At 68.9% G+C, this 57,671-nt stretch carries 48 protein-coding genes, 1 tRNA gene, 2 pseudogenes and 1 riboswitch (1 of these 52 running past the window's edge); of the genes and pseudogenes, 16 read left to right on the top strand and 35 right to left on the bottom strand.

The genetic code is table 11. The annotated features are described in order from the left end of the window. Positions 1-115, bottom strand: partial view of a DUF488 domain-containing protein gene (locus tag ACFSXZ_RS19720; RefSeq protein WP_378266574.1) — the beginning only. Its footprint begins 341 nt before the window's first position; 115 of the gene's 456 nt are visible here — the first part of the coding sequence; its start codon is at positions 113-115; its stop codon lies beyond the left edge, outside the window. Between the two features lie 89 nt (positions 116-204). Here ACFSXZ_RS19720 and ACFSXZ_RS19715 point away from each other — a divergent pair, with 89 nt between their 5' ends. Next, a complete protein-coding gene (locus ACFSXZ_RS19715; protein WP_449224280.1) occupies positions 205-3,090 on the top strand; it encodes a BTAD domain-containing putative transcriptional regulator in 2,886 nt (961 codons plus the stop codon). 121 nt (positions 3,091-3,211) lie between these two features. Here the strand turns inward: ACFSXZ_RS19715 and ACFSXZ_RS19710 are convergent, their stop codons facing one another. Both ACFSXZ_RS19710 and ACFSXZ_RS19705 read right to left on the bottom strand, forming a co-directional pair. Then, positions 3,212-4,414, bottom strand: coding sequence for an FAD-dependent monooxygenase (locus ACFSXZ_RS19710; RefSeq protein ID WP_378266572.1), 1,203 nt, complete (start codon positions 4,412-4,414; stop codon positions 3,212-3,214). Positions 4,415-4,497: 83 nt separating this feature from the next. After that, positions 4,498-5,148 carry a GntR family transcriptional regulator gene (locus ACFSXZ_RS19705; RefSeq protein ID WP_378266571.1) on the bottom strand — a complete coding sequence of 217 codons (651 nt, stop codon included), beginning with the start codon at positions 5,146-5,148 and terminating at the stop codon, positions 4,498-4,500. Between the two features lie 103 nt (positions 5,149-5,251). On the opposite strand from ACFSXZ_RS19705, the gene ACFSXZ_RS19700 reads away from it, so the two are divergent. Together ACFSXZ_RS19700 and araD are read left to right on the top strand one after the other, a co-directional pair. Beyond that, the gene (locus ACFSXZ_RS19700) at positions 5,252-6,145 is read left to right on the top strand and encodes a dihydrodipicolinate synthase family protein (RefSeq protein ID WP_378266570.1); all 894 of its coding nucleotides are present in this window, start codon (positions 5,252-5,254) and stop codon (positions 6,143-6,145) included. Then, complete coding sequence (gene araD, locus ACFSXZ_RS19695; RefSeq protein ID WP_378266569.1) at positions 6,142-7,866, top strand: L-arabinonate dehydratase; 1,725 nt, start codon at positions 6,142-6,144, stop codon at positions 7,864-7,866. The genes ACFSXZ_RS19700 and araD overlap by 4 nt, the downstream gene beginning before the upstream one ends. Positions 7,867-7,873: 7 nt before the next feature. Here the strand turns inward: araD and ACFSXZ_RS19690 are convergent, their stop codons facing one another. Continuing rightward, on the bottom strand, positions 7,874-8,071 hold the full coding sequence (locus ACFSXZ_RS19690) for a hypothetical protein (RefSeq protein ID WP_378266568.1): 198 nt from the start codon (positions 8,069-8,071) through the stop codon (positions 7,874-7,876). Between the two features lie 85 nt (positions 8,072-8,156). Next, a complete protein-coding gene (ku, locus tag ACFSXZ_RS19685) occupies positions 8,157-9,005 on the bottom strand; it encodes a non-homologous end joining protein Ku (protein WP_378266567.1) in 849 nt (282 codons plus the stop codon). Between the two features lie 187 nt (positions 9,006-9,192). Between ku and ACFSXZ_RS19680 the strand changes: the two genes are divergently transcribed. The 5 genes from ACFSXZ_RS19680 to ACFSXZ_RS19660 all read left to right on the top strand — a co-directional run bounded on the left by ACFSXZ_RS19680 (position 9,193) and on the right by ACFSXZ_RS19660 (position 15,289). Next, positions 9,193-10,059, top strand: a complete 867-nt coding sequence (locus tag ACFSXZ_RS19680; protein ID WP_378266566.1) for an SAM-dependent methyltransferase — start codon at positions 9,193-9,195, stop codon at positions 10,057-10,059. A 72-nt stretch (positions 10,060-10,131) separates the two neighbouring features. After that, positions 10,132-10,623 (top strand): RNA polymerase sigma factor, encoded by a 492-nt coding sequence (locus tag ACFSXZ_RS19675; RefSeq protein ID WP_378266565.1) that lies wholly within the window; start codon positions 10,132-10,134, stop codon positions 10,621-10,623. 272 nt (positions 10,624-10,895) lie between these two features. Next, positions 10,896-11,492 (top strand): methylated-DNA--[protein]-cysteine S-methyltransferase, encoded by a 597-nt coding sequence (locus ACFSXZ_RS19670; protein WP_378266564.1) that lies wholly within the window; start codon positions 10,896-10,898, stop codon positions 11,490-11,492. Continuing rightward, positions 11,489-12,202: a 2OG-Fe(II) oxygenase gene (locus ACFSXZ_RS19665; protein ID WP_378266563.1), complete on the top strand. Its 714-nt coding sequence runs from the start codon at positions 11,489-11,491 to the stop codon at positions 12,200-12,202. Before ACFSXZ_RS19670 ends, ACFSXZ_RS19665 begins: the two co-directional genes overlap by 4 nt. A gap of 423 nt (positions 12,203-12,625) precedes the next feature. Then, positions 12,626-15,289 carry a Pls/PosA family non-ribosomal peptide synthetase gene (locus ACFSXZ_RS19660; RefSeq protein ID WP_378266562.1) on the top strand — a complete coding sequence of 888 codons (2,664 nt, stop codon included), beginning with the start codon at positions 12,626-12,628 and terminating at the stop codon, positions 15,287-15,289. Between the two features lie 424 nt (positions 15,290-15,713). Here the strand turns inward: ACFSXZ_RS19660 and ACFSXZ_RS19655 are convergent. The 3 genes from ACFSXZ_RS19655 to lpdA form a co-directional block, all read right to left on the bottom strand. Beyond that, positions 15,714-15,787 (bottom strand) — tRNA-Arg (locus ACFSXZ_RS19655). Between the two features lie 91 nt (positions 15,788-15,878). Continuing rightward, on the bottom strand, positions 15,879-16,616 hold the full coding sequence (locus ACFSXZ_RS19650; protein WP_378266561.1) for an SDR family oxidoreductase: 738 nt from the start codon (positions 16,614-16,616) through the stop codon (positions 15,879-15,881). Positions 16,617-16,694: 78 nt separating this feature from the next. Further along, positions 16,695-18,092 carry a dihydrolipoyl dehydrogenase gene (gene lpdA / locus ACFSXZ_RS19645; RefSeq protein ID WP_378266560.1) on the bottom strand — a complete coding sequence of 466 codons (1,398 nt, stop codon included), beginning with the start codon at positions 18,090-18,092 and terminating at the stop codon, positions 16,695-16,697. A gap of 246 nt (positions 18,093-18,338) precedes the next feature. Here lpdA and ACFSXZ_RS19640 point away from each other — a divergent pair, with 246 nt between their 5' ends. Continuing rightward, positions 18,339-19,379, top strand: coding sequence for a LacI family DNA-binding transcriptional regulator (locus tag ACFSXZ_RS19640; RefSeq protein ID WP_378266559.1), 1,041 nt, complete (start codon positions 18,339-18,341; stop codon positions 19,377-19,379). A 526-nt stretch (positions 19,380-19,905) separates the two neighbouring features. Beyond that, positions 19,906-20,550, top strand: coding sequence for a TetR/AcrR family transcriptional regulator (locus tag ACFSXZ_RS19635; protein ID WP_378266558.1), 645 nt, complete (start codon positions 19,906-19,908; stop codon positions 20,548-20,550). Positions 20,551-20,875: 325 nt separating this feature from the next. Here the strand turns inward: ACFSXZ_RS19635 and ACFSXZ_RS19630 are convergent, their stop codons facing one another. Then, positions 20,876-21,802 (bottom strand): SMP-30/gluconolactonase/LRE family protein, encoded by a 927-nt coding sequence (locus ACFSXZ_RS19630; protein ID WP_378266557.1) that lies wholly within the window; start codon positions 21,800-21,802, stop codon positions 20,876-20,878. Between the two features lie 3 nt (positions 21,803-21,805). Then, entirely contained in the window at positions 21,806-22,465 is a 660-nt protein-coding gene (locus ACFSXZ_RS19625; RefSeq protein WP_378266556.1) for a histidine phosphatase family protein, read from the bottom strand. Positions 22,466-22,720: 255 nt separating this feature from the next. Between ACFSXZ_RS19625 and ACFSXZ_RS19620 the strand changes: the two genes are divergently transcribed. Beyond that, positions 22,721-23,626, top strand: coding sequence for a hypothetical protein (locus ACFSXZ_RS19620; protein WP_378266555.1), 906 nt, complete (start codon positions 22,721-22,723; stop codon positions 23,624-23,626). A gap of 25 nt (positions 23,627-23,651) precedes the next feature. Here the strand turns inward: ACFSXZ_RS19620 and ACFSXZ_RS19615 are convergent, their stop codons facing one another. Next, positions 23,652-25,253, bottom strand: coding sequence for an acyl-CoA synthetase (locus ACFSXZ_RS19615; RefSeq protein ID WP_378266554.1), 1,602 nt, complete (start codon positions 25,251-25,253; stop codon positions 23,652-23,654). 106 nt (positions 25,254-25,359) lie between these two features. On the opposite strand from ACFSXZ_RS19615, the gene ACFSXZ_RS19610 reads away from it, so the two are divergent. Continuing rightward, a complete protein-coding gene (locus tag ACFSXZ_RS19610) occupies positions 25,360-27,042 on the top strand; it encodes a bifunctional 3'-5' exonuclease/DNA polymerase (RefSeq protein ID WP_378266978.1) in 1,683 nt (560 codons plus the stop codon). Between the two features lie 105 nt (positions 27,043-27,147). Here ACFSXZ_RS19610 and ACFSXZ_RS19605 read toward each other — a convergent pair whose 3' ends face one another. From ACFSXZ_RS19605 to ACFSXZ_RS19595, 3 genes are all read right to left on the bottom strand, one after another. Continuing rightward, the gene (locus ACFSXZ_RS19605; protein WP_378266553.1) at positions 27,148-27,519 is read right to left on the bottom strand and encodes a hypothetical protein; all 372 of its coding nucleotides are present in this window, start codon (positions 27,517-27,519) and stop codon (positions 27,148-27,150) included. A 221-nt stretch (positions 27,520-27,740) separates the two neighbouring features. After that, complete coding sequence (gene hrpA, locus ACFSXZ_RS19600; protein ID WP_378266552.1) at positions 27,741-31,616, bottom strand: ATP-dependent RNA helicase HrpA; 3,876 nt, start codon at positions 31,614-31,616, stop codon at positions 27,741-27,743. A 60-nt stretch (positions 31,617-31,676) separates the two neighbouring features. Beyond that, positions 31,677-32,834 carry a lactate 2-monooxygenase gene (locus ACFSXZ_RS19595; protein ID WP_378266551.1) on the bottom strand — a complete coding sequence of 386 codons (1,158 nt, stop codon included), beginning with the start codon at positions 32,832-32,834 and terminating at the stop codon, positions 31,677-31,679. 146 nt (positions 32,835-32,980) lie between these two features. Between ACFSXZ_RS19595 and ACFSXZ_RS19590 the strand changes: the two genes are divergently transcribed. Continuing rightward, entirely contained in the window at positions 32,981-34,210 is a 1,230-nt protein-coding gene (locus tag ACFSXZ_RS19590; RefSeq protein WP_378266550.1) for a multidrug effflux MFS transporter, read from the top strand. A gap of 21 nt (positions 34,211-34,231) precedes the next feature. Here the strand turns inward: ACFSXZ_RS19590 and ACFSXZ_RS19585 are convergent, their stop codons facing one another. Then, positions 34,232-35,455, bottom strand: a complete 1,224-nt coding sequence (locus tag ACFSXZ_RS19585) for an NAD(P)/FAD-dependent oxidoreductase (protein WP_378266549.1) — start codon at positions 35,453-35,455, stop codon at positions 34,232-34,234. A 116-nt stretch (positions 35,456-35,571) separates the two neighbouring features. On the opposite strand from ACFSXZ_RS19585, the gene ACFSXZ_RS19580 reads away from it, so the two are divergent. Continuing rightward, positions 35,572-36,228 (top strand): O-methyltransferase, encoded by a 657-nt coding sequence (locus tag ACFSXZ_RS19580; protein ID WP_378266548.1) that lies wholly within the window; start codon positions 35,572-35,574, stop codon positions 36,226-36,228. Position 36,229: 1 nt separating this feature from the next. On the opposite strand, the gene ACFSXZ_RS19575 is transcribed toward ACFSXZ_RS19580, so the two are convergent. From ACFSXZ_RS19575 to gcvP, 7 genes and pseudogenes are all read right to left on the bottom strand, one after another. Continuing rightward, entirely contained in the window at positions 36,230-37,975 is a 1,746-nt protein-coding gene (locus ACFSXZ_RS19575; protein WP_378266547.1) for a transglycosylase domain-containing protein, read from the bottom strand. Between the two features lie 107 nt (positions 37,976-38,082). Further along, positions 38,083-38,454 (bottom strand): annotated as a pseudogene (locus tag ACFSXZ_RS19570) (IS481 family transposase); the annotation flags it as partial. Between the two features lie 69 nt (positions 38,455-38,523). Then, positions 38,524-39,252 carry a hypothetical protein gene (locus ACFSXZ_RS19565; RefSeq protein WP_378266546.1) on the bottom strand — a complete coding sequence of 243 codons (729 nt, stop codon included), beginning with the start codon at positions 39,250-39,252 and terminating at the stop codon, positions 38,524-38,526. Positions 39,253-39,321: 69 nt separating this feature from the next. After that, positions 39,322-39,519: pseudogene (locus tag ACFSXZ_RS19560) on the bottom strand (IS5/IS1182 family transposase); the annotation flags it as partial. A 322-nt stretch (positions 39,520-39,841) separates the two neighbouring features. Then, entirely contained in the window at positions 39,842-40,186 is a 345-nt protein-coding gene (locus ACFSXZ_RS19555) for a LysM peptidoglycan-binding domain-containing protein (protein ID WP_378266545.1), read from the bottom strand. 259 nt (positions 40,187-40,445) lie between these two features. Next, the gene (gene gcvT, locus ACFSXZ_RS19550; protein ID WP_378266544.1) at positions 40,446-41,522 is read right to left on the bottom strand and encodes a glycine cleavage system aminomethyltransferase GcvT; all 1,077 of its coding nucleotides are present in this window, start codon (positions 41,520-41,522) and stop codon (positions 40,446-40,448) included. A 4-nt stretch (positions 41,523-41,526) separates the two neighbouring features. Beyond that, positions 41,527-44,355, bottom strand: coding sequence for an aminomethyl-transferring glycine dehydrogenase (gene gcvP / locus ACFSXZ_RS19545; protein WP_378266543.1), 2,829 nt, complete (start codon positions 44,353-44,355; stop codon positions 41,527-41,529). Between the two features lie 121 nt (positions 44,356-44,476). Continuing rightward, positions 44,477-44,570: riboswitch (glycine riboswitch) on the bottom strand. 129 nt (positions 44,571-44,699) lie between these two features. On the opposite strand from gcvP, the gene ACFSXZ_RS19540 reads away from it, so the two are divergent. Continuing rightward, entirely contained in the window at positions 44,700-45,209 is a 510-nt protein-coding gene (locus tag ACFSXZ_RS19540; RefSeq protein WP_378266542.1) for a DinB family protein, read from the top strand. Positions 45,210-45,221: 12 nt separating this feature from the next. Here ACFSXZ_RS19540 and ACFSXZ_RS19535 read toward each other — a convergent pair whose 3' ends face one another. The 5 genes from ACFSXZ_RS19535 to ACFSXZ_RS19515 form a co-directional block, all read right to left on the bottom strand. After that, positions 45,222-45,986: a 3-oxoacyl-ACP reductase gene (locus ACFSXZ_RS19535; protein WP_378266541.1), complete on the bottom strand. Its 765-nt coding sequence runs from the start codon at positions 45,984-45,986 to the stop codon at positions 45,222-45,224. Next, on the bottom strand, positions 45,987-46,721 hold the full coding sequence (locus tag ACFSXZ_RS19530) for a gamma-glutamyl-gamma-aminobutyrate hydrolase family protein (protein WP_378266540.1): 735 nt from the start codon (positions 46,719-46,721) through the stop codon (positions 45,987-45,989). Further along, complete coding sequence (locus ACFSXZ_RS19525) at positions 46,702-48,048, bottom strand: glutamine synthetase family protein (RefSeq protein ID WP_378266977.1); 1,347 nt, start codon at positions 48,046-48,048, stop codon at positions 46,702-46,704. Before ACFSXZ_RS19525 ends, ACFSXZ_RS19530 begins: the two co-directional genes overlap by 20 nt. A gap of 149 nt (positions 48,049-48,197) precedes the next feature. Further along, positions 48,198-48,332, bottom strand: coding sequence for a hypothetical protein (locus ACFSXZ_RS19520; protein ID WP_378266539.1), 135 nt, complete (start codon positions 48,330-48,332; stop codon positions 48,198-48,200). 102 nt (positions 48,333-48,434) lie between these two features. Then, a complete protein-coding gene (locus ACFSXZ_RS19515) occupies positions 48,435-48,962 on the bottom strand; it encodes a helix-turn-helix domain-containing protein (protein WP_378266538.1) in 528 nt (175 codons plus the stop codon). A gap of 58 nt (positions 48,963-49,020) precedes the next feature. Between ACFSXZ_RS19515 and ACFSXZ_RS19510 the strand changes: the two genes are divergently transcribed. After that, entirely contained in the window at positions 49,021-49,989 is a 969-nt protein-coding gene (locus ACFSXZ_RS19510) for an alpha/beta hydrolase (protein ID WP_378266537.1), read from the top strand. Between the two features lie 9 nt (positions 49,990-49,998). On the opposite strand, the gene ACFSXZ_RS19505 is transcribed toward ACFSXZ_RS19510, so the two are convergent. The 8 genes from ACFSXZ_RS19505 to ACFSXZ_RS19470 form a co-directional block, all read right to left on the bottom strand. Then, positions 49,999-51,081, bottom strand: coding sequence for an NAD(P)-binding domain-containing protein (locus tag ACFSXZ_RS19505; RefSeq protein WP_378266536.1), 1,083 nt, complete (start codon positions 51,079-51,081; stop codon positions 49,999-50,001). Positions 51,082-51,190: 109 nt separating this feature from the next. Continuing rightward, on the bottom strand, positions 51,191-51,877 hold the full coding sequence (locus ACFSXZ_RS19500) for an SRPBCC family protein (protein ID WP_378266535.1): 687 nt from the start codon (positions 51,875-51,877) through the stop codon (positions 51,191-51,193). A gap of 104 nt (positions 51,878-51,981) precedes the next feature. Then, a complete protein-coding gene (locus tag ACFSXZ_RS19495; protein ID WP_378266534.1) occupies positions 51,982-52,836 on the bottom strand; it encodes an FAD binding domain-containing protein in 855 nt (284 codons plus the stop codon). Further along, a complete protein-coding gene (locus ACFSXZ_RS19490; RefSeq protein ID WP_378266533.1) occupies positions 52,833-55,271 on the bottom strand; it encodes a xanthine dehydrogenase family protein molybdopterin-binding subunit in 2,439 nt (812 codons plus the stop codon). The genes ACFSXZ_RS19495 and ACFSXZ_RS19490 overlap by 4 nt, the downstream gene beginning before the upstream one ends. Further along, the gene (locus ACFSXZ_RS19485) at positions 55,271-55,798 is read right to left on the bottom strand and encodes a (2Fe-2S)-binding protein (RefSeq protein WP_378266532.1); all 528 of its coding nucleotides are present in this window, start codon (positions 55,796-55,798) and stop codon (positions 55,271-55,273) included. The genes ACFSXZ_RS19490 and ACFSXZ_RS19485 overlap by 1 nt, the downstream gene beginning before the upstream one ends. A 181-nt stretch (positions 55,799-55,979) precedes the next feature. Continuing rightward, on the bottom strand, positions 55,980-56,936 hold the full coding sequence (locus ACFSXZ_RS19480; RefSeq protein WP_378266531.1) for a DMT family transporter: 957 nt from the start codon (positions 56,934-56,936) through the stop codon (positions 55,980-55,982). Positions 56,937-57,188: 252 nt separating this feature from the next. After that, on the bottom strand, positions 57,189-57,317 hold the full coding sequence (locus ACFSXZ_RS19475) for a hypothetical protein (RefSeq protein ID WP_378266530.1): 129 nt from the start codon (positions 57,315-57,317) through the stop codon (positions 57,189-57,191). A gap of 59 nt (positions 57,318-57,376) precedes the next feature. Further along, positions 57,377-57,499: a hypothetical protein gene (locus ACFSXZ_RS19470; RefSeq protein WP_378266529.1), complete on the bottom strand. Its 123-nt coding sequence runs from the start codon at positions 57,497-57,499 to the stop codon at positions 57,377-57,379. Between the last annotated feature and the right edge of the window lie 172 nt (positions 57,500-57,671).

The raw sequence follows: 57,671 nt of genomic DNA, 5'->3' as shown, positions 1-57,671 counted from the left end.
GCCGCACGTCAACCAACCGCGTCACCCCACGATCCGCAAGGTCAGCGACGAACTCGGCAACCTCGCGCCCCTCGTAACCCACTCCCAGCACCCCACAAGCGTCCGTGACCATCATGCGGTAACCCTGTCATAACCCCATCCGCACGGACGACTCCACGACATCGACTTGAGTGGAGCCGGACCGCCACTGGGACAATGGCGGGCGTGTGGTTCGGCATCCTGGGTCCGGTCGAGGTGTGCGCGGCCGACGCGGCCCTGGTCGCCGTCGGAGGACCGCGGCCCCGGGCCCTGCTCGCGTTGCTGGCGCTGGAAGCCGGTCACGTCGTCGGCACCGACCGGTTGGTCGACGGCCTCTATGGCGAAACGCCGCCCCGTGACACCGCCAACGCCCTCCAGGCCCAGATTTCCCGGCTCCGTCGCGTACTCGGTGACGGCGTGATCGAGTCGTCTCCGGCCGGGTACCGGCTGGCGGTCGATCCCGAACAGGTCGACGCGCACCGGTTCGCCCGCCTTGCCCGGGAGGGACGGCAGGCGCTCGCGGTGGGCGACGCCGAGCAGGCGGTCGCGAAGCTGACGGAGGGGCTCGCCCTGTGGCGGGGGCCTGCCGAAATCCCCGCCGCACAAGCCGCCCGGCTGGACGAGCTGCGGCTGAGCGCCGTCGAAGACCGGGCCGAGGCCGAACTGGCCCGGGGCGGCGACGTCAGCGCGCTCATCGCCGAACTGCGGGAGTTCGTCGAGGGGAACCCGCTGCGCGAACGACTTCGGGGCCTGCTCATGCGCGCGCTCCAGGCGTCGGGCAGACAGGCCGAGGCCTTGACCGTGTTCGAGGACGCGCGCCGGACCCTGGCCGGCGAACTCGGCGCCGACCCGTCCGCGGAGCTGGCCGGGACCCATCTGGCGATCCTCACCGCCGAAGAGGTCCGGACCACTCCGGTGCCCGCCCCGCTCACCACGTTCGTGGGCCGGGGCGAAGAGCTGAACCGGGTCCGGGAGCAGCTCGGCACCGCCCGGCTCGTCACGGTGACCGGCCCGGGCGGGATGGGCAAGACCCGGCTGGCCGTCCAGGCGGGCACGAACGCGCCGGACGCCTGTTTCGTCGATCTGTCCGCGCTCACCGACGGGAGCGAGGTCCCTCAGACGGTCCTGGCCGTGCTGGGCCTTCGTGAGAGCGGCCTGACACCCACAGCGCACCGCCCGCCGGACCTTCTCGCCCGGCTCACCGCAGCCCTGCGAGACCGGTCCCTGCTGCTGATCCTGGACAACTGCGAGCACGTCATCGCCGAGAGCGCCACGCTCGTGCACAGGCTGCTCACGGCGTGCCCCAGCCTGCGCGTACTCGCCACCAGCCGGGAACCGCTCGACATCACCGGTGAAGTGTTGTGCCCGCTCGTACCGCTGCCCGAAGGCCCCGCCGTGCGTCTGTTCGCCGACCGGGCACAGGCGGTGTCCCCCGGCTTCGCCGTGACGGAGGCCGTGCCACGGATCTGCCGGGCACTCGACGGGCTGCCGCTCGCGATCGAACTGGCCGCGGCGCGGCTCCGCTCGCTGACCGTCGACGAGTTGGAGGCCCGTCTGGACGACCGGTTCCGCCTGCTCTCGCGAGGCAGCCGGACCGCCGCGCCCCGGCACCGGACCCTGCACGCGGTGGTCTCCTGGAGCTGGGATCTGCTCGATCCCCGCGAACAGCGCGCGCTGCGCGGGCTGGCCACCTTCGCCGGTGGCGCCACCGCGGGCGCGGCCGCCGAAGTACTGTCCGAAGTGGACGCCGAAGAGCTGCTCGACGATCTGGCGGGCAAGTCCTTGCTGGAAGCGGGTGGGGGCCGCTACCGCATGTTGGACACGATCCGTGAGTTCGCCGCGCGCCAAGCCACCGAGGCGGGCGAAGCGGATTCCTTCGCCAGGGCGCATGCCGAACATTTCCTCGACCTCGCGCGCACCGCCGATCCGCATCTCCGCGACGCCGAACAGCTCACCTGGCTGGCGCGCCTGACCGGCGAGCACGCCAACCTGCGCGCCGCGCTGCGGTGGGCCGTGCAGGCCGACCCGCCGCTGGCACTGAAGTTGGTCGGCGCCCTCACCACCTATTGGCGACTGCGGGGCGTGCGAGGGGAAATCGCTCCGCTGGCCGTCGAACTGCTCCAGCGGCTGGACGGTCGCGAACCGCCCGAGGACCTCGCGGAGGAGTACGTGCTGACGGTGCTCAACGCGTTGCCGGACCCGCCGCCGGGAACCCTCGACCGCGCCAGGGAAATCATGCGCACGCCGCGCTACCCACCCCGCCAGCCCGCGCTGCTGGTGGCGTGGGCGATGTTCACCGGGCCACCCGGCCCCGACGAGGTCCTCAACCCGATCTACGAAGCGTTCAGCGAATCCGCGGACCCGTGGCTGGACGCGCTGGTTCATTTCTCCTTGAGCTACCTCAAGATCTTCACCGGGGAGCACGCCGGCGCGGAGGCCGAGTTCGCCAGGTCGCTGGCGGGTTTCCGGGCCGCCGGGGACCGGTGGGGCATCGCCCAGGTGCTCGACGGGCTCGCCGCGCTGGCCGACCGGAACGGGGACTGGCGGCGCGCGCTTTCCCTCACCGAGGAGGCGATCGCGAAGATGACGCGGCTGGGCGCGGTGGAGGAGATCGCCGAACTTTCCTGCCGCAGGGCCGATCTCCTGCTCCGTGGCGGCGAACTCGACGCCGCGGAGGCGGGGTACCGGCAGGCGGAGGAACTCGCGCAGCGGGTCGGTGTCCCGGCGACCCTGGCCATGACACACCATGGCCGCGGCAGGCTCGCGGTCCGTCTCGGTCACCACGCCGAGGCCCGCCGCCGGTTCCGGCTGGCGCTTCAGGCCTGCGGGCCGGACTGGCAGAGCCTCTGCGTGCGCTCCCGGGTATTGGTCTGGACCGCGCTGCTCGACGGCGACGGCGGACGCGCCGCGTACCTGCTCGGCGCGTCCGCCGCGATCGGCGACACCACCCACGATCCCGGCACCGCCGACCGGGTCGCGCAGCTGGCCGGAAAAGAGCCTTACGACAAGGCGTTCGCGCGCGGGTCGGCGATGTCCCGCGACGAGGCGCTGGCCTTCGTGCTGACCGCATAGGCTGTGTTTCCAAGGCGCGCGATCGGATTGGGCCGCGGCTCTCCCGGCATCATCACTTTCCACAGGCAGGCGGCCCGCCTCCGAAAATCCGAAGCCTTCGGCACTCGCGCGCTCCCCTCGCCTAGCGTAGCGACCCGGACTTTCGAGATACGCAATAGTCCTTCAACGTCAACGCGTTCGCCGCCTTCTGTGTCATCTTTTCCAGTTGCTTCGCCATGATCTTCGAGGTCAGCAGCCGGTGAGCCTGGTTGCGAAGCCAGATCCCCTTCGACGTTTTCGGCGCGAGGAACGACCCCGCGTTCTTCGCCTGCTTGAGGCCAGCCTCCGCGCCCGGCCGTACCGCCATCTCGTAACGGTCGAAAGCGACGCGGTGGTCGCCACCGGCCGTGGCGAGTTCCCCGGCCAGGGTGTAGGCGGCCATCATCGCCATCCCGGTGCCGCCACCGCCGGGGCCCGCGCCCCAGCCCGCGTCCCCCACGAGCGCGACCCGTCCCCGCGTGTAGTGGGGCAGTCGCACCTGGGACAGCGGGGTGAAGAACAAGTCGTCCGCCTGCCGCATCGCGTCGAGAAGCTTCGGCATTTCCCAGCCCACATCGCGATACCGCGTGGCCAAAAGGTTTTTGAGCTCGTCCACGTCACGCCGGTCGACTTCGGCCGGGTCCTGGACGAAGGTCAGACCGACCGTCGCGCGGGCGGGATCGCGGTGGCTGGCGATCATCACGCCGCGACCCGGCACGTTGTAGACCAGGCCCTCATGGTCCAGCCGGAGATGGTTGGGCGCGGTGAAACCCGCGAAGCAGTGCCCACTGTCGGCGCGGAACCGCGATTCCGGGCCGAACGCCAGCGCACGCACGCCCGAGTGCAGCCCGTCGGCGCCGACGACCAGGTCCACCGTGCGCGGCGCGGCATGGGCGAAGGTGACCCGCACCCCATCAGCGGTCTCGGTGAGGGAGGTGATCCGGTCGCCGAAGAGGTACTCGGTGCGGTCCTTGGTGGCGTCGTAAAGGATGCGGCTGAGGTCCCCTCGTTCGATCTCCACCTCGCCCGCGAAGAAGCTCGGCGGCAGGGCGAACACCACGCGGCCGCGGGCGTCCAGAAACCGCTCCTCGCCCATCGCGGTCTCGTGGCGCTTGATCTCTTCCACCAGGCCCATCCGCCGCAGCACCTCGACCTGGGCACCGCGGAAGTCGACCGCCTGGCCGCCTTTCCGCAGTTCGGGGGCCTGCTCGACGACGGTTGTGGTGAACCCGTAGTGGTTGAGCCAGAACGCCGTCGCCGGGCCCGCGACGCTCGCGCCGGAAATGAGGATGGTCTTGTTTCGCATGGTCGGCTCCCTGTCTCGACTCGGTCGCGCCGAGCTTGGGCCAGGGCACTGCCCATCCGCTGACAGTCCGCTGACCGTCGGAGTCAGCGAGCCATCGCGGCCAGGAGCCGGTCGAGAAAGCCCGAGATGTGCTGGTGCAGCAGCTCGGCGGCACGGTCGGCCTTGCCGGACCTCGCGGCCCGCAACACGGCCTTGTGTTCGGTGAGTTCGCGTTTCGCGCCCGCGTTCGCCTCCCAGCCGGCCACGCTGATCAGGGCGACACGGTCGGCCACGTCGTCGAGCATGCGGACCATCAGGGCGTTGCCGCAGCCCGCGTACAGCGCCCGGTGAAAGCGCCGGTTGACCAGGCTGAGCGCGGCCCGATCGCCGGCTTCCAGCGCGGCCGCCGCCGCTTCGAGCGCCTCGGCCGCCTCGCCCAGGCCGCCTCCCGCGATCACGGTGCGCCGCACCGCCTCCGGTTCCAGCAGCAGGCGCACGTCGAAGACCTGCCGGGCCAGGTCTTCGTCGACCACGCTCACCGACGCGCCCTTGTACGAGCTGAAGGTGACCAGGCCTGAGCCGGACAACAGTTTGAGCGCCTCGCGCACGGGCGTTTTCGACACGCCCAGACGTTGCGCGAGTTCCATTTCCACCAAGGGTTGGCCGGGAAGCAACTCTCGCGTCAGGATGGCCCGGCGAATCTCCTCGAGAACCAGCTCGGTCCGGGAAGCCGGCAGGGTGAACGTTCCGGGCATTACCCCTCCTCGCGACCGATGACCACAGGAGAGGTTGACCTCTCACCTCGTGGTCGCACATCATATATCAGACGCCGTATCTCCTGACGGAAAGGCGTGTTGGATGGGTCTGGACGAACTGGCCGGGAAACTGGCGGGAGTGGTGGCCATCCCGGTCACGCCGTTCGACGAACAGGACGCGGTGGACACGCGGGCGCTGGAAAGGGTTCTGCTGCGGATCGTCGACGGAGGGATCACCGTCGTCACGGCAGGCGGCAACACCGGTGAGTTCTCCGCCTTGACCGTCGAGGAGACACGGCTGGCGGTGGAGGTCGCGGCGAGCGCCGTCGGCTCCCGGGCCACCGTGGTGGCCGGTGTGGGCGGCCCGGTTCCCGCCGCGATCGAGGCCGCCCGGCATGCCCGCCGCGCGGGCGCCGCCGCGATCATGATCCATCAGCCGGTCCACCCCTACATCTCGCCCGCCGGCTGGGTGGACTACCACCGGGCCGTCGCGACCGCGGCGGACGACCTCGGCGTCGTGCTGTACCTGCGCGATCCGCGGATCTCCGCGGCGGACCTGGTCCGGTTGCGGGAAGCGGCCCCGAACGTGATCGCGGTCAAGTACGGGATCGCCGACCAGGTGCGCTTCGGCGATCTGGTCGCCGAAGCGGGGCCGTTCACCTGGATCGCGGGGCTGGCCGAACCGGCCGCACCAGGATGTTTCGCGCTCGGCGCCACGGGTTTCACCTCGGGGCTGGCCAACGTCGTGCCCGAACTGTCGCTCGACCTGCTGAAGGCGCTTCGCGCGGGCGAGAGCGAAACCGTGCGCCGCCTGTGGCGGCGGATCCGTCCCTTCGAGCGCTTGCGCGTCTCAGGCGCGTCGGAGAACAACGTCAGCGTGGTCAAGGAGGCCTTGGCTCAACGGGGAGTCTGCCGACGCGATGTGCGCCCGCCGAGCCACGTGCTCGACGAAGACGGACGCGAGCAGGTGCGGCGAATTCTGGACGGACTCGCGTGAAGGATCCCGATAGGCTGCGTAGCCACCGCTGGTACGGCGGCGAGGACCTGCGGAACTTCAGCCACCGCTCACGCGCCCGGCAACTCGGCCTGAATCCGGAGGAGCACCTGGGCAAACCGGTGATCGCGATCCTCAACACCTGGAGCGACATCAACCCCTGCCACATGCATCTGCGCGAGCGGGCGGAGCAGGTCAAGCGCGGGGTGTGGCAGGCGGGCGGGTATCCGGTGGAATTCCCGGTCGCGACGCTGTCGGAGACCTACCAGAAGCCCACTCCCATGCTCTACCGGAATCTGCTGTCGATGGAGACCGAGGAGATCCTCCGGTCTTATCCGGTCGACGGCGCGGTGCTCATGGGCGGTTGCGACAAGACGACACCCGCGCTGCTGATGGGCGCGGCGAGCGCGGACGTGCCGGTGATCTTCGTGCCGGCCGGGCCGATGCTGCGCGGACACTGGCGTGGCGAGACGCTCGGCAGTGGCACGGACCTGTGGAAGTACTGGGACGACCGGCGGGCGGGGCTCATCGGCGACGCCGAGATCGCCGAACTCGAGACCGGACTGGCCCGCTCCCCCGGCACCTGCATGACGATGGGCACCGCCTCCACCATGACCTCGGCCGCCGAAGTCCTCGGGCTCAGCCTCCCCGGTGCGGCGGCGATTCCCGCCGTCGACTCGGCCCATCACCGGATGGCCGCCGCGAGCGGAGCGCGTGTCGTCGAAATGGTCTGGGAGGACCTCCGGATCTCACACATCGCGTCCGCCGAGGCCTACGCCGACGCGGTGACCACCGTGCTGGCGCTGGGCGGTTCCACCAACGCGGTGATCCACCTGATCGCGATGGCCGGGCGCGGCCGGGTTTCCCTCTCCCTCGGCGACTTCGACGAGATCGCGCGCCGCGTGCCGGTGCTGGCCGACATCCGGCCCGGAGGCGCGTACCTGATGGAGGACTTCTACTACGCCGGGGGCCTGCCGGGGCTGCTCTCCCGGCTGTCCGGACTCGGCTTGCTGAACACCGATCGCGTGGTAGCGACGGGAAGGTCGCTGGGCGCGGAAATCGAAGGCGCGCGCGTGCACGACGACGACGTGATCCGGCCGGCCACCCGGCCGGTCGCGGCCGAGGGCGGACTGGCCGTGCTGCGCGGAAATCTCGCGCCCGCCGGCGCGGTGATCAAGCACATCGCGGCCGAGCCACGTCTGTTGCGGCACACCGGCCCGGCGGTCGTTTTCGACGGCTACTCCGATCTCAAACGCCGGATCGACGACCCGTCGCTGGACGTCACCGCTGATTCGGTGCTGGTGCTGCGCGGCGCCGGACCGCTGGGCGGCCCGGGCATGCCCGAGTACGGCATGCTGCCCATCCCGGACCGGCTGCTGGCCGAAGGCGTCCGTGACATGGTGCGCGTTTCGGACGCGCGGATGAGCGGCACCAGCTACGGGGCGTGCGTGCTCCATGTCGCCCCCGAGTCACACGTGGGCGGCCCGCTCGCCCTGGTGCGCAGCGGCGACCTGATCACTCTCGACGTGCCGAACCGGACGATCCGGGTCGAGCTGGACGACGCCGAACTGGAGCGACGGCGGGCGGCATGGACCCCGCCCACGCCGCGGTTCGAGCGCGGTTACGGGGCCTTGTACGCGGCGCATATCACGCAAGCCGACCAGGGTTGCGACTTCGACTTCCTCGCGCGTGAAGGCACGAACCCCGAGCCCGATCCCCGGTGACGGCTCGTCAGGAGGCGCGGGCGTACTCCTCGGCCACGACGACGCAGGCACAGCCACCGTCGATCTCGGTGCAGGAGATGCTCAGCCTGTGCCGCACTTCACCGAGGTCGTAGCACACCTCGGTGCAGTCCACATCGCCGTTTTCGTGCACCACCAGCGTCCCGTGGCAGTGGTCCACCCCGCTGAGGCAACTACGGCATTCCATGAGCCTGTACTACCACCCGTGGCGGGCGATCCCGTGCACCAGGTCCGGCGTGTCGTCCGTGATCGGTGCCGCAAACGCTTGCGAGCTAGGCGCTCTTGGACGAGCGGCGCGCGGCAGGGCGCTTGGCGGGGGTCTTGCGGGCGGCGGGCTTCCGGGACTTCTTCGCCTCCGAAACGCTGGCCTCCAGTGCCGCCATGAGGTCCACGACCTCGGACTTCGCGGCCCGCTTGGGGGCCTTCGTGACGCCCTTGCCGCCGCTGACCTTCTCCTCGATCAGGGTCTCGAGCGCCTCGCGGTAGCGATCGGTGTACTTGCCGGGGTCGAACGTGGGCTCGGACATCGAATCGATCAGCGAACCGGCCATGCTCAGTTCCTGGGACCGGACCTGCGGCGCCTCCTCGCCCAGGAAGCCGAAATCCGGTTTGCGCACCTCGTCGGGCCACAGCATCGTCGTCATCACCAGTACGTCCGCGTGCACCCGCAGCAGCGCCAGGGTTTCCCGTTGCCGCAACGCCACCTTGGCGATCGCCACATGCCCGGACTTGTGCAGGGCGTCACGCAACAGCACATACGGTTTGGTCGCCGCCTTCTGCGGTTCCAGGTAGTAGTGACGGTCGTACTGCAGCGGGTCGATCGACTCCAGCGGGACGAACTCCAGCACCTCGATGGCGTTCGAACTCGACAGGGGCAGGCCCTCCAGATCGCGGTCGGTGAGCACCACCATCTCGCCGTCGTCCAGTTCGTAACCCTTGGCGATCTCGCCGTAGGGCACCTCGACGCCCTCGATGGAGCAGAAGCGCTTGTACTGGATGCGCCCGCCGTCGGCCTCGTGAACCTGGCGCAGGGACACGTTCTTGTTCTCGGTGGCCGCGTAGAGCTGGATCGGGATGGTGACCAACCCGAACGAAACCGATCCCTTCCACATCGAGCGCATCGCCGCCAGCCTCCGATCCTGGAGTCCATAAGCCCAGGTCAGACGTTACGCGAGAAAAATATTCCTGACTACCGCCGCCGGATGGAGCGGGTGAGGCGCCGCGTGGCGGAGCCTCGTGAAAGTGCCGTACAAAACCGACCTGCCGGTCGGTTAGGATCGGACAAGCAGCGACGGTGAAGGGACGGGAATGCGGAACATTCCGGGGTACGAGCGGTTTCCCGCAGGCGAGATCGACCTCGATCGCCCCAACCTGGCGCGGATCTACGACTACTACCTTGGCGGCACGGCCAACTACGCGGTCGATCGCGTGTTCGCCGAGAAGGCGCTGGAGCAGTTCCCCTTCGTGCGCCCCGCTTCCCAGTCCAACCGCCTGTTCCTGCACCGCGCCGTGCGTCACCTCATCAAGCGAGGCATCCGCCAGTTCGTCGACATCGGGTCCGGGGTGCCCACGATGGGCTGCACGCATCAGGTCGCCGATGAGCTGACCGACGACGCCCGGGTGTGCTACATCGACAACGAACCGGTGGCGGTCGCACACTCGCGGATCCTGCTCGAAGACCACGGCGACCTGGACCGGCACACGGTGGTGCAGGCCGACCTGCGGGACACCGAGGCCCTGTGGGACAAGGTCGCCGACACCGGCATCATCGACACGACACAGCCACTGGCGCTGATGATGATCGCCGTACTGCACGTCACCCAGCCCGACGACACCGGTGCGGACATCGGCCCGCAGGTGGTCGCCGAGCACCGCGACATGATGCCTTCGGGCTCGTACCTGGTGTTCTCGCACGGCACGGCCGACGGTGTGCCGGAGGGCCGTGCCCGGCAGATGGCCGAGTTCGGGGCGATGTACGACAAGACCGCGACCCCGGTGATCTGGCGTCCGCGCGCCGAGATCGAGGAGTTCTTCGGCGACCTCGAACTCATCGAGCCCGGCGCGACCTGGACCCCGCTGTGGCATCCCGAGGAACGGGGACCGTCTTCGCCGGACATCGAATTCGACGACCCCAGCGACTCCGTCGTCTGGGCGGGAGTCGCGTACAAACCCTGAACCTCACGTTCCCGGCGGCCCGGACGTCTACCGTTTGTGAAGGACGACGGACCAATCGCCGGAGGTAGGCGGATGAGCCTGGCCGGGAACCGGGGCAGGGCTCCGTTCGAAGAGATCGTGCGGTCCCACGGACCCACGGTGCTTCGCGTGTGCCGGGCCGTCCTGGGCCCCGCTGACGCCGAGGACGCCTGGTCGGAGACATTTCTCTCCGCGTTGAAGGCCTACCCGGAGTTGCCCGCCGAGGCCAATCTCGAGGCGTGGCTGGTGGCCATCGCGCACCGCAAAGCGGTGGACGTGATCCGCGCGCGCGGCCGTCGCCCCGTCACGGTGCCCGACGTGCCCGAGCGGTCGAGCCGCACCGGGCGCCCGGAGGACTGGAACGGCGACCTGTGGGCGGCGCTGGGTGCGCTGCCGGACAAGCAGCGCACCGCCGTCGCCTACCACTACCTCGGCGGCCTGCCCTACCGAGAGGTCGCCGCGATCACCGGGGGCAGCACCGACGCCGCGCGCAGAGCCGCCGCGGACGGTATCGCGGCCCTGCGCGCGACCTATGGAGGAATCTGAATGATCGTGTCAAGCCGCGGCTGTCAAGCCGACCAGAGCGCGCGCCTTTTCTTTCCGGTGCTTTGCGGGGGCACGGCCCCCACACCCCCGCTGGGGGCAAGCCCCCAGACCCCGGTGTTTTGTGGGGGGCACGGCCCCCCGCTGGGGGCAAGCCCCCAGACCCCCTCATCGGGGCGGCAGGGCGCCCATTCGTCCGACGCGAACTATGGGGGAAACGAGCGCCCTGTCGACACGATCGCGGGGGCGCACAAGGACGCGGAGGAGGGTACGCCATGAGCACCCTTTTCGACGCACTCCCCGACGAAACCGAGACGGTCGGCCGCCTGCACGCCAGGCTGGTGGAAGCCGCCGCCCACGAGAACCTGCTCGACATCGTCTACCGCACGGTCGACACCCCGGTCGGCACGCTGCTCGTGGCCGCCACCGAACGAGGGCTGGTGCGGATCGCCTACGACCGGGAGGACCACGACGCGGTGTTGACGATGCTGGCGCGAACGATCAGTCCTCGCATCCTGCTCGCGCCGGCCCGCCTGGACACCGCCACCCGGCAACTGTCGGAATACTTCGCCGGACGACGGAAGGGCTTCGACCTCGAGCTGGATTTCCGGCTGGCCAAGGGATTCCGGCGTACGGTGCTCGCGCACCTGCCCTCGATCGCTTACGGAAACACGGAAAGCTACGCGCAGGTCGCCGCGGCGGCGGGCAGTCCGAACGCCGTGCGCGCCGTCGGCACGGCGTGTGCGAAGAACCCCCTGCCGGTGGTGGTGCCCTGTCATCGGGTCGTGCGTTCGGACGGCTCGTTCGGCGGGTACGTCGGCGGCGAACAGGCCAAGCGAATTTTGCTGACCCTGGAAGGGGCGGCGGCGTGAACGGCGAATTCGGAGAGCGGGTGGCCGCCGCGGACTGGGCGGCGGTCACCAAGGAGGTCGACGACTACGGATGTGCCCTCCTTCCGCGACTGCTCACCGCCGGAGAATGCGCGGAAATCGCGGCGCTCTATGACGATCCGGAACAATTTCGCGCCACCATCGACATGCGCCGCTACCGTTTCGGGGAAGGGGAATACCGGTATTTCCGGCGGCCGTTCCCGGAACCGGTGGAACGATTGCGGCAGGAACTGTACCCGCGCCTGCTGCCGATCGCCCGTGACTGGCATGCCAGGCTCGGCCGCGATGCCGAATGGCCGGATACCCTCGATGAATGGCTGGACATCTGCCACCGCGCCGGACAGATCCGGCCGACACCGATCCTGCTGCGCTACCACGAAGGCGACTGGAACGCACTGCACCGCGACCTGTACGGGGAGAAGGTCTTTCCGCTTCAGGTGGTCATGAATCTGAATGAACCTGGTACAGACCACACCGGTGGTGAATTCCTGCTCGTGGAGCAACGGCCCCGCGCCCAGTCACGCGGCACCGCGACCCTGATCCCGCAAGGCCGCGGGTTGGTCTTCACTACCCGCGACCGCCCTGTGCGCTCAACCCGCGGCTGGTCCGCATCGCCCGTGCGCCACGGGGTTTCCGTCGTCCGGTCCGGTACGCGGCACACCCTCGGCCTCGTCTTCCACGACGCGACCTGAGGTAGACGCTTGCCGATCGCGCGGGCTCGCGCATGGCCGCCGACGCTACGGGCCACCCCGCGCGCCCGTCTCCGGGCCCGGTGTGCGCCCTCGGCCGAACAGGTACCACCGGAGCACTACCTGCAGCGTGCTCCCACAGCCCATCACTGATTCATGTCCTCGCGCGCAAGAAAACCGAGCCTCCGGCTCACTTGCCGTCAAGAGACCGGGCTCCGCGCCTCCGGACATCGGCCACGTCACAGACCTCGAGAAAGCAACGGCATAGTGGCGATCCGGCCGTTTCTCGCCTGGAAGGGGCGATAGACGCGACGGTCCACGTGTGATCTCCTGCGTAAGAGTGAACGGGGTTTGGCCCGAACGGTACTTCACGCGGCCGATTTACCGTCTATGTCCGAAATTGCGAACCAATTCTTTGGGGCCGTTGTGACGAATTTTACGACCGCCGACGACGATGAAACCGATGGACGGCCTCGCTGGCCTCCGCTCGCCGAGGGTCTGGCGCCCGCGCCGACGGCCCGCCCGGCCGGCGAGGTGTACCCCGCGGCGCACGGCAAGGGCGTCGATATGGCTTTGGCCGAGGTGCTGGCCGGTGTGCTCGGCCAGGACCGGATTCGGCCGGATAGCCACTTCTTCGAAGACCTGGGCGCCGATTCGATGGTGATGACGCGATTCTGCGCCAGAGTCAGGAAACGGCCGGACCTGCCACCGGTGTCGATGAAGGACATTTACCGGAACTCGACGATCGAGAGCCTGGCGCGGGCGCTCATGGACAGCCAGCCGGAGCAGGCGGTGCCGCCGGAGCAGGCGGTGCCGCCGGAGCAGGCGGTGCCGCCGGAGCAGGCTCTGGCGGCGGAACCCGCGGCGACCCGGGAGTTCGTCCTGTGCGGACTGTGGCAGTTCCTGATTTTCCTCGGATACTGCTATTTCACCGCGTTGGTCGTCAGCCAGTTCTACGAGCGGATATCCACCACCTCCGGCCCGCTCGGCATCTACCTGTCTTCGGTCGTCATCGGCGGAGCAGGATTCCTCGGCATCTGCGTTCTTCCGATCCTGGTGAAATGGACACTCGTCGGCCGATGGAAGCCGCGGCGCATCCGGGCCTGGAGCCTGACCTACGTACGCTTCTGGGCCGTCAAGACACTGGTCCGGGCGAACCCTCTGGTCCTGTTCGCCGGCTCGCCGCTGTACACGCTGTACTTGCGGGCGCTGGGCGCGAAGGTCGGCCGGGACGCCATCATCCTGTCCCGCAACGCCCCGATATGTGCCGACCTGCTCCGGATCGGGGAGGGCGCGGTCATCCGCAAAGACTCGTACTTCACCTGCTACCGTGCCAACACCGGGACAATCGAGACTGGCACCGTCACCATCGGACGCAACGCCGTCGTCGGCGAGGCGAGTGTCCTCGACATCGGAACCTCACTCGGCGACCACGCCCAACTCGGCCACTCCTCGTCACTCCACTCCGGAATGGCCGTGCCCAGCGGCGAATACTGGCACGGGTCGCCCGCACAGCGGACCGAAGCATCCATGCAGATCGTTCCCCCAGCCGGCTGCGGCACGCGGAAAAAGGTCGTCTATACCGCCATGCAACTCCTGCGCACGATCCTGGTCTACCTGCCGCTGACGACCGGCGCCATAGGCCTCCTGTTCACCCCAGTCCAGCAAGCGGCCACCGTCGGGATCTCCGGACAGGCCGACCTGGCCAGCTTGACGTTCTACCGCGACGCGTTGATCACCGCTTTCGTGCTCCTCTTCGGCGCCCTGTTCTTCGGCCTGCCGCTCATGGCCATCGTCGGCCGCATCCTCAACTTCACCATCAAGCCCGGCCGCGTCTATCCCTTGTACGGCTTCCATTACGGCGTCCAGCGGGCAATCGCCCGCTGGACCAACATCAAGTTCCTGACCCGGCTCTTCGGCGACAGTTCTTTCATCGTCCACTACCTCCGCTGGATCGGCTACGACCTCTCCACAGTCCAGCAGACCGGCTCGAACTTCGGCACCGAAGTCCGCCAGGACTCCCCGTTCCTGAGTTCTGTCGGCAGTGGAACGATGATCGCCGACGGACTCTCGATCATCAACGTCGACTACTCGGCCACATCCTTCCGGATGTCCCGCGCGTCGATCGGACCGAACAGCTTCCTCGGCAACCGAATCGCCTACCCACCACAGAGCAGGACCGGCGACAACTGCCTCCTGGCGACCAAGGTCAAAGTACCCATTGACGGGAAAACATGGGAAGATGCCGGAATCCTCGGATCGCCCGCCATCCAGATCCCGCGATCCGTGCTCCGCGACAGCCGGTTCGACCACCTGAAAGACGGCGACGAACTACGCCGCGGGCTCCGCGCCAAGAACAGGCACAATCTCGCCACCATGGCGCTGTGCTTGCTGACACGATGGATCTACCTGTTCGGCGTCGTCGTCCTCACCACCGGCGCCACGTCACAGTTCGACAAACTCGGTCCATCCTCGGTCGCGGCGGCAGAAGTCTCCCTGCTGTTGTTCAGCATCCTCTATTTCGCCTTGATCGAACGCGCCGTCACCGTAGTCCACCCCCTGCAACCGCTGTACTGCTCCATCTACGATCGCCGCTTCTGGCGACGCGAACGCTTCTGGAAAGTACCTTCCGAGGCCTTCCTCAGAATCTTCGACGGCACACCGTTCAAGAACCTGATCTGGAGACTGCTGGGTGTGCGCCTCGGCCGCCGCGTCTTCGACGACGGCTGCTACCTGACCGAACGGACACTGGTCACCATCGGCGACGACACCATGCTCAACCCGGGCAGCATCCTCCAATGCCATTCACAGGAAGACGGCACCTTCAAATCCGACCGCACCACCATCGGTGCCGGCTGCACCATCGGAGTCGGCGCCTTCATCCACTACGGCGTGACAATGGCCGACGGAGCCACCCTTGCCTGCGACTCCTTCGCGATGAAAGGCGAAGAAATACCGCCACACACCCCATGGGGCGGAAACCCAGCCCAGCGACTCCAAGCCCACCCCGACCCTCAACAGGAAACCCGCGACCTCCAGCCGGATCGGCACACCTCGACAACATCAACGACTCGAGGCTACAGAGGTTGAAGGGAGTGTCCGAATTGCAGCGGCGTCACGTGGTTGTTGCGGTTCGCTGGTAGCCACGCGGGGTGCCGGGGTCGAGGTTCGCGACGCGAGGAACTCGTGAGTAGCTGATCGAGTGTCGCGTTAGTGCGCGGGTTACGCCGTGGCTGAGCAACCGGGTCAGGACCTTCTGAGCCTCCCGCTCAGCGTTCGGACCCGCAGGCACGGTCTCTGTGAGCCGTACCTCTCTTGCTGATCCGAGTCCACACCGCGTAGACGCGGACCCGCAGCGCGCCGTTCGCAAGCACGTCGATGCTGCCTCGGTCGCGCCCCTTCCCCTTGGACTACGACGCCCTGACCAGCACCGTACCTGCGGTTCTGGTCACGAACGGTGTCACGAGGGCCGGGCAGGCCGCCTCACGCGGCCTGTTCCCCCAGCTACGGCCAGTGCCCTGGGCAGGACTCGAACCTGCGACCTAGAGATTAGAAGGCTCTTGCTCTATCCAGCTGAGCTACCAGGGCCTGGCGCCGACGGCCACCGCGGGCAGGCCATGAGCACGCCCACAGTTTAGTCAACGCCAATCCTCGTATCGTTGAACGCCAGCCAATCGTTTCAGCCTCTGCCGATAAAGGGCATTTTTGTCGCCGTGACGGTCATGAACTGCACGTTCGTGTCCAACGGGAGGCCGGCCATGTACACCACGGCGGCCGCCACATGGGCCGGGTCGAAGGTGGGTTCGGGGCGTTCGGTGCCGTCGGCCTGGCGGGCGCCGCGGCTGAACGCGGCGGTCATCTCGGTGGCGGCGTTGCCGATGTCGATCTGTCCGCACGCGATGTCGTAGGCGCGCCCATCGAGCGAGAGCGACTTCGTCAGGCCTGTGATGGCGTGCTTGGTCGCCGTGTAGGCGACGCTGCCGGGGCGTGGCGTCTGTGCCGAGATCGAGCCGTTGTTGATGATGCGCCCGCCCTGCGGCCGCTGCTCCTTCATCACCCGGACGGCGTGTCGCGCGCAGAGGAATGCCCCGGTCAGGTTGGTGTCCACGGTTCGCTTCCAGTCGTCGAGGCCGATCTCGTCGATGTCGCCCGTCGGCCCGAACACGCCCGCGTTGTTGACCAGCAGGTCGACGCGGCCCCACTCCGCGCGGACCGCGTCGAACAGGGCCTCGACCTGGCCGGGGTCGACCACGTCGGTGGGCATGACCAGGGCGGCGGGGTGGCCTTCGGCCGCTTCGCGCAGCGTCTCTTCGCGACGGCCCGCGAACGCCACCTGGTAACCCTCGTCCAGCAACGCCCGGGCGATTCGCCTGCCCAGGCCGGAGCCGGCTCCGGTCACCACGGCCACCGCTGTCATGGGCACTCCTCAAGCTCGCTCACATGGTCGAGAAGAGCTTGCCACGACCGGGGGGCCGCCCGCCGGGGATCGACCGGATCAGAAGTTGATCATGTGGCCGGCCAGGCCGTGGACGGCCTCCTTGACCGCCTCGCCGAGGGTCGGGTGCGCGTGCACGTTGCGCGCGACTTCGTGCACGGTCAGGTCCCACTGCTGCGCCAGGGTCAGCTCGGGCAGCAGTTCGGTGACGTCCGGCCCGATCAGATGCGCACCCAGCAGCTCACCGTGCGTCGCGTCGGAGAGGATCTTCACGAACCCGCCCGGCTCGGCCAGCCCGTGCGCCTTCCCGTTGGCGGTGAACGGGAACTTCGCCACGCGCACGTCGAAGCCGCGCTCACGCGCCTGCTCCTCGGTCCACCCGAAGCTGGCGATCTGCGGCTGGCAGTAGGTGGCGCGCGGGATCATCACGAAGTCGAGTTCCATGGTCTCCGCGCCCGCGATCGTCTCGGCGGCGACGATGCCCATCGACTCCGCGGCGTGTGCGAGCATCAGCTTCGCGGTCACGTCCCCGATCGCGTAGATGTGCGGCACGTTCGTCCGGCCGCGGCCGTCGACCGCGATCGCCCGCCGCTCGGTCAGCTCGACGCCGGTGTTCTCCAGTCCGTAGCCGTCGACGCGCGGCTGGAAACCGATGGCCTGAAGCACCTTGTCGGCCTCGAGGGTGCGCGTCGAGCCGTCGGAGACGACGGTGACCTTGACCTTCTCGCCGCTGTCGTCGATCGCCTCGACCTTGGTGGAAGTGAGCACCTCGATGCCCAGCCGCTGGTAGCGACGCGCCAGTTCCTTGGACACCTCGGCGTCCTCCAGGGGCACCATCCGGTCGAGGAACTCGACGATGGTCACTTCGACGCCGTAGTTGTGCAGCACGTAGGCGAATTCGACGCCGATCGCCCCGGCGCCCGCGATGACGACGCTGCCGGGCAGGTCCCGGTCGAGGATCTGCTCCTCGTAGGTGACGACCCGCTCGCTCAACGAGGTACCCGGGAGCAGCTTCGTGGTCGCGCCGGCCGCGATGACGCAGTGGTCGAACGTCACGGTCTCCGTGCCGTTCGCGCCGGCCACCTCGATCGTGTTCGGATCGGTGAAGGTGCCGCGCCCGGTGAATTCCGTGATCTTGTTCTTCTTCATCAGGTAGTGCACGCCCTTGACCCGGCCCTCGGCGACCGACCGGCTCCGGTCGAACGCGGCGCCGTAGTCGAAGCGGATTTCACCGTCGGAGGAGATGCCGAAGGTCTTGGCCTCCTTGGTGACCAGATGCGCCAGTTCCGCGTTACGCAGCAACGCCTTCGACGGGATGCACCCGACGTTGAGGCAGACCCCGCCCCAGTAACGCTCCTCGATGACCGCCGTGGTCAGCCCGAGCTGGGCCGCCCGGATGGCCGCGACATACCCGCCGGGCCCCGCGCCCAGCACCACAACGTCGAAATGTGCGCTCATACCCGCACCCTATGCCCGCTCGCGGCGCCGGGGAGCCGGTGCGGACGGAGATCACCGTGGCGCCGGTGCCGGGTTCGCCGGTGCCCTCTTCGACTCCGACGTGTTTCCCCCGACCGCCGGACCCGGCCGGTCCACCGTCACCGGCCGGCCACCGCCGGTGCTCGCCGCTCCCCGATGGGGTGGACTTGACCAGGCGAAACAGCCGAATCGACCTAGAATTCCAGCAAACCCCGGGAGGGCTGGAGAATGAACGGCAGAGCGCACGTGACGCTGGAAGACGTGGCCAGGACGGCCGGTGTGTCCCTGGCGACCGCGTCCCGGGTCCTCAACGGCACCACGCACGTCCGCGAAGACCTCCGCGAGCGGGTCCTCTCCGCCGCCACCGACCTCGCCTACACCCCCAACGTGCACGCCCAGGCGCTCGCCGGCGCGACCCATCCGACGGTCGGCGTGGTGTGCCACGACGTGAGCGACCCGTACTTCGCCACCATCGCCCGTGGCGTCATGCGCGTGGCCGGCGAGAACGGCCTGCTGGTGATGCTGGCCAGCACGTTCGGTGACCGGGAGAAGGAGATCGCCTACGTGTCGATGCTGCGGGCGCAGCGCGCGTCCGCGATCCTGCTGATCGGTTCCGCGTTCGACGACCGCGCCTGGGAAAAGTCGCTGGCCGCCGAGATCGAGCCGTATCGCCGGGGCGGCGGTCAGGTCGCGGTGGTCAGCACGCACCGCAACCTGAAGGCCGACACGGTGCGGCCGGACAACCGCGCGGGCGCGAAGGCCCTCGCCGAGGCGATGCTTCACCTCGGTCATCGCCGCTTCGCGGTGCTCACCGGCCCACGGTCGCTGAGCATCGTGCTCGAACGGCTGGACGGCTTTTCCGGCGGTCTCGCCGACGCCGGGGTCCGCCTGTCCGACCGCGACATCTTCGAAGGCGAACTCGACCGCGACGGTGGTTACGCGGCGGCGACCGACTTCATCTCGGCAGGCCACCGGGCCACCTGCGTGTTCGCGGTCACCGACGTGATGGCGGTCGGCGCGCTGACCGCCCTGCGCGAGGGAGGCCGCTCGGTGCCCGAGGACGTCTCGCTCGCCGGTTTCGACGACATCCCGCTGGTGCGGGATCTGTCACCGCCGCTGACCACCGTCGCGCTCCCGCTGGAGCGCGTGGGCGAGCAGGCGATGGAACTCGTGCTCTCGGGCGGCCAGGCCGGCCGCAGCCGCGTGCGGCGCCTGCCCGCCGAAGTCGTCCTCCGCGGCTCGACCGCCCGCCGCCGTCGCCGCCGCTGACGCCCTTCCCTCACCCGCGGAGGGTGAGCCGTGCACGAGCATCGCCGCGCCCCGGGCGTGTGCCTTTCACCGATCTCCCTGCCCGACGGGCATTCCGGACGAACCAACGTTCACCGGGCGAACGATTGAGCAGCACAACAAGCACGGCAAATGGCTGAAAATTTCGGGTTCGAACGGCCACACGGTCGGACGAAGACCTCAAAGCGTTGTTCACGGGTACAGCGGACTGCTGACCGAGTACGGCCGTTCGAGCGACGGAACGGCATCGTGAGCACTCCCGGCACACAAGGGTTATATCTCCTCGCCGTGCGAAACAAGCGCGCCACGAAATCAGGACGCCTTACGCCGGTGACCGGCGCGAGGGCCTCAACAGGGAAAACACTTCGATCGCGGTGAGTGGCGATGTGAGATAACGCTGGACGCGCTCCCGGAGACGCCAAACGGTGATGCGTCCGAACGACTGACGTTCGCCCAACCTGGCAAAAAGGCGATACTCGCCCGGACATACCGTGCCACGATGTCCGCCATGACCGTATCCGAACCCCGATGGCGAAGACTGGAACCCGACGCGCGCAGGGAACAGATTTTCGACTGTGCCGCACGTCTCTTCGGTGAGCGCCCCTATGCGGATGTGTCCACTTCGGACATAGCCGGAGAGGCCGGTGTGGCGCGCGGCCTGATCAATCACTATTTCGGCACGAAGCGAGAACTGTATCTCGCCGTCATCCGGCGCGCCGTCACCCTGCCCGAACTGAACACCCAGGTCTTCCCGGACGCGCCGCTGGAGGATCGGGCCGCGGCCGCCGTCTCCTGGTTGCTGGACATGGTGGTCAGCCAGGGAAAGATGTGGGTCACCGCGACCTCGGAGGGGATCGGCCGCGACCCGGAGGTGGAGCAGATCCTTTTCGACGCGGAGCGGAAATCGGCCGACCGGGTGCTCGACACCGTGGGCGTGCCGCACGAGACCGTCCATCGCGCCACCCTCAACGCGTTGTTGCGCGCCTATGCCGGGATGATCAAGGCAGCGGGCCGCGAGCTGTTGCTCCGAGGTGAGCTCGATCGTCCTCAGGTTCACACACTGCTGCACAAGTCGCTGGTCACCTTGCTGGCCGACGTGTTTCCCGCGGTACTCGAAGAACCCGGAAACCTCCCGGAGTGCACATCCGTATGACGCTTCTCGTGCGGGCCGCCGGCGGTCAAAACGATCCTGTGATCGTTTTCCGATTTTCCCTCCGCCGCTGAATTCACGCTCGGCGAAAAGCCTCATCCGGTCAAAAGCACGGAGAGGCGCGGACCGCCACCGCGTCACGGCCAGGGTTCCCACTATTTCGACGCCGATTTCGGGACCCCTTGCCGTGGCTACCCGGTTCGAGCAGCGGAGACCGGCGAAACCGGAAAAACGGAAATCAGCCCGCAAAAGGAATTCGCGTCGGCGAAACTCGTCGCGCGGGTCCCGCCGATGACCCGGAGCGCTCACCCGCGCCCGGACACCGGCGTCAGGCCGATGCGGGAGGCAGCGTGGTGATCGCGACCGCATCACCGGTGAGACTGCCGAAATACAGCGTTCCCGCGCGCTCCCGGACACCGGTGAGCATGGCGAAACCGTCGATCTGACCGCTCAATTCGTGGACCACCGCGCCGTCGGCGCCCACGCCGAGCACGCCGACGGTGCGTCCCGGGCGTGGTTGCATCCAGGACGGCGCCCGGCGGAGCAGTCCTCGCGCGAAGGCGGGCAGGTTCTGGACGACTTCGAGCGCGGGCACCCTGGGGCTCGCCTGGGTGACCCAGATCAGACCGTCGCTTCCGGTCGAGATGTTGTCCGGGAAGCCGGGCAGATCGCCGGCCAGGACATCGCGAGAGGCGGCGGTGAGGCCGATCCGGAGAACCCGGCGGGCTCCGGTCTCCGCGACGGCGACGAACGATTCGTCCGGTGCGAGGGCGACCCCGTTGGCGAACTCCAGTCCGTCGGCGACGAGGTCGACCGAGCCGTCCGGGGTGCGGCGCAGGAGGCGACCGCTGCACGTTCGTTCGATCAGGTCGTCCCGCCATCGATCGAGGGAGAACCGGGCCGAAGAGTCGCTGAAATAGACCGTCCCGTCCGTGGCGACGGCGGCGTTGTTGCAGAAGACCATGCGTCGGCCCAGCGCGTGCGCGGTGAGCACCCGCACCCGCCCGCTCGCGATCTCCACCACGAGCAGCCCGGCTTTCGCGTCGCAGACCAGCAGTTCACCGTCGCCGAAGAACTCCAGGCCGAGCGGACGGCCGCCGGTGTCGGCGATGGTGTCGATCCGGCCGCCTTCCGGGTCGATCCGCAGGATCCGGCCGTCGGCGAGACCGGTGAAGATCCGGCCGTCGGCGTCGGCCAGCACATCCTCCGGGCCGGACCCGTTCACCGGAACGAGCCGGACCGCGCCGAACGCCATGGATCAACTATAGGTGAGCAGCCGGGCGGCCCGGCCCTCGAAGTGGGCGTGCTCGTTGAACGAGAGCAGGGTGAGCCCGCTCCTTCCGGCCACCAGCTTGGTGATCCCGCAGTTCAACGTCGCCCGGCTCATCCTGAGCAGGCCCACCTCCGGCATGCCGAGCAGGTGACCGGCCAGCGTGCCGATCACCCCGCCCGAGGTGAACACCACCGCGTTCTCCCCTTTGGCCAGGGTCGCGACGACTTCGTCGAGTGCTTCGACGATCCTCGCCACGAACGCGGGCCAGGACTCGGCGCACGGCGTGTCCGTCCCGGCCGCGACCCACTTCGCCAGCGCGGGGTCGAGCGCCTCCTGGATGCGGCGTGAGGTGGCGGGCTCCGGGAGCCCGGAGCCGTGCACGCGCAGGATGTCGGCGTGGTGGTACTCGTTCCACCGCACGTCTTCCTTGGTGATGGCCGCGGCACCCAGCCAGTCGAGCACGGTCTCGGCGGTCTTGACCTGGCGGACCAGTGAGCCCGTCCGGGACACCGCGAAACCGATCTTGCGCCGGAGGAGTTCGGCCCCGACGATGGCGCCCTGTTCCACGCCGTTGACCGACAGCCGGTCATAGACCCGCGCGCCCACCGACGCCTGGCCATGGGAGATCAGGTAAATGGCACCCATCGTGTTACCTCAGCGCATTTCCCGAAGGTAACCGACTGTCATCACATGACGGTGCTCTCTTACCGCCCGCGACCTCGCCGGGCTCCGCACCCAAGACTTGTTTCCCATGGCCACACATCACCCCATCCAGTTACCCAACCGTCATGCAACCCTGAACTGTGTTCGCAGGCAACGGTTCACAGTTACCATAACTACTCCATTCGAGTGGTAGGGTAATCTCACTCGGGGTGAAGTGAACGTTCGGGACGGTAAGGCTTGTCGAATTCGGAACGCGCCGGTGACAGCGCGTTCGCCAGAGTGCTCAGATCGTCGATCGCACGCAGCGGGCTGAGCCTCGATCGCGTCCAGGCACGCCTTCTGGCGAAAGGCATCCCCGTCAGTGTCACGGCGCTGAGTTACTGGCAATCCGGCAAGAGACAGCCCGAACGGCGCAGCTCCATCTCGGCGGTCGCCGCGCTGGAAGACGTCCTCGCGCTCCGGCCCGGTGAGCTGCTCGGCCTGCTGCCCCCACCCAAGCCCCGCGGCGCGCCAGCGCGGCGCCGGCCCCCCAGCGACACGGTCAACTTTCCGATGGAGGCCCTGCTCGCCCTGCTCGAACGGGTCGGGGCGCCCTACGCCCTGGAACAACAACACCGGCTCAACCCGATCACCGTGCACGACCGCTGCGAAGTCGCCGAGGACGGCGGCCAGCGTTCGACCACGGCGCGGACGGTGTTCCAGGCCACCGCGGACGCCCAGGACCGGTGGCTCCTGGTCTACGACCACGGCGGCGCGGACGCCGGGCCGCCGTACCTGCAGGCGCTGCGCAACTGCACGGCCGGACGCGTCGAGGTCGACACCGAACACGGCCTCACCGCGGCGGAACTGCTCTTCGACCGCTCGATCGACCGTGGCGAAACCCAGCTCATCGAGTACACGCTCGCCAACGGCGGGCCCCCGTACCCGGAATGCCGGAACACCTACTATCGCGAGTTCCGCCGACCGGTGCGGGAATACCTGCTGGAAATCCGGTTCCACACACCGCCGCGCCAATGCTGGCAGTACTCGCGCGCCGGCGAGGATCCCGAACAACGCCGTGACCTGAAACTCGACGCCACCGGTGGCGTGCACGCGATCGCGCTCGACTTCGGTCCCGGGGTGTTCGGCATCTCGTGGTTGTGAGCGCCCTCGTGGTAGCGGACGGCCCTCAGCCCAGTTGTGAGCGCAGGAGCTTGCCGGTCGCGTTGCGGGGCAACTCGTCGAGGAATTCGACGTCGCGCGGCACCTTGTACCGCGCTAGGTTCGACCGCACGTGGGACCGGATGTCGTCGGCCGTCGGGGACGCGCCCGCGGCGGGCACCACGAACGCCTTGAGCCGCTGACCGAACTCGTCGTCGGGCACCCCGATCACCGCCGCCTCGCCTACGGCGGGGTGCTCTACCAGAAGGTTTTCCACCTCGATGGGATAGACGTTCTCGCCGCCCGACACGATCATCTCGTCATCGCGGCCGTCGATGAACAACAGTCCGTCTCCATCGAAATGCCCGACATCGCCGGTGGCGAGCATCCCGTCGATGATCTCTTTCTGCCCGCCGTCGGTGTAGCCCTGGAAACTGAGGCCGCTGCCCGCGAAAACCCGTCCGGTCACCCCCGGCTCGGTGATCCGGCGCCCGTTCGCGTCGTAGAGCGCGACACGGCAGCCGACCGGCGGCCTTCCCACCGTCCCCGGTGCCTTCCGCCAGTCCCCGGGCATCGCCACGGAGACCACCGCGACCTCGGTCGACCCGTAGAGGTTGTGGATCACGTCGCCGAAGAACTCGGTCGCCCGGTTGCCGAGATCCGGTGAAAGCGCGGAACCGGCGACGAAGATGATCCGCAGCGAGGAGGTGTCATAGCGGGACAGCACTTCCGGCCCCAGGTCGACGATGCGCTGCAACATGGTCGGCACCAGGACGAGCGCCGTGCAGCGGTGCCGCGCCACGCCGGCCACGGTGGCTTCGGGGTCGAACCGCCGCCGCATCACGACCTTGCACCCGAGCGCGAAGGACATGATGAACTGCGACACGCCGGTGGCGTGGAAGAGCGGCGCGCCGAGAAACGTGGATTCCCCCGCGCGCAACGGAATCCGGTCGAGAAGCTGCGCCGAGGAGAACAGCGAGGTGCCCTCGCGGGGCGCTCCCTTCGGGGTGCCGGTGGTGCCGCTGGTGAGTAGGACGAATCCGGCCGACCGCGCGGGCGCGGGCACCGGGCGGTCGTCGGTGCTCGCGATCAGCTCGTCGATCACCGGGATGCCCCGGGGCACCTCGCCCTCGACCCACGACAGGAAGCGCCGCACCCGGTCCGGCACGACCGACAGCAGTTCGGTGAACTCCTCGTCGTACACCAGCACGCCGACGCCTTCACGCTCGACGACATCGGCGAGTTGCGGCTTGGCGAACCCGGTGTTCAGCAGCAGCAGCCGGACACCGAGCTTGCCGCAGGCCAGCGCGGTGGTGACCAGGCCACGGTGGTCCCGGCACAGCGTCGCGAGCACGGTGCCCGGCTTGACCCCGCGCTCCGAAAGCGCCCTCGCCAACGCGTTGGACCGCAGGTCCAGCTCCTTGAAGGTGAGGGGTCCCCGCTCGTCGACCAGCCCGACGGCGGAAGGGTCACGGCGCGCGGCGTTGCCTGCGGCGGCGGCGAAGGGGCCGAGCTTGCGCATGGCGATGAGGCTGTGAATGCCCTCGTCGATTCTCGGGAACGGGATCAGGCCTGCCTTCCACATCACTTCGATGCTGCGGGCCGTTTCCGCGACCTTGCCGACGAGCATGAACAGGCACCTCCGTGAGCCTCACGACAACCTACTTGACAGTAACTCAGTGCCCGCCGCCGATCCAGCATGGGAACTGTCGGTGGTGGCGCGCAGAATCCTGAGTGTGTACGCGTTCGCCGGTCAAGAGGAGGACGGGGGCTACTCGGTGCGGACGCCGTCCGGCACCGGGGCCGCCGACGCCGAGCGTGCGAGGCTCACCGAGTCCGCCTACGTCGCGTGGCTGACCGAGCTGGAACAACGGAGCCGGCCCCGCTGGGTGTTCGCCTCCGTCGAGCGTGACTACCCGGCGCTGGTGCGGGGCGGTCTGCGGGTCGGCCGATGCCGGGATCTGGCCCTGGCGGAAGGGCTTCTCCTTGCCTACGAAGGCAAAGCCGGTGAGCCGAAGGGGCTCGCGGCCGGCTTCGCCAGGGCGACCGGACGGGAGCCGCCGCCCGACCCGCCGGCTCCCACCGATGCCCAGCCCGCGCTGTTCGCCACGCGCGGCTCCGGCCTGCCGCCCGGCGTCCCGGTCACCGACGCGATGGAAACCGTCCTCGCCGAGCAGGAACGCCGGATCGGGCACACCGCGCATCCGGACCGGATGCGGCTGCTGATCGCGGCCGAGTCGGCCAGCGCGCTGGTCGCGGCCGAGATGGCGGCGGACGGGCTGCCATGGCGGGCCGACATCCACGACGCCCTGCTGACCGACCTGCTCGGTCCGCGGGTGCCTGCCGGGCGAAGACCGAAGAAACTGGTCGAGCTCGCCGCCAGGATCAGTGCGGCCTTCGACGGGAAACCGGTCAATCCGGACAGTCCGCTCACCATCGTCCGCGCCTTCGGCCGGGAGGGCATCTCGATCCCGTCGGCGCGAGCCCGTGTCCTGCGCGGTGTCGACCATCCTGCCGTGCCGTGGCTGCTGGAGTACCGCGAACTTTCCCGGCTGCATTCGGCGAACGGCTGGACCTGGCTCGACGAATGGGTGTCGGACGGGCGGTTCCGGCCCGCGTGGGTGGTCGGCGGCGTGGTGTCGGGACGGTGGGCCAGCAGCGGTGGGGGCGCGCTCCAGATCCCCAAGACGCTGCGGGTCTGCGTACGCGCGGACCCAGGCTGGAAGCTGGTCGTCGCCGACGCCGCGCAGCTCGAACCCCGGATTCTCGCCGCGCTCTCCGGCGATCGTCGGCTGGCCGACGCGTCGGCGTCCACGGACCTGTACGCGCGGCTGTCCGAGGCGATGTTCTCGACGGTGGACGAGGAGTCCCGTGGCCGCGCGAAGATAGCCATGCTCTCCGCGATGTACGGCGGGACGGCGGGTGAGGCCGCCTCGCTGCTCGCCCTGCTGCGCCGCCGCTTTCCCGAAGCAGTGTCCTATGTGGAGAGTGCGGCGCTGGCGGGTGAGCGGGGCGAGCGGGTCCGTTCGCGGCTGGGCCGCACCTCGCCGGCACCGTCGGAAGCCTGGCGGACGCTGACCGGCGGTGCGGCCGAGGACGACGCGAGCGAGGGCCGTGCCCGGCGCGCCGCGCGGAACTGGGGCCGCTTCACCCGGAACTTCGTCGTCCAGGCCTCCGCCGCGGACTTCACCGCCGTCCTGCTGGCGACCCTGCGCACGCGCCTGCCCGCCGAAGCCCGCCTGGTCTTCTTCCAGCACGACGAAGTCATCGTGCACGCACCGGACGAGGTGGCGGGTCAGGTGCCCGCGATCATCGAATCGTCCGTGGCCGAGACCGCGGCGCTGGTGTTCGGCTCCTCGTGCCCGGTCCACTTTCCGATGCACACCGCCGTGGTGGACAGTTACGCCGACGCGAAGTGACCCCGGTTCGGGCGCGGCGGTTTCCCACCGTCCAAGCCCGCCCGGACAGCACCCGGTCCCGGGGTGGATCCACCCCGGGACCGGCCGTCATCGAACGCGCTACCATCACAGCCCGTCGATCTGGACTAAGGTCACAGTTCGCTCGTACCCCCAACAAGTCGGGTCCATCCCCGGGTCCAGATTGATCGGCGCGGCGCCCGGATCGCTGAACGAGATGTGTATACGGTTGCGGCCTGGCCCGACACAGACAGCCTGAGAGATTTTCACCCCCAGCGTGCCCCAATCGGCGAAGCAAACCGCCCGGTGGGGCGCCGAATTGCTGGTAATGCTGAGAAAATCAGTGCGGGGATGGTCGACCCATGGGTCACAAATGTCGTCCGGTACCCGATGTATCGGGCCGATATGTATCGGCTCGTCCGCCGGTGCCGCCGACGCCGTCGGCGCCGCCATGACACCCAGGCCGGCCACCGCGGCCACCGCAAAACAGAATCGCAGAACGCGACTCGACATCGATTCGCCTCCAAAGAGATGGACAGGCATACTGCCGCGCAGAGGATGCCATCGATTGGCACTCCCCGGCCACAGGACAAACAAATCTTTCCTCAGCGTGAGCGGATACCGCGCATACTGAACATGATCGGGAAATTCTCGAAACAAGACGCGGCCGAAGAAACCGGGTGTTCATTTTCCGTGGTCAGCTAATCGAGCGCGTCAAGAGCCTTGAGGACGCGCTTGGCCGAGACCGGGAAGGCCGTGCCCAGGGTCTGCGCGAAGTAGCTGACGCGCAGTTCTTCGAGCATCCAGCGGATATCGGTCAGGGCAGGGCCGGGCGCGATACCGGGCGGCAGCGCGTCCACGGCGTGCTGGTACTCCTCGGTGAGCCAGGCGATCTCGCGCAGCGACTCGGCGTCCCGCGCGCCGTTCGTCGGCAGCTTTTCCAGTCGTCGCCCGATTCCCCGCAGGTAGCGCACCAGATTCGGCAGCCTGGTGAAACCGGTCGCCGTCACGAAACCCGGGAAGACGAGGCCGTCCAACTGCTTCCGGATGTCGGCGAGTGATTCCGCGGGACCACGCGCGTCCGCCAGTGCCGTCTCCACGTCATTGGCGGCACGCAGAATCCGTTCCACTTCGGACAGTACGTCCAGAACGGCCGGATTGAGCGCGCCACGCACCTTTTCCAGCAGGACGGCGAATCCCGCCTCGTCCCAGACGGGACCGCCGTTGTCGGCCATCAACCGGTCCACCGCGCAGTCGACACAATCTTCCAGCAGCGCCGCCACACTGCCGTGCGGGTTGCGCCCGAGGGCGAGCTTGGCCTGGTTGCCCAGATTCCGGCTGATGAACTTCATGGGCGAGGGGAGGTTCAGCCGGAGCAGCTTCCGCGTGCCCCGCCACATCCGCTGCTCCTGCTCGACCGGCGTTTCGAGCATCCGCACCGCCACCGTCGAGCCCTCGTCCACCAGCGCCGGGAACGCCTTGACCTCGTTGGCGGTCCCGGCCTCGCTGCCGCGCCACACCTTGGGCAGGTCACCGAAATCGGGCTTGGTGAGACCGCCGCGTTCCAGCCCGTCCGCGGCCTGGGCGATGGTCTGGCGGACCGCGCCGCTCAGGCGTCGTTTGAGCTCGTCGAGGTCCTTGCCTTCGGCCACCTTGGCCCCGTCGGCGTCCACCACCCGGAACGTCATGCGGAGGTGATCGGCGACGGCGGCCGGTTGCCACGCCTCGGGCGGCACGGCGACCCCGCGCAACGCCTCCAGTTCCGCGGCGAGCACGTCCAGCAGCGGCCCGTCGTCGGGATTCACCCGGGAGAGCACCAGTTTCGCGTGGTCGGGCGCGGGGACGAAATTGCGGCGGAGCGCCTTCGGCAGCGACCTGATGAGCGCGGTCACCAGTTCTTCCCGGAGCCCGGGAACCTGCCAGTCGAAGCCTTCCGCGCTCACCTGGTTCAGCAGCGGCAGCGGTAGGTGCACGGTCACGCCGTCGGCGTCGGCGCCCGGCTCGAACTGGTAGGTCAGCGTGAACGCCAGCGAGCCCTGCGTCCAGGTGACGGGGTAGTCCGACTCCCTGACCCCTTCCGCCGCCTCGTTGATCAGCATGGCCTTTTCGAAGGTGAGAAGATCGGGGTCCTCGCGGCGGGTCTTCTTCCACCAGGTGTCGAAATGCCGCGACGACACGACCTCTTCGCCGACGCGCCGGTCGTAGAAGTCGAACAGGGTGCCCTCGTCGACGAGCAGGTCACGCCGGCGCGCCCGGTTCTCCAGGTCCTCGACCTCGTCGAGCAGCGCACGGTTCTCGTGGAAGAAGCGGTGGTTGGTGTCCCAGTCGCCCTCCACGAGCGCGTGCCGGATGAACAGCTCGCGGGAAAGGCCCGGATCGATGCGGCCGTAGTTCACCCTGCGGCCCACCACCAGCGGCAGCCCGTAGAGGGTGACCCGTTCGCTGGCCATCACCGCGCCGCGCTTGCGTTCCCAGTGCGGCTCCGAATACTGGCGCTTGACCAGATGGCCGGCCAGCGGCTCGATCCACTCGGGTTCGACCCGAGCGTTCACGCGCGCCCACAGCCGTGACGTCTCCACCAGTTCCGCGGCCATCACCCACCGCGGCTGCTTCTTGAACAGCGAAGAGCCGGGGAACACCGAGAAGCGGGCGCCGCGCGCGCCGACGTAATCACCCTTCTCCGGATCCTTGAGCCCGATGTGGGAGAGCAGACCGGCGATCATCGACAGGTGCACCCGCTGGGCATCGGCGGGCTCGCTGTTCAGCGTGATCCCGAGTGGTTTGGCCAGCTGGCGAAGCTGGGCGTAGATGTCCTGCCATTCGCGCACGCGCAGATAGTTCAGGAACTCGGCTCGGCAGAGCTTGCGGAACTGGTTGCCCGAAAGCGCTTTCTGCTTCTCGTGCAGGTACTCCCACAGGTTCACATACGCCAGGAAGTCCGAGGTCTTGTCGGCGAAGCGGGCGTGCTGGGCGGCCGCCGCCTCCTGCCGTTCGGCGGGCCGCTCGCGGGGGTCCTGAATGGACAGTGCGGAGGCGATGATCATGACCTCGCGCACGCACCCGTTCGTCGCGGCCTCCAGCACCATGCGACCCAGCCGGGGATCCACCGGAAGCTGCGCGAGCTGCCGTCCGACGGTGGTCAGGGCGCCCTTGTCGTCGAAGGCCCCCAGTTCGCGCAGCAGGTTCACCCCGTCGCTGATCTGCCTCCGGTCCGGCGGTTCGACGAACGGGAACGCCGCGATGTCTCCGAGGCCGAGCGAGGTCATCTGGAGGATGACCGAAGCGAGGTTGGTGCGCAGGATCTCGGGCTCGGTGAACTCGGGACGGGAAACGAAGTCCGCCTCGGTGTAGAGACGGACGCAGATGCCGTCCGACGTCCGGCCACAGCGGCCCTTGCGCTGGTTGGCCGAGGCCTGCGAGATCCGCTCGATCGGCAGGCGCTGGACCTTGGTGCGGTGGCTGTAGCGCGAGATGCGCGCGGTGCCCGGGTCGATCACGTACTTGATGCCGGGCACGGTCAGCGAGGTCTCCGCCACGTTGGTGGCGAGCACGATGCGACGGCCGGTATGCCGGGCGAAGACGCGATGCTGGTCGGCGGCGGAAAGCCGGGCGTAGAGCGGGAGGATCTCGGTGTTCCGGATGTCCTGTTTGGACAAGGCGTCCGCGGTGTCCCGGATTTCGCGCTCGCCGGAAAGGAAGACCAGGATGTCCCCCGGGCCCTCGGCACACAGCTCGGCCACCGCGTCACCGATGGCCTGGACCTGGTCACGGTCGGGATCGGCGCTCTCGTCGTCCGGGTCGACGATCGGCCGGTAACGCACCTCGACCGGATACGTGCGGCCGGAGACCTCGACGATCGGCGCGTCACCGAAATGCGCGGAGAAGCGCTCGGGGTCGATGGTCGCCGAGGTGATGACGACCTTGAGGTCGGGACGGCGCGGCAGCAACTGCTTGAGGTAGCCCAGCAGGAAGTCGATGTTGAGACTGCGCTCGTGCGCCTCGTCGATGATGATCGTGTCGTAACGGCGCAGCATCCGGTCGGCGCCGATCTCGGCGAGCAGGATGCCGTCGGTCATCAGCTTGACCAGAGTGTCGTCGCCACCGGTGTCGGTGAACCGGACCTTGTACCCGACGGACGAGCCCAGCTCGGTGTCCAGTTCGCTCGCGATCCGCTCGGCGACCGTCCGCGCGGCGAGGCGGCGCGGCTGGGTGTGCCCGATCTGGCCCCGCACCCCGCGGCCGAGTTCCAGGCAGATCTTCGGCAACTGGGTGGTCTTGCCGGACCCGGTCTCGCCCGCGACGATCACGACCTGGTGGTCGCGGATCGCGTCGGCGATCTCGTCCTTCCGCCGGCTGACCGGCAGTTCCTCCGGATACTTCAGCTTCGGCACGCTCTCGCGCCGCGCTCGCACCCGCAGTTCGGCGGCCTCGACGGCGGCGGCGATCTCGCCCTCGGCCCGGCGGCGATCACGCGCCTTGCGGGCGCCGTCGATGCGGCGACGGAGCCGGTGCTCGTCGCGCAGCGTCAACCCGGGCAGGCGGGCCCGCAGGTCGTCAAGGGGGGAAGCCGTAGACATACGGCTTCCAGGATACCGGTACGCGCGAGCGGATTAGTGGCTCGTGCGAAGCGGTTCCGATCACCCGCGACGCAACAGCGACGGGGACAGCTCCGACGGGGTGCGGTACCCGGCGAGACCGAGGGTGATGTAGAGCTCGGCGAGCAGACAGCGCAGGACATGCCGCACGCCGTCCTCGCCCGCGAGCCCCAGGCCATAGGCGTACGGGCGGCCGTACAGCACGGCCTTGGCGCCCAGGGCCAGCGCCTTGATCACGTCGGCGCCGGTGCGGACGCCCGAGTCGAACAGCACCTCGATCCGGTCCCCGACCGCCCCGGCGATCGTGGGCAGCGCATCCAGCGCGGCCAGCGCGCCGTCGACCTGCCGTCCCCCGTGATTGGACACCACGATCCCGTCCATGCCGGCGTCCACCGCGCGGCGGGCGTCGTCGGCGTGCTGGACGCCCTTGAGCACGATCGGCCCGCTCCACAGCTCACGCAGGAGCGACAGCTGGTGCCAGCCGAAGTCCGTACCGGTGAACATCGACATCCACGCCAGCATCGCGGCCGGGAGGTCTTCCTCGGGACTCTTGGCCAGCCGCGAACGGAAAACCGGGTCGGAGAACGGGATGGCCAGGCCCTCGCCGTTCAGGAACGGCACGTAGGCGCGATCGAGATCGCGGGGCCGCCACCCCATCGTCCAGGTGTCGAGGGTGACCACGAGCGCGGTGTACCCCGCATTCCGCGCCCGGCCAAGAATGCTCGCGCACACCTCGGCGTCACTGGGCCAGTACAGCTGGAACCAGCGTGAACCGCCGGCTTCCGCGATCGCTTCGACGCTGTGCGACGAGACGGTGGACAGGATCATCGGCAGGCCCAGTGACGCTGCGGCGCGGGCCGTGGCCAGCTCCCCGTCGGGGTGCACGATGGTCTGGGCGCCGATCGGGGCGAGCAGGACCGGCGCGGGCAGTTCGTCGCCGAGCACGGTCGTGGTGAGGTCGCGGTCCGTCGCCTCCGCGAGCATGCGCGGCACGATCTTCCAGCGGTCGAACGCCTCCCGGTTGGCCCGCATCGTCGCGCCCGAGCCCGCTCCGCCTGCCACGTAGCCGAAGCCGTCCTCGGGCAACCTGGCGGCCGCCTCCTCTTCCAAGGCGGCGAGGTCGGTGGTGAACGGAGGTTTCGTCCCGGCGAGCCCGTGCAGGTAGATCTCGCTCTGGTAGTCACCGAATCGTGTGGCCACAGCACCTCCTCATCGAGTTCCGGGGAGCCTACGACGCCTGCCGCCCCGAGGACCGCACCCCACGCCCCCGTCGCCCCACGTGTTCCCCGCCACAACGGGAATGTGATCGCCGGACGATCGGTTGCCCAGTAGACGGAGGAAAACGCATGAGCACGACCACCAACGACGCCACGAGGAAGACAACGGCGCCGGGCAAGGTGCGTTACGCCCTCATCCTCGGCGGCTTGTCCGCGTTCGCGCCGCTGTCGGTCGACATGTACCTGCCCGCGCTGCCGGGCATGGCGAACGACCTGCATGCCGGTAACGCGGTGCTCCAGGTCACGCTCACCATGTTCATCGTCGGGCTCGCGCTCGGGCAGCTCGTTGCCGGACCGCTTTCCGACGCGCTGGGCCGCCGCAAGCCGTTGATCGTCGGGCTCGTCCTCTACGCCGTGTCGTCGGTGCTGTGCGCGTTGAGCCCCTCGGCGGGGGCTCTCGTCGGCGCGCGGGTGCTGGAGGCACTCGGTGCCGCGGCGGGGATCGTGATCGCCCGGGCGATCGTTCGCGACCTGTTCTCCGGTGTCGCGATGACCCGGTTCTTCTCGATGCTCATGTTGGTGAGCGGTCTCGGGCCGGTGCTGGCGCCGGTGGTGGGCGGCCAGCTACTCCGGATCACCCCGTGGCGGGGCGTGTTCGTGGTGCTCGCCGTGATCGGTGTGGCACTGCTGATCGCGGTGTCCTTCGCGTTGCCCGAGCCGCTGCCGCCGGACCAGCGCCGCCCCGCGCGGCTCGGCCGCACGCTGCGCACCTACGGTGAACTGCTCGCCGACCGTTCCTTCCTCGGCTACGCGCTCTCGGCCGCGCTGGTTTTCGCGGCGCTGTTCACCTACATCTCGGCGTCTTCGTTCGTGCTCCAGGAGGTCTACGGCCTCAGCCCGCAGGAATTCAGTTTCGTGTTCGGGGCCAACGGCCTGGGTATCGTGTTCGCCGGCCAGCTCAACGCCCGCCTGGTCGGCCGGTTCGCGGAACGACGGCTCCTCGCGGCCAGTCTGATCATGGCGATGCTCGGCGGGCTCGGCGTGCTGCTGGCGGCGGTGTTCGCCCTGCCGCTGCCCGCGTTGCTGGTGCCGCTGCTCTTCCTCGTGTCGAGCATGGGAATGGTCACGCCGAACGCCTCGTCGCTGGCGATGGCCGAACAGCCGCACCGGGCCGGCTCGGCGTCGGCGCTGCTCGGGGTGTTGCAGTTCCTCATCGGTGGGCTGGCCACGCCTCTGGTCGGTATCGGGGGCGAGAGCACGGCCGTGCCGATGGGCGTGGTGATGGCGGGATTCGCCACGACGGCACTGATCCTGTTCGCGACGATGACCCGTCCCACACTCCGGGCGGAACCCGCCTGAGTCCTCTGTGGACGGTTACCGTCAGCCGACGCTGGACAGGTCTCCGTGTTCGAGGGTGTCCTCGTCCACGGTGAGCCGCCCGTCCACGATGCGGCCGAGCGCGTCACCGTGGTCCCAGTCGTTGACGTTCATGGCCGCCTGGACCGCGCCGTCCCGGAGCCAGAACGCGATGAACTCGCGCCGCCCGAGGTCACCGCGCACGACCAGGGTGTCGGAATCGGGGTCGGCGAGACCGCGGTATTCGCAGCCGAGGTCGTACTGGTCGGAAAAGAAGTACGGCGAGGACACGTACTCCTCGTGCGCGCCGAGGAGGTTTCCCGCGACGTGCGTGCCCTGGTCCTTGGCGTTGGACCAGTGCTCGACCCGGACCCGTTTTCCGTACCGGGGATGGAAGTGTGACGCGATGTCGCCCGCCGCGAAGACGTCCGGGGCGGATGTGCGCAGGCTCGCGTCGACCGCGACACCGCCGTCGTCGGACAGTTCCAGTCCCGCCGCGTGGGCGAGGTCGACCCGCGGCGCCGCGCCGACCGCCGCCAGCACCACGTCCGCGGTCAGCTCGGTGCCGTCGGTGAGCCGCACTCCGCGGACTCCGCCGGGCCCGCCGGTGAACTCGGCGACCCCGCCGCCGAGCCGCCACGTCACGCCGTTCGCGGTGTGCAGGTCCTGGAACACCGCCGCGACTTCGGGCCCGAGCACGGGCACGAGCGGCGCGGTGATCCGGTCGACGACGGTCACCTCGACGCCATGCCGCCGCGCGGCGGCGGCCACTTCGGTGCCGATCCAGCCGGCGCCGACGATCACGACGCTGCGCGCGTCACCGAACGCCGACCGCAGCGCGAGGGAATCGTCGAGGGTGCGCAGCGTGCGAATGCCGGGCAGGTCTCCGCCGGGCACGGGCAGTGTGCGCGGTTGTGAGCCGGTGGCCAGCAGCAACCGGTCGTAGGAATGCTCGTTTCCCGCCGCGTCGAGGACCACGCGGCGACCGAGTTCCACCCGGGTGGCGACCGTACCGAGGCGGAGGTCGATATCGTGCTCGGCGTAGAAGCCCTCTTCACGAACCCAATCCGGCTCGTCGGCGTCACCGAGCAGCAGACCCTTCGACAGCGGCGGCAGTTCGTAGGGGCGATGCGACTCCGCGCCGAGGACGACTATTTGGCCCGTATAGCCCCGTTCACGCAGGTGAGCCGCCGCGGAAGCACCCGCCAGCCCGGACCCGATGATCACGATTCGCCGTGGCTCGGCCATCGTCACCGCTCCCCTCTGGTTTCTCGCTGCGGTTATCGTTCTCGCAGGAATCCCGGCGAACCGCAAGTCGGGTCAGCGGATCAGGCGTGCGCCGCGTGCGGCGTGGAGGAGGACCGGTGGACGAAGCGCTGTGGACCCGGGTGGACGAGTATCTGGCCGGCGAACTCATCCCGGACGACCCGGTCCTGGCCCAGGTGCTCGCCAACAGTGACGCGGCCGGGCTGCCCGCCATCGCCGTGGCGCCGAACCAGGGCGCTTTCCTGAACCTGCTCGCCCGGTTCGGGCGGGCGAAGACGATCCTCGAACTCGGCACGCTCGCCGGCTACAGCACGATCTGGCTCGGTCGCGCCCTGCCCGCCGATGGCAGGCTCCTCACGCTGGAAGCGGACCCGGCGCACGCCGAAGTGGCGCGCGAGAACATCGCGCTGGCCGGGCTGTCGGGGATCGTCGAACTCCGGGTCGGCGCCGCGCTCGACCTGCTTCCCGCCCTCGACGAGAAGTTCGACCTGATCTTCATCGACGCCGACAAGCAGAGCTATCCCGAGTATTTCCAGTGGGCGGTGCGGCTTTCCCGTCCCGGAACGATGATCGTCGCGGACAACGTGGTCCGTGACGGCAAGGTCGCCGAGGCGGGCACGGCCGACCCTCGCGTCCGCGGGGTCCGGCGGATGCATGAACTGATCGCCGCCGAACCCCGCGTCGATGCCACGGCCTTGCAGACCGTCGGCACCAAGGGTTACGACGGTTTCGCGCTGGCACTCGTCACGAGCTGACTCACGGCCGGAACCCGTCGTCCGGTTTTCGGGAAGTGATGGCACCCGGAAGGCCATCGCCCGCCGCCAGCCCGAATTGCTTGCGGGGATCGAACCACGTGCGCCCACGGGGCACACCGTCCGTCGGAGCGGTGATCTCGTGCCACATGATGGTCGGAAGGGACTCTCCGGTGACCGCCCTGCCGTCGGCGGTCCGCAGTGCACGCTCGTCGTCCGAACCGACCCAGACCGCCGTCACCGTCTGCGGACCGAGGTTGATCGCCCAGGCGTCGGAGTAGTCGTCACCGGTGTCGCCGAGGCGGAATTCACCCGGGAGCGGGCCGTACCCGCCGGTGGCGACGGCCATGGCCGCGACGGCGGTCGATTTGTCCCCGAAGGCGGGCTTGCCTTTGCCCACCCCGCCGACGAAATGCGGGGGCACCCGCGTGCCGTGGTTGGCGAAGGTGGCATACGCCCCGGCCAGGTCGAGCGGACGGAGGCGGTAGACGCCGTCGCCGATCGTGGTCGCGATGTGCACATCGTCGTCCTGGGTCAGGGTGCGCTGGCCGTCCACGAACTCCGGAATACCGGCGTCATAGGCCGTTTGCCGGATGTTCGGCGGCGTCACCGGCTCCCCGCGTGCGACGGCCGTCGCACGCGGGAACGGCCGGAAGGCGGTACCGGTCCGGTGCGGGGTGGAGGCATAGTCCCGCGCGCTCCAGTCTCCACCCGCGTAGGCGAGCACGCCGCCGGTCTTCGGGTCGATCGACACCACGGCCGCGCGGAGGTAGTCCGGCTGCCCGCCGAGCCGATCGTGCAGGACCTGGACGGCGCGGGCCTGTGCGTTCCGGTCGATGGTGGTCCGCACGGTGGCGATCTCACGCCGGAGACGGGCCAGGGAATAGCCCTGCGCCTCCAGTTCCGCGAGCACTTCCTGCTGAATGTGGTATTCGGTGAAGGAGAGTTTGCCCCCGGCCGTCTGACCCGGTGGCACGATCTCCTTGCCCGGATACGCCATGGCGGCACGGTCGGCGGGCGAGATGTAGCCGCGTTCGACCAGCTTGTTCGCCGCGTACTCCCAGCGCTTCGCCGCCTCGCCGTCGCCGACCGCGGCCGGGTCGTGCCCGTACGGTGCCTGCAGCATCCCCGCGAGGAAGGCGGCTTGACTCCAGGTCATGCTCGCCAGCGGCTTGCCGAAGTAGGCGTTCATCCCCGCTGCCGGACCGTGGGTGTTGCGGCCGAACGAGACGAGGTTGACGTAACTCTCGAAAATGTCCTGCTTGCTCCGCTCGCGCGTGACCTTGGTCGCCAGCACGAGTTCCTTGAACTTGCGGAAATAGGAGGCGTCGTCGTCACCGGTGGAGTTCTTGATGTACTGCTGGGTGATCCCCGAGCCGCCGCCCACCCCGGTGACCATCGCGCGGACGATGCCCCGGGGCTCGAACCCGTCGTTGGTCCAGAAGGTCGGGTCTTCGACCGCGATGATGGCGCTGACCAGCTTGGCGGGCACATCCGCGAACTGGACGTACTGACGGTCGCCGTCTTCGGGAAGGATCTTCATCATCGGTGTGCCGTCGGAGTAGTTCAGCACGACGGTCCGGTCAAGTTCCGCCAGGACATGTCGTGGACTTTCCACGTCCCACAGCAGGTAACCGATCATGAAGGCGATCGCCGGGACCCCCAGGGCCAGGCCGGTGAGCACGTAGAGGGTGCGGCGGGTGCGCCGCCACACCTTGCTGGACTTTCGCTGCTTCCGTGAAAGCGTCACGATCTTCAGATGGGGGCAACGGTCAGGGCCGTTGCACCGGTTCGATATGAATTCGTGATGTAACGCCGGGTGAACCAGTTGTATGAGGCCATGACGTTGGTGACATTGAATGCCCGGGCGCGGTGGACGAACCCGATGGCGGTGCGGGCTTTCTCGTCGGGCAGGGCTTCGGTGTAGGCCAGCCTCGAGTAGCCGTCGACGGCGGAGTACAGGTAGGTGTAGCGGGGCCGGCCGCCGCGGGTTTTGCCGCGTGCGACCCGCCGGTCCTGGTCGCTGCCCCTGCCGTGGATGCGCCAGCCGCCACCATCGGGAATCTGGCCAGTCTTCTTCACGTCGAGGTGGACCATGTGCCCTGGCCAGCGGGCGATGATCCGTCGTGGCCGGCGGTTGCCGTCGCCGGTGGGGTCGAGGAACCGGCGCCGGTTGAGGCCGAGGCGCAGCAGGTGCCGGCCGACGGTCCGCGCGGAGATGATGATGCCAGGCTCCAGGTGGTCAAGGGCTGCCCCAGCCCGTTGGGATCACTGCGGGCGATGCGGTAGATCGACTCTTCACCAGACGCCGGGTTTGCTCGGGCTCCAATCCATCCTGGGAACGGCCCGCGTGATTTCGTGCGACCATGTGGCCGAGGTGAGGAAGACCGGCGCGTCGACGGCCGCGACTGATGTCCACATAGGACCCTTCTGTAGTGGGTCATCGGCAGGCGGGTCGTCGGGTGGTGGGTCCTCGAAGGGGTCGGTTCGGGCTGAGTGCAGGGGTTCGGGGTCGCTGGTGTACTGGTCGTTGGTCGGCGTTGTGATCGTGAAGGTGCCGGAACGAAGGATCTCCCCGGCTGGTCCTACCGGTTGGACAAGGACATCATAAACGCGGCTGGCCTTGAAGCTGTCGATCTCCCCACGGCGCATCGCTTCCAGCGTGTTGGGCAACCGCGTGGTCAGCGCGTGAGCAAGCCCGATCTGATACCGCGCGGTGTGTTTACTGACCGCCAGACCCAGCGACAACTCCAAGGCCACATTGGACGGCTGCGGGGCCACGCGGTCGAACTCCGCCACCGCCTCCAACTGCGCCGCCTGCACCTGGCTGAGCACCACCCGCAACCGTTGCACCATCCGCGGCAACCTGGCCCGCGAGCACCTCGCCACCCGGAGCTCCCGCAACCCGACAGCCGCGGACTCCAGACAGGACAACACATCACCGTCCCCGCCGACGGCCGGCCACGGCACGGCTTCCTCAGGCACAAGGGGTTCCGCCGGTTCGGGCGGATCAAGTTCAGCTGACATGAATCAAAGGTATCGAACACGCAGTCGACAAACGTCACAACGACGGCACACGAAAGAGTGAACCCTTTTTCATCCTGTGGCGGGTTCGTAGTTCCGCAGGACGTGGATGGCTTTGGCCAGGTTCCCGGCGCGTCGGGGCAAGCAGCGGAGTTTGCGCAGGATGCGCCAGGTCTTGAGTTGGGCGTTCGCGCGTTCGCCGGGGCCGCGTAACCGGGCACGGTTCGCGTCCTTGCAGGACTCGGGCTTGTTGCGGGCTTTGTACGGGGTGGATCACGTGCTGGCCGGGGAGGAGATGACCTGCGGGTTCATGCCGTGCATTCGGTGCTTGCCCGAAGTTGGTCGATCACTGTCCTACCAAGGGCTTTACCACGTTCACGGCACCCACACGCCAATGACCAAGCAGCGCCTGACCTACAACCCCTTACCTGCCAACATATCCCGGCCAGGATGAAAACGGCTCAATGAAGGGCAAGTCGTCATCGAGGAGGAGCAACGGAAAGACGTGGAGCGCGGCCTCGATGTGATCACGTACAACAGCGTCGCGAGGGCGGCCTCGGAACCGCCCCCGCGACGATGACCTACCGGCGTTTCATCCGTGGGTCGCACCCACGGGTGCCGGCGGGATCGCGAGGACCTGCCCGGGGTGAATGAGATCCGGGTCCGGGACGTCGTTCACTTCGGCGATGGCGGGAAACAGTTTCCCTTTGCCGTAGAAGCGCTTCGCGATAGCCCAAAGCGTGTCACCGCTGGCGACGACGTAGGAATGGTAACCCTTCGCGTCCGGAATGGCGAGGACCCGCCCGACGTGAACAACGTCCGGATCCTTGATGCCATTGACGTGGGCGATGAGAGGATACAGTTCGGCGTCGCCGTAGAATTTCAGCGCTATTCCGGACAGTGTCTCGCCCTGGACGACGGTGTATTTCCTGGTCATATCCGGCTCCCCTGGTCGTGATCACGGCCGGATCCGCGCGACGTCCGCGGATCGAAGTCGGGCCAGGCGGATCCGGCCTGGGTACAACCCTCTCGATCGGCAGTCCTACCACCCCCTTTCCTTCGAACCGGGGTGGAACTCCGACGATAGTCGGCTACCCCGCACCATTCATCGCCTGTTCCGGGTGACGCGACGGAGACGCTCTTGACCGCGGCCAAAAACGTCCTGGCGCGGCAAAAGCCTTCAGGGCGTACCGGTTTCAGGAACGCCGGTAGAACGGCAGCTCGACGACCTCCACCGGCTCACTGCGTCCACGGACGTCGACGGTCAGCTTCGTGCCCGGCTCGCTCAGTTCTTTTGGCAGGTAAGCCATCGCGATCGGATACCCGAGCGTCGGGGAGAGCGCTCCACTGGTCACTTCTCCGACCTCGCGTTCGCCGTCGAGCACCCGGTAGCCGTGCCGTGGCGAGCGACGGCCGGCACCCCGGAGGCCCGCGAGCACCTTGGCCGGTTCACGGCGCCGCTCGAGAGCCCCTTTGCCGACGAAATCCCGTTTCGCGAATTTCACCACCCGGCCCAGATTCGCTTCGAAGGGGGACACCGCGGTGGTGAGTTCGTTGCCGTACAAGGGCATTCCGGCTTCGAGACGGAGCGTGTCACGGCTGGCGAGCCCCGCGGGCAGCAACCCGTGGGACTCTCCCGCCGCGGTGAGCGCACTCCACAGCGCCTCTGCTTCGGGCGAAGGAACGAAAAGCTCGAAACCGTCCTCACCGGTGTAACCGGTGCGAGCGAGGAACACCTCCTGGCCGCCCACCTTCGCCGGCATACCGGCGTAGTACTTGAGGCTCGCGAGGTCGGCGCTGGTCACCGTGCCCACGATGTCGGCCGCACGCGGGCCCTGGACCGCGATCAACGCCGTCTCCGAAGACCGATCGGTGACTTCGGCGTCGAAGGCTCCGGTCCGCTTGAGCAGCTCCGCGAACACGATGGCGGCGTTGCCCGCGTTGGCCACGACGAGGAACTGCGATTCGCCGATCCGGTACACCACCAGGTCGTCGAGCACGCCACCCTCGGCGTCGCACATCATCGTGTACCGGGCACGGCCGGGCTCGACACCGGAGAGGTTGCCGACGAGCGCGTAGTCGAGTGCGGCGCCCGCCTCGCGGCCGGTCACCTCGATCTCCCCCATGTGCGAAAGGTCGAACAGCCCGGCGGCCTCACGGACCGCGCGATGTTCGGCCAGTTCGCTGGTGTAGCGCACCGGCATCTCCCAGCCGGCGAAGTCGGTGAACAGCGCGTCGAGTCCTTTGTGGACATCGTAGAGCGAGGTGCGCACGGTTTCAGCTCCCGGCGTAGTCGGAAAGGGGCGGGCAGGAGCAGACCAGATTCCGGTCGCCACGGGCGGCGTCGATGCGGCGGACCGGCGGCCAGTACTTCGCCTTCGGCGAGACCCCGTCGGGGTAGACCGCGGTCTTCCGGTCGTAGGGGGCGTCCCAGTCACCGGTGAGCGCCTCCGCGGTGTGCGGCGCGCCTCGCAGCGGGCTGCGCTCCACCGGCCAGCGTCCGTCGGCGACCTCGTCGATTTCGCGGCGGATCGAGATCATCGCCTCGCAGAACCGGTCGATCTCGGCGACGTCCTCGCTCTCGGTCGGCTCCACCATCAGCGTACCGGCCACCGGGAACGACATCGTCGGCGCGTGAAAACCGTAGTCCACCAGGCGTTTCGCCACGTCGTCCACAGTCACGCCGGTGCGCTTGGTGAGCGCGCGGAGATCCAGGATGCATTCGTGGGCGACCAGTCCGTTCCGGCCGGAGTAGAGCACCGGGTAGTGCGGGGCGAGCCGGGCCGCGATGTAGTTGGCGGCCAGCACCGCGACCTTGGTCGCGCGGGTCAGCCCGGCCGCGCCCATCATCCGGATGTAGGCCCACGAGATCGGCAGGATGGAGGCCGATCCGAACGGTGCCGCGGCGACCGGCCCGACACCGGTGTCTGGTCCCGCTTGCGCGAAGGCGGGGTGATTCGGCAGGTACGGCGCCAGGTGGGCGCGCACGGCCACCGGCCCGACACCGGGACCACCGCCACCGTGCGGGATGCAGAAGGTCTTGTGCAGGTTCAGGTGCGAAACGTCGCCACCGAATTCGCCCGGCTTGGCCAGCCCGAGCAGCGCGTTGAGGTTGGCGCCGTCGACATACACCTGGCCGCCGCGTTCGTGCACGATCCGCGCGAGGTCGGCGATGTCGTTCTCGTAGACACCGTGCGTGGACGGGTAGGTGACCATGGCGGCGGCCAGCCGCTCACCATGTTCGTCTACTTTGGACCTGAGGTCGGACAGGTCCACGTTGCCATCGCTGTCGCACGCGACGACGACCACCCGCATCCCGGCGAGCACGGCGGACGCGGCGTTGGTGCCGTGCGCCGAGGACGGGATCAGGCACACGTCACGTTCGGACTGGCCGTTCGCGCGGTGGTAGGCGCGGATCGCGAGCAGGCCGGCCAACTCGCCCTGGCTGCCCGCGTTGGGCTGCAACGACACCTGGTCGTAGCCGGTGACCTCGGCCAGCCAGGTGTTCAGCCCGGAGATCAGTTCGAGGTACCCGGCCGCGTCCTCGGCGGGAGCGAACGGATGCAGGCCGGCGAACCCCGGCCAGCTGACCGGCTCCATCTCGGCCGCGGCGTTGAGCTTCATGGTGCAGGAACCGAGCGGGATCATGCCGCGATCCAGCGCGTAGTCCTGGTCCGAAAGCCGTCGCAGATAACGCAGCATGGCCGTCTCCGACCGATGCGCGTGAAAGACCTCGTGGGTGAGGAAGGCACTGGTGCGGGCCACTCCGGACGGCAGCGTGGACGAGCCGGGCTCGCCGCGGTCCGGCAGGCCGAAGGCACGCAGAACCGCACCCATGATGTCCAAAGTGGACAGTTCGTCACAGGCGATCCGGACATGGTCGTCGTCGACGCGCCCGAGGTTGATCCCGGCCCGCCGGGCTTCGGCGATCACCTCCGCGGCGCGGCCCGGTACGCGCGCGAGCACGGTGTCGAAGAAGGTGTCGTGCACCACCTCGACCCCGCCGTCGCGCAACGCGGCCGCGAACCCGGCCGCCAGTCCGTGCACGCGTTCCGCGATGCCTCGCAGGCCGTCCGGCCCGTGGTACACCGCGTACATCGCGGCCAGCACGGCCGGGAGTACCTGCGCGGTGCAGATGTTGGAGGTCGCCTTCTCCCGGCGGATGTGCTGCTCGCGGGTCTGCAGCGCGAGGCGATAGGCGGGACGGCCTTCCGCGTCCGTGGAGACGCCGACGAGCCGCCCGGGCAGCGATCGTTCGAGACCCGACCGCACCGCGATGTAACCGGCGTGCGGCCCGCCGTAGCCGAGCGGCACGCCGAAACGCTGGGTGGTGCCCACCGCGATGTCCGCGCCGAGCTCCCCGGGCGGAACGATCATGGTCAGCGCGAGCAGGTCGGCGGCGACCGTGCAGAGCGCGCCCGCCCGCTTCGCCGCCTCACCGACCGACTGGTGGAATTCCCTGTCCCGCACCACACCGGAGGCGCCCGGGTACTGGACGACGACGCCGAAGAACTCGTCCGGCAGCCCGGTGGCCAGATCGCGCACGTCGATCTCGATGCCGGTCGCCTCGGCCCGCGTGCGCAGCACCGCCACCGTCTGCGGCAGACACTCCGCGTCCACCACGACCCGCTGCGAGCGCGCCCTCGAAATCCGCCGCATGAGCAACACCGCCTCGACCACCGCGGTGGACTCGTCGAGCAGCGAGGCGTTGGCGACGTCGAGACCGGTCAACCCGGAGACCATGGTCTGGAAGGTGAGCAGCGCCTCCAACCTGCCCTGCGAGATTTCCGGCTGGTAAGGCGTGTACGCGGTGTACCAGGCCGGGCTCTCCAGGACGTTGCGCCGGATCACCGCCGGGGTGATCGTGTCGTGGAAGCCGAGCCCGATCATCTGGGTCATCGGGCGGTTCTTGGCCGCGAGGGCACGCAGTTCCGCCAGCGCCTCGGCTTCGGAGGCGGCCGGGGGAAGATCGAGTTCGCGCGGGTCACGGATGGCCGCGGGGATCGCCGCGTCGACCAGGGCGTCGAGGCTGTCGTACCCGCATTCGGCGAGCATCTTGGCCTGCTCGTGGACGGATGGTCCGATATGGCGGTCGGCGAAGGACATCCGGGAGCTCCTCTCACTGGGTGTGGGAACTCCCCCTCTGTCATGGCACCTGAGAGTTTCGCCGCTCGCGCGACTTTCACCTTGGGTGAGACGCTCTGGGCGCCTGCTTTCCAGAGTGGCCTGGCCAGAAGCGGTAGCTGGTACCTGAGAGATTGGCGGGGAGGTTGCTCCTTCGGCGCCCCGTTCGATGACGGGGACTCTCCCGCTCCGGCTCGTCACGGCCTGATATTCGGTTGTCGTCGATTGAGAGTATAGCCGCCGGGGCGTCACGCGGCTGGCCGCGCCACGCCGGCCCACACCTTCCATGAGCTGCGAGAAGAGTGACCGTGAGGGAGAACGAACGTATGCCAGGCACCGAACGCCCTGAGCCGCCCGTGGTCGGGGACGAGCGAGAGATGTTGCGTGGTTTCCTCGACTTCCACCGCGCGACGCTGGCCATGAAGTGCGACGGCCTGGGCACCGAAGAGTTGCGGCGCCAGTCGATGCCACCGTCGACGCTGTCGCTGCTCGGCCTGGTCCGGCACATGGCCGAGGTCGAGCGCGTCTGGTTCCGGCGGGTCATCAACGGCGAAGACGTCCCGCTGGTCTGGTCGCCCGAGGGCGACCGTCAGGCCGCGTACGACGCGAGCACGGCCACCCGGGAGGAAGCCTTCGCCGCCTGGGAAGCGGAAATCGAGCACGCACGCCGGATCGAGCGGGATGCTCCTTCGCTCGATGTCGTCGGTTACTGGCCACGCCTGGACAAGGACGTGTCGCTGCGCATGGTCATGATCCACATGATTCACGAGTACGCCCGGCACAACGGACACGCCGACTTCCTGCGGGAGGGGATCGACGGGACCGTGGGGTTCTGAGCGGGCCCTGGATCAGATCGGAGTGACGTAGGCGCCGGAGATCCCGCCGTCCACCAGGAACTGCGCGGCGGTGATGAACGACGCGTCGTCGCTGGCCAGGAAGGCGACCGCGGCGGCGATCTCGTCGGCCTGGGCGAAGCGCCCCATCGGCACGTGTACCAGCCGGCGTGCCGCGCGCTCCGGATCCTTCGCGAAGAGCTCGCGCAGCAGCGGCGTGTCGACCGGGCCGGGGCACAGCGCGTTGACCCGGATGCCCTCACGGGCGAACTGGACCCCGAGTTCCCTGGTCATGGACAGCACCCCGCCCTTGGACGCGGTGTAGGAGATCTGCGAGGTCGCCGCGCCCATCACGGCGACGAAGGACGCGGTGTTCACGATGGCGCCCTTGCCCTGCCTGCGCATATGCGGGATCGCGGCCTTGCAGCACAGGTAGACCGAGGTGAGGTTGACCTCCTGGACCTTTCGCCACGCGTCGAGGCCGGTGGTCAGGATCGAGTCGTCCTCCGGCGGGGAGATGCCGGCGTTGTTGAACGCGACATCGAGCGAGCCGAAGGTGTCCACGGCGGTCTGAAACAGCGCCTCGACCTGGGTTTCATCGGTGACGTCGGTGGCGACGAACTCGCCGCCGGTCTCCCGCGCCGCGGCCTTTCCCGCTTCGGTGTCGACGTCGGCGATCACGATCTTGGCGCCCTCGGTGGCGAGACGCCGGGCGGTGGCCAGGCCGATTCCGCCGGCACCACCGGTGATCACGGCCACCCGGCCGTCGAACCGTCGCATTCAGACCTCCATTTTCGGGGCTTCGATGGCACGCCGGCCCCGCGCCGCGCGCACCAGCGCGGCGAACAGCCGGAGATCGCGGTTGTCCTGTTCCGGATGCCACTGGACGCCCACCACGAACGGCTCACCGGGCGACTCGACCGCCTCGACCGTGCCGTCCGCCGCCCGGCCGGTCACGACGAGGCCGGTGCCCAGCCGGTCCACCGCCTGATGGTGGTAGCAGTGGACTTCCGCGTCCGCGCCGAGGATTCCGGCGACGCGGCTGCCTTCGGTGAAGGCGACCCGCGTGGTGCCGTAGGTGGCGGGTCCGGGCTGGTGCGCGGTGCCGATCGTGTCGGGTAGGTGCTGGGTCAGCGTGCCGCCGAGTGCGACGTTGAGCAGTTGCATGCCCCTGCACACGCCCAGCACGGGCAACCGTCGTCTCCGGGCCTCGCGCAGGAGCGCGAACTCGAACCTGTCCCGTTCCGGCCTGCTGACGGTCTTCTCGTGGGGCCGGTCGCCGTAACCGGCGGGGTCGACGTCCGCGCCGCCCGCGAGCACGAGACCGTCCACAGCGGACAGTGCGGAGGGGTCTTCGCCGGTCTGCGGCAGGAGCACCGGCAATCCGCCCGCTGCCGCCACACCGTCCACATAGGCCATCGGCAGCAGCGCGGCGGGGACGTTCCACACACCCCAGCTCGCGTCCTCGGCGTAGGTGGAAACGGCGATGAGAACGCTAGAGTCGTTCGAAGCCACGGGCGCGCTCCCAGTCGGTGACGGCCGAGTCGAACGCGGCGAGTTCGACTCGGGCGGCGTTGAGGTAGTGGTCGATCACCTCGTCCCCGAACGCCTCCCGGGCCATCTTGCTTTCCCCGAGCAACGCGGCCGCCTCGCGCAGGCTCGACGGAACGGTCGGTTTGCCCGATCCGTAGGCGTTCCCGGTGAACTCGGCATCGAGGGGCAGCTCGTTTTCGATGCCGTACAGGCCGGACGCGACCAGCGCCGCGACCGCGAGGTAGGGGTTGACGTCACCACCGGGAACCCGGTTCTCCACGCGAAGCGAGGGTCCGTGCCCGACCACCCGCAGCGCACAGGTCCGGTTGTCGGTGCCCCAGGCGACCGACGTCGGCGCGAAGCTGCCCGGCACGAACCGCTTGTAGGAGTTGATGTTCGGTGCGAGGAAGTAGGTCAGCTCACGCAGGCAGGCGAGCTGCCCGGCCAGGAAGTGCTCCATCAGCGGCGAAAACCCACCCGGGCGGCTGCCGGAGAGCACCGGTTCGCCTTCGGGGGAACGGAGGCTGATGTGAATGTGGCAGGAGTTGCCCTCGCGCTCGTTGTACTTCGCCATGAAGGTGAGGCTTCGGCCCTCCTGCGCGGCGATTTCCTTGGCGCCCGTCTTGTAGAGGCTGTGGTTGTCGCAGGTCGACAGGGCTTCGGCGAAGCGGAACGCTATCTCGTGCTGGCCCGGGTTGCACTCGCCCTTGGCGGACTCGACGTACATGCCGGCGCCGCCCATCTCGTTGCGGATCCGGCGAAGCAGCGGTTCCACCCGCGCGGTGCCCAGCATCGAATAGTCCACATTGTACTGATTCGCCGGGGTCAGGTCGCGGTAACCGCGCTTCCCCGCGAGCTCGTAGGTGTCGTCGAAGAGGATGAACTCCAGCTCGGTGCCGACGAAGGCGGCGAGCCCGCGCTCGGCCAGCCGCGCGAGCTGACGGCGAAGGACCTGCCGCGGCGACGCGGCCACATCACCGCCTTCGACGTGTTCGACATCGCAGAGCACCGCAGCCGTGCCCTCGTGCCACGGCACCTGCCTCAGCGTGGACATGTCCGGACGGAGCACGAAGTCGCCGTAGCCGCGGTCCCAGGACGACAGGGCGTACCCGCCGACGGTGTTCATGTCCACATCGACGGCAAGCAGGTAGTTACAGGCTTCCGTTCCGTGCCGCGCCACCTCGTCGAGGAAGTAGCCGGCCGCACATCGCTTGCCCTGCAACCGGCCCTGCATGTCGGTCATCGCGACGAGCACCGTGTCGACCCGGCCCGAGTCGACCAGGGCCCGCAGGTCGTCGAGGGTGAGCATGCCCTTGGCAGGGTTCATCCGTCTTCCTCCCCGGTCCAGGACTCACCATCGCTCCCGCGATCAAACCCTGTCAAACCCGGGGCGGAGTGACAATAGGCCGCTCGGGAGGGCGGGGTGGGTGACCGCCACGGCCACCCACCCCCGGGGCCTCAGGTGCCGGAAAGCGTCCTCCGGATCGCCACTTCGACCTGGGTGGCGGTGGCGGCCTGACCCGTGGCGTTGGGATGCACGAGCGTGGCCCGGGTGCCGTTTCCGCACTGGAGGGTGAGCGGGCCGAGGCTCACCTGGGCCGGCCAGAGCTCCCTGGCATTCCCGCAGATTCCTTTGGAATGAGCCGTCGCCGGGACAATCCAACCGATCCGGTCATGACCGGAGGATCGTGGCAATCACGGGTCGACGGGCATGGTCACCAGGCTGGCGATGCGGCGAACACGCCCGGGACCGGGTTCGCGGCCCATCCGGGCGGTGATGGCGGCGCGCAACTCCGCGAGCAACTCGGCCGTTTCGTCGTCGGTCAGCCAGAGCGCGGCCTGCTGGTAGGTGACGCCATCGGCGACGGGGTCGGCGGTTTCGGTGTCCAGGTAATGGTCGAAGTCGGCCAGCAAGCCGCCGACGAACGCGGTGAAGGCGCGCCGATGGTCGTCGGGGGTCATCGCGGCGCGGGCGGCCGGGTCGATCTCGGCCCGGTCCCAGCGCACCCGGTAGGTCCGCTCCACCGTGCCCCGCACGCGCCTCTCACCCAACACTTCCAGCACCCCGGCCTCGGTCAGGGCCGCGACGTGCCGGTACATCGTCGCCGGGGGGATGTCCGGCATGCGCTCCCGCAACTGGCCCGTCGTGGCGGGGTGACCGTCCAGCAGCGCACGCAGGATGCGCAGCCGGACGGGATGCAGGAGGAGATCCAAAGACGCCATGGACACAACATTCTCACATCTGATAGCGTTATCAAAGTTGATAACAATGGAGGTAGCGATGCCGGAGGTAGCGATGCACAATCCCGAAGCGGCCACGGAGCGGTTCCCCGTCGGAGCGAATGCCCCGAAAGAGATCGAGATGACGGCGACCGCCGACGACGGCGTGACCCTGGCGGGCACGCTCACCCTGCCCGCGGGTGTGGGCCCGCACCCGGCCGTGCTGTGCCTTCCGGGTTCCGGGAAGGTCGACCGCGACTCCAATGCGGGCGCGATCCGGATGGACCTGGGTCGCCCGCTCGCCACCGCGCTGGCTCGGCACGGGATCGCGTCGCTGCGCTACGACCGGCGCGGTGTCGGCGCGACGCCCGGCGAGTGGCGCGCGGTCGGTTTCGTCGACAACCGGGCCGACGCGGCGGCCGCGCTGCGGGCCCTGCGCGCGCGTCCCGAGATCCGGGCGGAGGCCACCGGTGTCGTCGGCCACAGCGAAGGCGCGGTGCACGCGATGTGGCTCGGCGCGCACGAACGGCCCGCGGCCGTGGTGCTGCTGGCCGGCTATGCCCGGCCCGGCAAGGAAGCACTGCTCTGGCAGGGCAGCCAACTGGCCAGCACGCTGCCGCGACCGGTTCGCGCTCTGCTGCCGGTCCTTCGCCCCCTGGCCGCCCGGAAGTTGGCGAAACTGGAGAACAGCACCACCGACGTGGCTCGGGTCGGGGGAATGCGGATGAACGCCCGGTGGTGGCGGGAACAGTTGGTCCACGACTCGCGCGAGGACCTGGCGGGCATCGGCGCTCCGGTGCTGGCGATCACCGGCGACAAGGACGTCCAGGTCGATCCCGGCGATCTGGCGGTGATCAAGCGACTGGTCCGTGGCGAGGTCGAAACCCACCGAGTCCCCGACCTGACCCACGTACTGCGCCGCGATCCCGGTCCGGCTTCGGTGCTGTCATACCGGAAGCTGTTGCGCCGTCCGGTCGAAGACGACATCCTCACCGATGTCGCCCGCTGGCTCGCCCCGCGGTTGCGTTGACCGGCTAAGTTACGCCGTCAGGCCCAAGCCCGCCGAGGATGTTTCGAGGAACTGCCGGATCTCGCGGACCGCCGCGCGACCGGCCCGGGTGGCGCCGATCGTGCTCGCGGAGGGGCCATACCCGACCAGGTGCAGGCGCGGATCGGCCACGACGCGGGTGCCGTTCATCCGGATGCCCCCGCCCGGTGCGCGCAGGTGCAGCGGGGCGAGGTGGTCGAGGGCGGCGCGGAAACCGGTGGCCCAGAGAATCATGTCCGCCCGGCGCCGGGTGCCGTCGGACCAGACGACACCGCCCGGCTCGATCCGGTCGAACATGGGCCTGCGGTCGAGGATTCCGCGTTCCCGCGCGCGGCGAACCTCGGGCGTGAGCATCAGGCCCGTCACGCTCACCACGCTTTCCGGTGGCAGGCCTTCCCGCACCCGGCGATCGACTTCGGCGACCACGGCGCGGCCGTATTCCGGGGTGAACTCCTCGTCGCGGAACACCGGCGGACGGCGGGTGACCCAGGTGGTATCGGCGGCGACCTCGGCGATCTCCAACAGTGCCTGCACGGCCGAGGCCCCACCGCCGACCACGACGACATGCCGGCCCCGGAACTCCTCGGCGCCACGGTAGTCCGCGGTGTGCAACTGGCGTCCGGCGAAGGTCTCCTGCCCCGGATAGCGCGGCCAGAACGGCCTGTCCCAGGTGCCGGTCGCGTTGATCACGGCACGGGCCGTCCAGCTCTCCGCCGGGCTTTCCACCAGCAGGGCGCCACCCTCGGTGTCGCTGACCGAAACCACGTCGACCGGGCGCCGGACCGGCAGGTCGAAGACGCGTTCGTACCGCGCGAAGTATTCGGAAACGACCTCGGAGGCCGGGCGCCGCGAATCAGGAGTGCCGAAGGAAAGCCCGGGCAGATCGTGGATGCCGTGCACCTTGCCCAGCTCCAGCGACGGCCAGCGGTACTGCCAGGCGCCGCCCGGCCGCTCGCCGTGGTCGAGGACGACGAATCCGGTCCCGTTGCGGAAACCGGCGCGGCGCAGGAAGTACGCGGCCGAAAGCCCGGCCTGTCCCGCGCCGATCACGACTACATCGGTCTGTTTCCCCACACCCGGTACAACCACGGGACACGCGTCACCGATCCCCGGCGGACGGGCGACCGACGTCACAACCCACGGCGAGAAGTGCCGCGGGCGCGGCACTTCTCCACGGACGGCTTCAGCGGCGGCGGATCGCCCTGATGATCGCGACGACCACGAACAGCGCCGCCACACCGGCGAGAACCGGCCCGAGGCGCTTGGCGACCGAACTGCCCGCGTAGTCGAACAGGTCGATGGCCTCCGCTTCCTTCCGCGGTGCCGGTGGGACCGCCTCGAGCTTCGGCTTCGCGGGCTCTTCACCGGCCTTCTCCGGCGCGGCCGCCTTCTCGGGCGTCGCGGCCTTCTCGGCTTCCGGCTGGCCCGCCCCGCCGAGCCGGTCCGCGAGGTTGGTCGCGAACTGGTCCAGGATCTTGCCGCCGACCTCGGAGATCATGCCGCGGCCGAACTGCGCCGGGCGGCCGGTGACGTTGAGGTCCGTGGACACCGAGCCCTTCGTGGTGCCGTTCTCCTCGGCCAGCGTCACGGTGACCGTCGCGGCGGCCGTGCCGGAACCACGGGCGTCCTTTCCGGACGCCTTGATGACGATCTTGCGAGCCTTCTCGTCGGTCTCCAGGAACTCCCCGGATCCCTTGTAGAGCAGGGAGATCGGGCCGAGCTTGACCTTCACCGTGCCGGTGAAGGTCTCACCGTCGACCTTGGTCAGCGTGGCTCCCGGCATGCACGGGGCCACACTCTCCGGATCGGTGACCGCCTTCCACACCTGTTCAGGTGGCGCCGGAACGGTGAACTCATGGTCAAGCCGCACGGCCCGACCTCCCTTCTCGCGAGCCTTGCCTGTCTTGAGGCCCACTTTACTTGGCGTTCCACGGTCACACCGCGTGTCGCGCTGTGACCCCGGCGGCCTGAGCCCTACCCGGCGACCGCGGCCGAGATGGCGCGGCCGGTCAGGACCTTCGCCAGCTCCTGCCGGTACTCGATGTCGGCGTTGGCGTCCACCGTCGGGCTGGTGCCCTCGGCGGCATGGGCCGCGGCGGACCGGACGGACTCCGGCGTGGCGGGCTGCCCGACCAGCGCCTGCTCCACCGCGGTGGCCCGCACCGGCGTCGCGGCCATGTTCGTCAGCCCGACCCTGGCCTCGGCGATGGTGCCGTCCTCCACCCGGACGGCGGCGGCCACGGCCACGATCGACCAGGCCTGCGCCACCCGGTTGAACTTCTCGTAGTGCGCGTGCCAGCCGGTGTACTTCGGCACCCGGATCTCGACCAGGATCTCCTCCGGTGCCAGCGCGGTGGTGAAGAAGTCCTGGAAGAACTCCGCCGCCGGCACCGTGCGCCGCCCGTCGGCGCCCGCGATGACCATCTCGGCGTCCAGCGCGAGCGCCGGGGCGAGCAGGTCGCCCGCCGGGTCCGCGTGCGCGATGGCGCCGCCGAAGGTGCCCCGGTGACGGACCTGCGGATCCGCCACCGTGGCGGTCGCCTTGGCCAGCAGCGCGGCGTGCTCGGCGATCAACGAATCGCGCTGCACGTCGTGATGGGTGGTCATGGCACCGATCGCGAGCACGTCACCCTCGTCACGCACACCGCGCAGCTCCGCGATCCGCCCGAGGTCGATGATCTTCGTCGGCGCGGCGAGGCGCATCCGCAGCACCGGCAGCAGGCTCTGCCCGCCGGCCAGCACCTTGGCGTCCTCGCCCGCCTCGGCCAGGACACGCACCGCTTCGTCCACTGTGGACGGAGCAGCGTAGTCGAAGGCAGCGGGAATCACTGCACACCTCCAGAAGTGTCGATCGAACCCAAACCGCCGCCTGCCTCGGCGCCCGGACCGCCCGCGTCCGTGACGCCCCGGTGGATGGCCGTCCACACCCGCATCGGCGAGCACGGCATCTCCACGTCGTTGACGCCGTGATGCCGGATCGCGTCGACCACCGCGTTGACCACCGCCGGGGTGGAGGCGATGGTGCCCGCCTCCCCGACTCCCTTGACTCCCAAGGGATTGGTGGTCGAGCGAGTTTCCGTGCGGTCGGTGGTGAACGAGGGCAGGTCCGCCGCCGACGGCAACAGGTAGTCGGCGAAGGTCCCGGTGGTCAGAGTGCCGTTCTCGTTGAACACGGCCTCCTCGAACAACGCCTGCGCGATGCCCTGGGCGAGACCGCCGTGCACCTGGCCCTCCACGATCAGCGGGTTGACCACCGCGCCGACGTCGTCGACGCACACGTACTTGCGCAGTTTGACGTCACCGGTCTCGGTGTCCACCTCCGCCGCGCACAGGTGGGTGCCGTGCGGGAACGAGAAGTTCTCCGGATCGAAGACGGCCTCCGAGTCGAGCGACGGCTCGACACCGTCGGGCAGGTTGTGGGCCATGAAGGTGGCGAACACGACGTCCTGGATCGTGGTCGACTTCCCGGTGCCGCGCACGGTGAACTTGCCCTGCTGGAATTCCAGGTCGTCGGGCGAGCACTCCATCAGGTGCGCGGCGATCGTGCGTGCCTTGGCCACGACCTTCTCCGCCGCCTTGACCACGGCGATCCCGCCGACCGCGAGCGAGCGCGAACCGTAGGTGTCCAGGCCCTTGGCCGAGGACTGCGTGTCTCCGTGGATGACCTCGACGTCCTCGAACGGAACCCCGAGCTGGTCGGCGACGATCTGGCTCCACGCCGTCTCGTGCCCCTGGCCGTGCGCGGAGGCGCCGGTGATGACCTCGACCTTGCCCGTGGGCAGCATCCGCACCGAAGCGGCCTCCCAGCCGCCCGCGCCGTAGTCGAGCGAACCCAGCACCCGCGACGGGGCGAGCCCGCACATCTCGGTGAACGTCGAGATGCCGATGCCGAGCTGGACCGGGTCGTTCCGCTCCCGCCGCTCGGCCTGCTCGCGGCGGAGGCCTTCGTAGTCGAACAGCTGCTTGGCCTTTTCGGTGGCGGCCTCGTAGTTGCCCGAGTCGTAGGTCAGCCCGGCCACCGTGGTGAACGGGAACTCGTCGTGCTTGATCCAGTTCTTTTCGCGCAGCTCCAACGGATCCATGCCGAGTTCGGCGGCCAGTTCGTCCATGATCCGTTCGACGGCGAACGTCGCCTCCGGCCGCCCGGCGCCGCGGTAGGCGTCGGTGAGCGTGGTGTTGGTGAACACGTTCGTGCAGGCGAAGTGGTAGGCCGGGAACTTGTAGATCGCGTTGAACATGAACGCGCCGAGGATCGGCACGCCCGGCCCGACCAGGCCGAGGTAGGCGCCCATGTCGGCGAGGAGTTCGACCTTCATCCCGGTCACCGTGCCGTCGCGGCGCGCGCTGACCGTGATGTCCTGGATCTGGTCGCGCCCGTGGTGCGCGGTGAGCATGGCTTCCGAGCGGGATTCGGTCCACTTCACCGGTTTGCCGAGCTTCTGCGCGACCAGCAGGGCGATCGACTCCTCGGGCAGCACGGCGATCTTGCCGCCGAAGCCGCCGCCGACGTCCGGCGCGATCACCCGCAGCTTGTGCTCGGGGATGCCCAGGGTGAGCGCGGCCATCGTCTTGAGGATGTGCGGGATCTGGGTCGCCGACCACATGGTGATCTGCGCGCCGGTCGGGTCCACCACGCACGAGCGCGGTTCCATGAACGACGGCACCAGCCGCTGCTGCCGGAACCTGCGCTTGACGACGACTTCGCCCTGGCTGATCGCCTCCTCCACGTCACCGCCGGTCCCGGCCTCGGCGGAGTCGAAGACCCACAGCGCGTTGCGGTTGGTGCCCAGTTCGTCGTGCACCAGCGGGGCACCTTCGGCGAGGGCGTTCTCCAAGCCGATGACCACCGGCAGTTCTTCGTAGTCGACGTCGATCGCATCGAGGGCGTCACGGGCCTCGGCCGCGCCGCGCGCGACCACGACCGCCACGCCCTCACCGGCGAAGTTGACCTGGTCCGCGGCGAGGATCGGACGGCGCGGGTGCTTCATGTCCGGGGTGACCGGCCATGCGCAGGGCATCCCGATCGTGCCCTCGGGATCCAGGTCCGCGGCCGTGTAGACGGCGACGACCCCCGGCATGTCCCGCGCCTGCGCAGTGTCGATCGAGGTGATCCGCGCGTGTGCGAAGGGGCTGCGCAGCACGGCGATGTGGAGCAGCCCGGGCAGGTTGATGTTGTCGGTCCACCGTGTCCGCCCGGTGATCAGGCGGGCGTCTTCCTTCCGGGTGCGGGCCTTCCCGACCTCGGGTTCGATTGTCGCGGTCATCACTCGCCTCCCGCCGCGACCGTCCGGGCCGCGTCGGAGACTCGCTCGGCCTCCGGACCGGCGCCGGGACTCATCTTGCTCGCGGCGTCACGCACCGCGCGCACGATGTTCTGGTATCCCGTGCAGCGGCACAGGTTTCCTTCCAGCCCTTCCCGGATCGCCTTCTCGTCCGGGTCGGGGTTGTCGCCCAGCAGGTCGACCGACTGCATGATCATGCCGGGGGTGCAGAACCCGCACTGGAGCGCGTGATTGTCGTGGAACGCCTGCTGGACCGGATGCAACTGGCCGTCGCGCGCGAGCCCCTCGATCGTGGTGACTTCGCAGCCGTCCGCCTGCACGGCGAGCACGGAGCAGGACTTCACGCTCTGCCCGTCGAGATGGACGGTGCAGGCGCCGCAGTTGCTGGTGTCACAGCCGACGACGGTGCCGACTTTCCCGAGTTTTTCCCTCAGATAATGCACAAGCAGCGTTCGGGGTTCGACCTCGTCGGTTTGCCGGGTTCCGTCGACGGTGACGGTGATACGCATGAGGCCTCCAGGATGGAGCTGGGTGATCGGCTTCACAACCGAGCGTGCTCCAATCGGCGGGCGGGGACAAGTCCACTCAGCCGGTCTTTTCGGCCCGTTCCGCAGATGCGCCATGAGGAGAGGAATACCGCCGAATCCGCGGAAAAGGACTCCGACGCGTTGCCTCAACCTCGTGAACCTGTCACTCGCCGGCGTGAGTCCTTTGTGGTTCCACGGTCACCAGCCTCGCCGACCGTCGCGGCAGTGTCCTGACCGACCGCGACACGGCGACGCCCGCCAGGCACAGCGCGCCGCCGGCGAACGCGAGCGGGCGCGGGATCTCGGCGAGGATCAGCCAGGACAGCAGGACGACCAGGGCGGGCACGACGTAGGTCGTCGCCCCCATCCGGCCTGCGGTCGTCCTCGAGAGCGCGTAGGCCCAGGTGGTGAAGGCGATGGCGGTGGGAAACACGCCGAGGTAGACGACATTGAGCGTGTCGGCGAGCGAAGCGCTCGCGACCTGGGCCACCAGCTGTCCGCTGAACGGCAGGCACGCGACCATACCGATCAGGCAGCCGAACGTGGTGACCTGCAACGCCGACGCTCCCCCGCCCGCCTGTCCAAGGGACCACTTCTGGCCCACCACACCACCGGCATAGGTGATCGCCGCGACCAGGCACAACACCATGCCGCCCAGCGACGCACGTCCACCCTGGGCCGTGACGAGTCCCACCACCACCGCACCGGCGAAGGACACCATCAGGCCCGTCATCAGCCGCGGCGGAAACCCCTCCCTGAGCAGCCAGCCGCCGAGCAGCGCGACGAGGATCGGCCCGACGTTGACGAGCATCGCGGCCGTTCCGGCGTCCACCAGCTGCTCGCCCCAGTTGAGCGCGACCATGTACCCGCCGAACCACAGGATCCCGGAGACCACGATGCCCGGCCAGGCGGCTCGGGCGGGCAGCCCTTCACGCCGGATCAGGAGGATCACCACGAGGGTGACCGACCCCGCCAGGAGTCGCCCCAGCGCCAGGGCGCCGGGTGAGAAGTGCGCGTCGGCACTGCGGATCGCGACGAACGCCGACGCCCAGAGCACCGCGGTGATCGTGGCCGCGACCAGGGCACGGCGATCCACCGGCGTTTTCTCGTTCTGCCCCATCGGAAAACCGCTCCCCCGTCCCCCGGGCCTGATGCCCGGTCGTCACCGTCGGAAAGGCCACGCCTCCGGCGCGACCCTAGCGCGGTAACGGTTCGGCCCGCACCGAAATTCCGCCGGGCCGGGGAGGGGAGGTGACGCGAGAAACGTCTCCGGTCCATTATGGACAGTTTGTCGACGCTCCAGCGAGCCGGGGGTCCGACCTGTGGGTGCGGCGACGGTGCGCACCGTCGCCGCGCCCGGTCTTCTCATCCATCACTGGAAAAAGGTGCTCGTATGCCCTCCGACGCTGACGGTCCAGGTCCACTCTCCGGTCGATGCTTCCTGCGCCTGCGGCGCCTCAGCCTGACCGGTGGGCAGTTCCTGCAAGTCGTACAGATTCACGATGTGTCACCTCCTTCCCTGAGCGATACGGTCGGAAAACCCGCGTGAGTGGCCAAGTCTCACGCGGAGATCTTCAGGGCTCCCACCGCGGCGGGAGCGAGGAAGGGAAGGGCGGCGCCGCCGACGCCCAGTACCGTGTCGAGGGCGAGCAGAATGCCCGCGCCGCCGGTGGCGACGTCCATGGACAGCCGCAAGAGGGAGTCGCCGGGAAACGCGACCTCGTCGCGGTGAGTGAGAGCGTGCCAGCCCAGCGCCCGGACCTGCCGGGCCGCGGCGGTGTGGGCTGCCGGAGCCTGGCCTAGTACTGCAACGGCACTCGCTTGCTCCGTAGTGGATCATGGCGTCGTGGTGGTT

It is taken from the genome of Amycolatopsis pigmentata, from assembly GCF_042684065.1.
Classification (GTDB): domain Bacteria; phylum Actinomycetota; class Actinomycetes; order Mycobacteriales; family Pseudonocardiaceae; genus Amycolatopsis_E; species Amycolatopsis_E pigmentata.
The sequence above is the reverse complement of the archived record's forward strand: the minus strand, read 5'-3'. Positions and strand labels throughout refer to the sequence as shown.

Excerpts from the sequence above, each read along its gene's own strand:
- ku (WP_378266567.1), bottom strand. The coding sequence starts at position 9,005 with ATGCGCTCGATGTGGAAGGGATCGGTTTCGTTCGGGTTGGTCACCATC.
- ACFSXZ_RS19490 (WP_378266533.1), bottom strand. The coding sequence starts at position 55,271 with ATGACCGCGACAATCGAACCCGAGGTCGGGAAGGCCCGCACCCGGAAG.
- ACFSXZ_RS19700 (WP_378266570.1), top strand. The coding sequence starts at position 5,252 with ATGGGTCTGGACGAACTGGCCGGGAAACTGGCGGGAGTGGTGGCCATC.
- ACFSXZ_RS19485 (WP_378266532.1), bottom strand. The coding sequence starts at position 55,798 with ATGCGTATCACCGTCACCGTCGACGGAACCCGGCAAACCGACGAGGTC.
- ACFSXZ_RS19510 (WP_378266537.1), top strand. The coding sequence starts at position 49,021 with ATGCCGGAGGTAGCGATGCACAATCCCGAAGCGGCCACGGAGCGGTTC.
- ACFSXZ_RS19705 (WP_378266571.1), bottom strand. The coding sequence starts at position 5,148 with ATGCCCGGAACGTTCACCCTGCCGGCTTCCCGGACCGAGCTGGTTCTC.
- ACFSXZ_RS19555 (WP_378266545.1), bottom strand. The coding sequence starts at position 40,186 with ATGACCAGGAAATACACCGTCGTCCAGGGCGAGACACTGTCCGGAATA.
- ACFSXZ_RS19680 (WP_378266566.1), top strand. The coding sequence starts at position 9,193 with ATGCGGAACATTCCGGGGTACGAGCGGTTTCCCGCAGGCGAGATCGAC.
- ACFSXZ_RS19670 (WP_378266564.1), top strand. The coding sequence starts at position 10,896 with ATGAGCACCCTTTTCGACGCACTCCCCGACGAAACCGAGACGGTCGGC.
- ACFSXZ_RS19710 (WP_378266572.1), bottom strand. The coding sequence starts at position 4,414 with ATGCGAAACAAGACCATCCTCATTTCCGGCGCGAGCGTCGCGGGCCCG.
- lpdA (WP_378266560.1), bottom strand. The coding sequence starts at position 18,092 with ATGAGCGCACATTTCGACGTTGTGGTGCTGGGCGCGGGGCCCGGCGGG.
- ACFSXZ_RS19470 (WP_378266529.1), bottom strand. The coding sequence starts at position 57,499 with ATGGACGTCGCCACCGGCGGCGCGGGCATTCTGCTCGCCCTCGACACG.
- ACFSXZ_RS19675 (WP_378266565.1), top strand. The coding sequence starts at position 10,132 with ATGAGCCTGGCCGGGAACCGGGGCAGGGCTCCGTTCGAAGAGATCGTG.
- ACFSXZ_RS19525 (WP_378266977.1), bottom strand. The coding sequence starts at position 48,048 with ATGCTCACCCTCGACGACCTGCGGGCCCTGGTCGACTCGGGCCGGGTC.
- ACFSXZ_RS19640 (WP_378266559.1), top strand. The coding sequence starts at position 18,339 with ATGAACGGCAGAGCGCACGTGACGCTGGAAGACGTGGCCAGGACGGCC.
- ACFSXZ_RS19690 (WP_378266568.1), bottom strand. The coding sequence starts at position 8,071 with ATGGAATGCCGTAGTTGCCTCAGCGGGGTGGACCACTGCCACGGGACG.
- ACFSXZ_RS19590 (WP_378266550.1), top strand. The coding sequence starts at position 32,981 with ATGAGCACGACCACCAACGACGCCACGAGGAAGACAACGGCGCCGGGC.
- ACFSXZ_RS19635 (WP_378266558.1), top strand. The coding sequence starts at position 19,906 with ATGACCGTATCCGAACCCCGATGGCGAAGACTGGAACCCGACGCGCGC.
- ACFSXZ_RS19625 (WP_378266556.1), bottom strand. The coding sequence starts at position 22,465 with ATGGGTGCCATTTACCTGATCTCCCATGGCCAGGCGTCGGTGGGCGCG.
- ACFSXZ_RS19615 (WP_378266554.1), bottom strand. The coding sequence starts at position 25,253 with ATGCTCGTCGGCAAGGTCGCGGAAACGGCCCGCAGCATCGAAGTGATG.
- ACFSXZ_RS19540 (WP_378266542.1), top strand. The coding sequence starts at position 44,700 with ATGCCAGGCACCGAACGCCCTGAGCCGCCCGTGGTCGGGGACGAGCGA.
- ACFSXZ_RS19650 (WP_378266561.1), bottom strand. The coding sequence starts at position 16,616 with ATGACAGCGGTGGCCGTGGTGACCGGAGCCGGCTCCGGCCTGGGCAGG.
- ACFSXZ_RS19515 (WP_378266538.1), bottom strand. The coding sequence starts at position 48,962 with ATGGCGTCTTTGGATCTCCTCCTGCATCCCGTCCGGCTGCGCATCCTG.
- ACFSXZ_RS19480 (WP_378266531.1), bottom strand. The coding sequence starts at position 56,936 with ATGGGGCAGAACGAGAAAACGCCGGTGGATCGCCGTGCCCTGGTCGCG.
- ACFSXZ_RS19585 (WP_378266549.1), bottom strand. The coding sequence starts at position 35,455 with ATGGCCGAGCCACGGCGAATCGTGATCATCGGGTCCGGGCTGGCGGGT.
- hrpA (WP_378266552.1), bottom strand. The coding sequence starts at position 31,616 with ATGTCTACGGCTTCCCCCCTTGACGACCTGCGGGCCCGCCTGCCCGGG.
- ACFSXZ_RS19630 (WP_378266557.1), bottom strand. The coding sequence starts at position 21,802 with ATGGCGTTCGGCGCGGTCCGGCTCGTTCCGGTGAACGGGTCCGGCCCG.
- gcvP (WP_378266543.1), bottom strand. The coding sequence starts at position 44,355 with ATGTCCTTCGCCGACCGCCATATCGGACCATCCGTCCACGAGCAGGCC.
- ACFSXZ_RS19565 (WP_378266546.1), bottom strand. The coding sequence starts at position 39,252 with ATGTCAGCTGAACTTGATCCGCCCGAACCGGCGGAACCCCTTGTGCCT.
- ACFSXZ_RS19535 (WP_378266541.1), bottom strand. The coding sequence starts at position 45,986 with ATGCGACGGTTCGACGGCCGGGTGGCCGTGATCACCGGTGGTGCCGGC.